General features: G+C 35.1%; 56 protein-coding genes (2 of these 56 cut by a window edge). 26 read left to right on the forward strand and 30 right to left on the reverse strand.

Annotated elements, in window-relative coordinates:
• From lnt to QWY86_RS14630, 4 genes are all read left to right on the forward strand, one after another.
• Positions 1–309, forward strand: the 3' portion of a protein-coding gene (lnt, locus tag QWY86_RS14615) for an apolipoprotein N-acyltransferase (RefSeq protein WP_290243082.1). Its footprint begins 1,314 nt before the window's first position; 309 of the gene's 1,623 nt are visible here — the last part of the coding sequence; its start codon lies beyond the left edge, outside the window; its stop codon occupies positions 307–309.
• Positions 294–776 (forward strand): DinB family protein, encoded by a 483-nt coding sequence (locus QWY86_RS14620; protein ID WP_290243083.1) that lies wholly within the window; start codon positions 294–296, stop codon positions 774–776. Before lnt ends, QWY86_RS14620 begins: the two co-directional genes overlap by 16 nt.
• A 9-nt stretch (positions 777–785) precedes the next feature.
• Positions 786–1,292, forward strand: a complete 507-nt coding sequence (gene lspA, locus QWY86_RS14625) for a signal peptidase II (RefSeq protein ID WP_290243084.1) — start codon at positions 786–788, stop codon at positions 1,290–1,292.
• Between the two features lie 123 nt (positions 1,293–1,415).
• The gene (locus QWY86_RS14630; protein WP_290243085.1) at positions 1,416–1,832 is read left to right on the forward strand and encodes an OsmC family protein; all 417 of its coding nucleotides are present in this window, start codon (positions 1,416–1,418) and stop codon (positions 1,830–1,832) included.
• A gap of 54 nt (positions 1,833–1,886) precedes the next feature.
• Here the strand turns inward: QWY86_RS14630 and QWY86_RS14635 are convergent, their stop codons facing one another.
• From QWY86_RS14635 to QWY86_RS14645, 3 genes are all read right to left on the reverse strand, one after another.
• Positions 1,887–2,576 carry a response regulator transcription factor gene (locus tag QWY86_RS14635; protein ID WP_290243086.1) on the reverse strand — a complete coding sequence of 230 codons (690 nt, stop codon included), beginning with the start codon at positions 2,574–2,576 and terminating at the stop codon, positions 1,887–1,889.
• Positions 2,577–2,655: 79 nt separating this feature from the next.
• The gene (locus QWY86_RS14640; protein WP_290243087.1) at positions 2,656–4,296 is read right to left on the reverse strand and encodes an NAD+ synthase; all 1,641 of its coding nucleotides are present in this window, start codon (positions 4,294–4,296) and stop codon (positions 2,656–2,658) included.
• Positions 4,297–4,313: 17 nt separating this feature from the next.
• A complete protein-coding gene (locus QWY86_RS14645; protein WP_290243088.1) occupies positions 4,314–4,991 on the reverse strand; it encodes a porin family protein in 678 nt (225 codons plus the stop codon).
• 26 nt (positions 4,992–5,017) lie between these two features.
• On the opposite strand from QWY86_RS14645, the gene gldB reads away from it, so the two are divergent.
• The 3 genes from gldB (at position 5,018) to QWY86_RS14660 (ending at position 8,194) form a co-directional block, all read left to right on the forward strand.
• On the forward strand, positions 5,018–6,049 hold the full coding sequence (gene gldB, locus QWY86_RS14650; protein WP_290243089.1) for a gliding motility lipoprotein GldB: 1,032 nt from the start codon (positions 5,018–5,020) through the stop codon (positions 6,047–6,049).
• Positions 6,050–6,119: 70 nt separating this feature from the next.
• Positions 6,120–6,929, forward strand: coding sequence for a patatin-like phospholipase family protein (locus QWY86_RS14655; protein ID WP_290243090.1), 810 nt, complete (start codon positions 6,120–6,122; stop codon positions 6,927–6,929).
• Positions 6,929–8,194 carry a hypothetical protein gene (locus QWY86_RS14660; RefSeq protein WP_290243091.1) on the forward strand — a complete coding sequence of 422 codons (1,266 nt, stop codon included), beginning with the start codon at positions 6,929–6,931 and terminating at the stop codon, positions 8,192–8,194. The genes QWY86_RS14655 and QWY86_RS14660 overlap by 1 nt, the downstream gene beginning before the upstream one ends.
• Positions 8,195–8,197: 3 nt before the next feature.
• Here the strand turns inward: QWY86_RS14660 and QWY86_RS14665 are convergent, their stop codons facing one another.
• A complete protein-coding gene (locus tag QWY86_RS14665) occupies positions 8,198–8,911 on the reverse strand; it encodes a 2-phosphosulfolactate phosphatase (RefSeq protein ID WP_290243092.1) in 714 nt (237 codons plus the stop codon).
• A 79-nt stretch (positions 8,912–8,990) separates the two neighbouring features.
• Positions 8,991–10,070 carry a glycine cleavage system aminomethyltransferase GcvT gene (gcvT, locus tag QWY86_RS14670; RefSeq protein WP_290243093.1) on the reverse strand — a complete coding sequence of 360 codons (1,080 nt, stop codon included), beginning with the start codon at positions 10,068–10,070 and terminating at the stop codon, positions 8,991–8,993.
• Positions 10,071–10,737: 667 nt separating this feature from the next.
• Between gcvT and QWY86_RS14675 the strand changes: the two genes are divergently transcribed.
• Positions 10,738–10,986 carry a redox-active disulfide protein 2 gene (locus tag QWY86_RS14675; RefSeq protein WP_290243094.1) on the forward strand — a complete coding sequence of 83 codons (249 nt, stop codon included), beginning with the start codon at positions 10,738–10,740 and terminating at the stop codon, positions 10,984–10,986.
• A gap of 8 nt (positions 10,987–10,994) precedes the next feature.
• Positions 10,995–11,453 (forward strand): SRPBCC family protein, encoded by a 459-nt coding sequence (locus tag QWY86_RS14680; RefSeq protein WP_290243095.1) that lies wholly within the window; start codon positions 10,995–10,997, stop codon positions 11,451–11,453.
• A 13-nt stretch (positions 11,454–11,466) separates the two neighbouring features.
• On the opposite strand, the gene QWY86_RS14685 is transcribed toward QWY86_RS14680, so the two are convergent.
• Together QWY86_RS14685 and rnhB are read right to left on the reverse strand one after the other, a co-directional pair.
• A complete protein-coding gene (locus tag QWY86_RS14685) occupies positions 11,467–12,687 on the reverse strand; it encodes a glycosyltransferase family 4 protein (RefSeq protein ID WP_290243096.1) in 1,221 nt (406 codons plus the stop codon).
• Positions 12,688–12,690: 3 nt separating this feature from the next.
• The gene (gene rnhB / locus QWY86_RS14690; protein WP_290243097.1) at positions 12,691–13,299 is read right to left on the reverse strand and encodes a ribonuclease HII; all 609 of its coding nucleotides are present in this window, start codon (positions 13,297–13,299) and stop codon (positions 12,691–12,693) included.
• 78 nt (positions 13,300–13,377) lie between these two features.
• On the opposite strand from rnhB, the gene QWY86_RS14695 reads away from it, so the two are divergent.
• Positions 13,378–13,731 carry a TfoX/Sxy family protein gene (locus QWY86_RS14695; RefSeq protein ID WP_290243098.1) on the forward strand — a complete coding sequence of 118 codons (354 nt, stop codon included), beginning with the start codon at positions 13,378–13,380 and terminating at the stop codon, positions 13,729–13,731.
• Here QWY86_RS14695 and QWY86_RS14700 read toward each other — a convergent pair.
• From QWY86_RS14700 to QWY86_RS14710, 3 genes are read right to left on the reverse strand one after another with little or no spacing between them, the layout of a single operon-like run.
• The gene (locus tag QWY86_RS14700) at positions 13,721–14,863 is read right to left on the reverse strand and encodes an ABC transporter permease (RefSeq protein ID WP_290243099.1); all 1,143 of its coding nucleotides are present in this window, start codon (positions 14,861–14,863) and stop codon (positions 13,721–13,723) included. The genes QWY86_RS14695 and QWY86_RS14700 overlap by 11 nt on opposite strands.
• Complete coding sequence (locus QWY86_RS14705) at positions 14,863–15,999, reverse strand: glycosyltransferase family 2 protein (protein WP_290243100.1); 1,137 nt, start codon at positions 15,997–15,999, stop codon at positions 14,863–14,865. The genes QWY86_RS14700 and QWY86_RS14705 overlap by 1 nt, the downstream gene beginning before the upstream one ends.
• Positions 15,977–16,954 carry a lysylphosphatidylglycerol synthase transmembrane domain-containing protein gene (locus tag QWY86_RS14710; RefSeq protein ID WP_290243101.1) on the reverse strand — a complete coding sequence of 326 codons (978 nt, stop codon included), beginning with the start codon at positions 16,952–16,954 and terminating at the stop codon, positions 15,977–15,979. Before QWY86_RS14710 ends, QWY86_RS14705 begins: the two co-directional genes overlap by 23 nt.
• Before the next feature lie 41 nt (positions 16,955–16,995).
• On the opposite strand from QWY86_RS14710, the gene ruvC reads away from it, so the two are divergent.
• Positions 16,996–17,583: a crossover junction endodeoxyribonuclease RuvC gene (gene ruvC, locus QWY86_RS14715; protein WP_290243157.1), complete on the forward strand. Its 588-nt coding sequence runs from the start codon at positions 16,996–16,998 to the stop codon at positions 17,581–17,583.
• Between the two features lie 37 nt (positions 17,584–17,620).
• Here ruvC and QWY86_RS14720 read toward each other — a convergent pair whose 3' ends face one another.
• The 3 genes from QWY86_RS14720 to QWY86_RS14730 all read right to left on the reverse strand — a co-directional run bounded on the left by QWY86_RS14720 (position 17,621) and on the right by QWY86_RS14730 (position 19,934).
• Complete coding sequence (locus QWY86_RS14720) at positions 17,621–18,460, reverse strand: DUF4349 domain-containing protein (protein ID WP_290243102.1); 840 nt, start codon at positions 18,458–18,460, stop codon at positions 17,621–17,623.
• Positions 18,461–18,892: 432 nt separating this feature from the next.
• Complete coding sequence (locus tag QWY86_RS14725) at positions 18,893–19,111, reverse strand: hypothetical protein (RefSeq protein ID WP_290243103.1); 219 nt, start codon at positions 19,109–19,111, stop codon at positions 18,893–18,895.
• 58 nt (positions 19,112–19,169) lie between these two features.
• The gene (locus QWY86_RS14730; protein WP_290243104.1) at positions 19,170–19,934 is read right to left on the reverse strand and encodes a 5'-nucleotidase, lipoprotein e(P4) family; all 765 of its coding nucleotides are present in this window, start codon (positions 19,932–19,934) and stop codon (positions 19,170–19,172) included.
• 166 nt (positions 19,935–20,100) lie between these two features.
• On the opposite strand from QWY86_RS14730, the gene QWY86_RS14735 reads away from it, so the two are divergent.
• Positions 20,101–20,808 carry a hypothetical protein gene (locus QWY86_RS14735; RefSeq protein ID WP_290243105.1) on the forward strand — a complete coding sequence of 236 codons (708 nt, stop codon included), beginning with the start codon at positions 20,101–20,103 and terminating at the stop codon, positions 20,806–20,808.
• An 87-nt stretch (positions 20,809–20,895) separates the two neighbouring features.
• On the opposite strand, the gene atpG is transcribed toward QWY86_RS14735, so the two are convergent.
• The 7 genes from atpG to QWY86_RS14770 form a co-directional block, all read right to left on the reverse strand.
• Complete coding sequence (atpG, locus tag QWY86_RS14740) at positions 20,896–21,783, reverse strand: ATP synthase F1 subunit gamma (protein ID WP_290243106.1); 888 nt, start codon at positions 21,781–21,783, stop codon at positions 20,896–20,898.
• 85 nt (positions 21,784–21,868) lie between these two features.
• Positions 21,869–23,443: a F0F1 ATP synthase subunit alpha gene (gene atpA, locus QWY86_RS14745; protein WP_290243107.1), complete on the reverse strand. Its 1,575-nt coding sequence runs from the start codon at positions 23,441–23,443 to the stop codon at positions 21,869–21,871.
• 236 nt (positions 23,444–23,679) lie between these two features.
• Positions 23,680–24,219: an ATP synthase F1 subunit delta gene (atpH, locus tag QWY86_RS14750; protein ID WP_290243108.1), complete on the reverse strand. Its 540-nt coding sequence runs from the start codon at positions 24,217–24,219 to the stop codon at positions 23,680–23,682.
• Between the two features lie 102 nt (positions 24,220–24,321).
• Positions 24,322–24,816 carry a F0F1 ATP synthase subunit B gene (locus QWY86_RS14755; protein ID WP_290243109.1) on the reverse strand — a complete coding sequence of 165 codons (495 nt, stop codon included), beginning with the start codon at positions 24,814–24,816 and terminating at the stop codon, positions 24,322–24,324.
• Positions 24,817–24,906: 90 nt separating this feature from the next.
• The gene (atpE, locus tag QWY86_RS14760; protein ID WP_010601523.1) at positions 24,907–25,113 is read right to left on the reverse strand and encodes an ATP synthase F0 subunit C; all 207 of its coding nucleotides are present in this window, start codon (positions 25,111–25,113) and stop codon (positions 24,907–24,909) included.
• A gap of 37 nt (positions 25,114–25,150) precedes the next feature.
• Positions 25,151–26,350 carry a F0F1 ATP synthase subunit A gene (gene atpB, locus QWY86_RS14765; protein ID WP_290243110.1) on the reverse strand — a complete coding sequence of 400 codons (1,200 nt, stop codon included), beginning with the start codon at positions 26,348–26,350 and terminating at the stop codon, positions 25,151–25,153.
• A gap of 511 nt (positions 26,351–26,861) precedes the next feature.
• Positions 26,862–27,086: an AtpZ/AtpI family protein gene (locus tag QWY86_RS14770; protein WP_290243111.1), complete on the reverse strand. Its 225-nt coding sequence runs from the start codon at positions 27,084–27,086 to the stop codon at positions 26,862–26,864.
• 110 nt (positions 27,087–27,196) lie between these two features.
• Between QWY86_RS14770 and porW the strand changes: the two genes are divergently transcribed.
• From porW to uvrC, 3 genes are all read left to right on the forward strand, one after another.
• Positions 27,197–29,977 carry a type IX secretion system periplasmic lipoprotein PorW/SprE gene (porW, locus tag QWY86_RS14775; protein ID WP_290243112.1) on the forward strand — a complete coding sequence of 927 codons (2,781 nt, stop codon included), beginning with the start codon at positions 27,197–27,199 and terminating at the stop codon, positions 29,975–29,977.
• A 54-nt stretch (positions 29,978–30,031) separates the two neighbouring features.
• Positions 30,032–32,254 carry a transglycosylase domain-containing protein gene (locus QWY86_RS14780; RefSeq protein WP_290243113.1) on the forward strand — a complete coding sequence of 741 codons (2,223 nt, stop codon included), beginning with the start codon at positions 30,032–30,034 and terminating at the stop codon, positions 32,252–32,254.
• Positions 32,255–32,460: 206 nt separating this feature from the next.
• Positions 32,461–34,263, forward strand: a complete 1,803-nt coding sequence (uvrC, locus tag QWY86_RS14785) for an excinuclease ABC subunit UvrC (protein ID WP_290243114.1) — start codon at positions 32,461–32,463, stop codon at positions 34,261–34,263.
• A 130-nt stretch (positions 34,264–34,393) separates the two neighbouring features.
• Here uvrC and porN read toward each other — a convergent pair whose 3' ends face one another.
• The 6 genes from porN to QWY86_RS14815 form a co-directional block, all read right to left on the reverse strand.
• Complete coding sequence (gene porN / locus QWY86_RS14790; RefSeq protein WP_290243115.1) at positions 34,394–35,299, reverse strand: type IX secretion system ring subunit PorN/GldN; 906 nt, start codon at positions 35,297–35,299, stop codon at positions 34,394–34,396.
• 7 nt (positions 35,300–35,306) lie between these two features.
• Positions 35,307–36,842, reverse strand: a complete 1,536-nt coding sequence (gene porM / locus QWY86_RS14795) for a type IX secretion system motor protein PorM/GldM (RefSeq protein ID WP_290243116.1) — start codon at positions 36,840–36,842, stop codon at positions 35,307–35,309.
• Between the two features lie 41 nt (positions 36,843–36,883).
• The gene (porL, locus tag QWY86_RS14800) at positions 36,884–37,693 is read right to left on the reverse strand and encodes a type IX secretion system motor protein PorL/GldL (protein ID WP_290243117.1); all 810 of its coding nucleotides are present in this window, start codon (positions 37,691–37,693) and stop codon (positions 36,884–36,886) included.
• Between the two features lie 48 nt (positions 37,694–37,741).
• Positions 37,742–39,070, reverse strand: coding sequence for a T9SS ring complex lipoprotein PorK/GldK (porK, locus tag QWY86_RS14805; RefSeq protein WP_290243118.1), 1,329 nt, complete (start codon positions 39,068–39,070; stop codon positions 37,742–37,744).
• Positions 39,071–39,291: 221 nt separating this feature from the next.
• Entirely contained in the window at positions 39,292–40,062 is a 771-nt protein-coding gene (locus tag QWY86_RS14810) for a uroporphyrinogen-III synthase (protein WP_290243119.1), read from the reverse strand.
• 15 nt (positions 40,063–40,077) lie between these two features.
• Complete coding sequence (locus QWY86_RS14815) at positions 40,078–41,052, reverse strand: DUF4271 domain-containing protein (RefSeq protein ID WP_290243120.1); 975 nt, start codon at positions 41,050–41,052, stop codon at positions 40,078–40,080.
• Between the two features lie 92 nt (positions 41,053–41,144).
• On the opposite strand from QWY86_RS14815, the gene hemW reads away from it, so the two are divergent.
• The 7 genes from hemW to QWY86_RS14850 all read left to right on the forward strand — a co-directional run bounded on the left by hemW (position 41,145) and on the right by QWY86_RS14850 (position 48,387).
• A complete protein-coding gene (gene hemW, locus QWY86_RS14820) occupies positions 41,145–42,275 on the forward strand; it encodes a radical SAM family heme chaperone HemW (RefSeq protein WP_290243121.1) in 1,131 nt (376 codons plus the stop codon).
• A 105-nt stretch (positions 42,276–42,380) separates the two neighbouring features.
• Positions 42,381–43,163: an SDR family oxidoreductase gene (locus tag QWY86_RS14825; protein ID WP_290243122.1), complete on the forward strand. Its 783-nt coding sequence runs from the start codon at positions 42,381–42,383 to the stop codon at positions 43,161–43,163.
• A 319-nt stretch (positions 43,164–43,482) separates the two neighbouring features.
• Positions 43,483–44,034, forward strand: coding sequence for a fasciclin domain-containing protein (locus tag QWY86_RS14830; protein WP_290243123.1), 552 nt, complete (start codon positions 43,483–43,485; stop codon positions 44,032–44,034).
• Between the two features lie 229 nt (positions 44,035–44,263).
• Positions 44,264–45,049, forward strand: a complete 786-nt coding sequence (locus QWY86_RS14835) for a DUF3050 domain-containing protein (protein ID WP_290243124.1) — start codon at positions 44,264–44,266, stop codon at positions 45,047–45,049.
• A 127-nt stretch (positions 45,050–45,176) separates the two neighbouring features.
• Entirely contained in the window at positions 45,177–46,055 is an 879-nt protein-coding gene (locus QWY86_RS14840; protein WP_290243125.1) for a cupin-like domain-containing protein, read from the forward strand.
• A 264-nt stretch (positions 46,056–46,319) separates the two neighbouring features.
• Entirely contained in the window at positions 46,320–46,934 is a 615-nt protein-coding gene (locus QWY86_RS14845) for a sugar O-acetyltransferase (RefSeq protein WP_290243126.1), read from the forward strand.
• 187 nt (positions 46,935–47,121) lie between these two features.
• Positions 47,122–48,387, forward strand: a complete 1,266-nt coding sequence (locus QWY86_RS14850; protein ID WP_290243127.1) for a DUF5690 family protein — start codon at positions 47,122–47,124, stop codon at positions 48,385–48,387.
• Here QWY86_RS14850 and QWY86_RS14855 read toward each other — a convergent pair.
• On the reverse strand, positions 48,384–48,809 hold the full coding sequence (locus tag QWY86_RS14855) for a YybH family protein (RefSeq protein WP_290243128.1): 426 nt from the start codon (positions 48,807–48,809) through the stop codon (positions 48,384–48,386). The two genes, QWY86_RS14850 and QWY86_RS14855, sit on opposite strands and share 4 nt — an antisense overlap.
• 87 nt (positions 48,810–48,896) lie before the next feature.
• Between QWY86_RS14855 and QWY86_RS14860 the strand changes: the two genes are divergently transcribed.
• From QWY86_RS14860 to QWY86_RS14875, 4 genes are all read left to right on the forward strand, one after another.
• A complete protein-coding gene (locus QWY86_RS14860) occupies positions 48,897–49,778 on the forward strand; it encodes a carbohydrate kinase family protein (protein ID WP_290243129.1) in 882 nt (293 codons plus the stop codon).
• A 312-nt stretch (positions 49,779–50,090) separates the two neighbouring features.
• Positions 50,091–51,188 (forward strand): vWA domain-containing protein, encoded by a 1,098-nt coding sequence (locus tag QWY86_RS14865; protein WP_290243130.1) that lies wholly within the window; start codon positions 50,091–50,093, stop codon positions 51,186–51,188.
• Between the two features lie 88 nt (positions 51,189–51,276).
• Positions 51,277–52,764: a magnesium chelatase ATPase subunit I gene (locus tag QWY86_RS14870; protein ID WP_290243131.1), complete on the forward strand. Its 1,488-nt coding sequence runs from the start codon at positions 51,277–51,279 to the stop codon at positions 52,762–52,764.
• Positions 52,765–52,891: 127 nt separating this feature from the next.
• Positions 52,892–54,148 (forward strand): metallophosphoesterase, encoded by a 1,257-nt coding sequence (locus tag QWY86_RS14875; RefSeq protein WP_290243132.1) that lies wholly within the window; start codon positions 52,892–52,894, stop codon positions 54,146–54,148.
• A gap of 96 nt (positions 54,149–54,244) precedes the next feature.
• On the opposite strand, the gene QWY86_RS14880 is transcribed toward QWY86_RS14875, so the two are convergent.
• From QWY86_RS14880 to QWY86_RS14890, 3 genes are all read right to left on the reverse strand, one after another.
• Positions 54,245–54,934 (reverse strand): response regulator transcription factor, encoded by a 690-nt coding sequence (locus QWY86_RS14880; RefSeq protein WP_231459006.1) that lies wholly within the window; start codon positions 54,932–54,934, stop codon positions 54,245–54,247.
• A gap of 180 nt (positions 54,935–55,114) precedes the next feature.
• On the reverse strand, positions 55,115–56,782 hold the full coding sequence (locus QWY86_RS14885) for a sensor histidine kinase (RefSeq protein WP_290243133.1): 1,668 nt from the start codon (positions 56,780–56,782) through the stop codon (positions 55,115–55,117).
• A 3-nt stretch (positions 56,783–56,785) separates the two neighbouring features.
• Positions 56,786–57,671, reverse strand: partial view of a S9 family peptidase gene (locus QWY86_RS14890; RefSeq protein WP_290243134.1) — the final stretch only. It continues 1,001 nt past the right edge of the window; 886 of the gene's 1,887 nt are visible here — the last part of the coding sequence; the start codon falls outside the window, past its right edge; it ends in the stop codon at positions 56,786–56,788.

Consider the following 57,671-nt stretch of genomic DNA (forward strand, 5'->3'; position numbering starts at 1 on the left):
AACGATGGCTGGTGGGGAAACACATCAGGAAAATCTCAGCACGAAATGTATGCAAAGCTTAGGGCAATAGAAACACGAAGAGATGTTGCTCGCTCTGCCAATACAGGAATTTCATGTTTTATAAACCAACGAGGAGATATTACTCAAAACACAAAATGGTGGACCAGAACGGCAATAAAGGCAGATATTAATCTAAATGATGAAATTACATTTTATGTGAAAAGTGGTGATGTAATTGCCAAATTACTTTGTGTTGCGGCAATTATTTTAGCCATGATAATTCCTTTCAGAAAATGGGTGAAGAAGTAAAAAACATGCTTTTGACTCAATACGATAACGTTCTTTATTCAAGAAATACAATAATTGAGTACGTTAAATTGATTAGCATTGAAGACTTTACTACGGAGAATAGCAGCTTTGGTCGCGGCTCTGTAAGAAATCTTTTGGTGCATATTTGCGATACCTACGCGGCATGGATAGGATTAAGAGGTTTGAATTTACCAATAGATTTTAAACCATTTTCAGCGTATGACAATATACAAGATTGCGTTGCCTATTTTAATCAGGTTGATGAGTATGTATATGCATTTCTTCAAAAATTTGAGTATGATTATCAGCAGGAAATTGAAATTGAAAGAAATGGCGATATTTTAAAAATAAGCCCATTAAGATTATTTACACACACCATTACACACGAATTTCACCACAAAGGGCAAATCATGTCGCTTAGCAGGCACTTAGGCTACACACCTGTGGATGCAGATATTATTCGTTAGTTAACAATTATGAAGTCACAACACAAGGTTAGGTTAGTTCTTTTAACGGTTTTATTGCTTTTAAATATTGGTTGCGATCAAGTTTCTAAACGAATTGCCAGAAACAACATTAGCGAATACGAACACATCAGCATTATAAAAGATACTTTTACACTTACCAAAGTAGAAAATAGTGGTGCTTTTTTAAGTCTGGGCGACCAAATGCCTTATATTTTCAGACTGATTATTTTAACAGGTTTGCCGTTGGTTTTCTTAGGTTACGGAATCTATTTTCTTTATAGCAAAAAAAATCTTCCATTAAGCTTTCAAATTGCTTTATGCTTTTTAATTGGCGGTGGTATTGGTAATTTATACGATAGAATTGTGTACGGTTCGGTAACGGATTTTATGCACCTCGATTTTAAAATATTCGAAACTGGTGTTTTCAACTTTGCCGATATTTCTATTATGATTGGAGTGGGTATATTATTAATTCAATCTTTGATGGTGAGGGTTAGCGGGTTTAGGCAAAATTAAGAAGAGCAACATGAATCATAATTTATCAAAACCAATTTCTTAATCTTTAATTGCATTTTATAAACAAACATATAATTATCTTTATGTGTTAACAAACTAAAATCAACTCAAAAATTAAGTAAGATGAAAAGAAATGCTACTGCCGTTTGGCAAGGTTCTATTAAAGAAGGTGCTGGTAATATTACCACGCAAAGTACAACTTTAAGCAATACTCAATATTCGTTCAATTCGCGTTTCGCAGAAGGTGTTGGTACAAACCCCGAAGAATTAATAGCCGCAGCACACGCAGGCTGTTTTACAATGAAACTTTCAGCAAATTTAGGCGAAGCAGGATTCACAGCTGAAAAATTAGAAACAAAATGTGAAATCAATCTTGATCCATCTAAAGGAGAAATTGTTGAATCGAAATTGACCTTAACTGCTTCTATTCCTGATATTACACAAGAAAAATTTGATGAATTGGTTGCAGATGCAGAAAAAAACTGCCCGATTTCCAAATTATTGAATACAACAATTACTGTTGATGCAACTTTAGCATAAGCATATTGCACATAGAACTTGCTGAAGCTTTTTTAAATTCAGTTTCGGCAAGTTTTATATTAAATCGAATGCCCTTGCGTAATTCGAAATCTCGAAAAACGATTTGGTGTTAAGTTTATCCCGAATATTTCTTCTATGTGTATCAACTGTGGTTGGAGAAATATGCAATTCGTTGGCCATTTCGATAGAACTTTTACCCAAAGCCATTTCTCTCAAAATGGTTTTTTCACGCTTACTGAGCTTAGAAAAGCTACTGTAATTGTTCCTTAAAAAATTATTTTCTTCTAGCAGCCTATCCGCTTTAGAGGCAAGGTGATGCATAGCATCAATAGGTATAGAAATGGTTAGTGATAAAAGTGGTAATCCATTATCATCTCTAAAAAATATTTTTGTGCTTGATAAATGCCATCTCCATCCATTAGTACCTGGAAATTTTAGTTGCTGGTAATAACTGAGTGTATCATCACCATTATTTTTTTCCATAAAAGAGGTGATTTTCGGCACATAGTCTTTTGCATCCTCAGGGTTAAAATAGCTAAAATAGTATTCAGCGCTGCTAAGTTTACAAACTTCCTCCAAACTCAAATTTAATTGATTTAGACCAAGTTTATTCATATACGCTACTTCCCAATTTTGGGTTTCGTGAACGATAACCGCACCTGGAAGGTGTTCAAATGATTCTACATGCTGGTCTAAAAGACGCCGCATTTCGACAGTAAGAATAGGTTTGTAGTAGCTTAACATTAATTTGAGAGACTTGTATGATTACTGCAAAATACTCAAAATTAAGTAGATAGCCCAACATGTTCTCAAATTTATTATGCTAGCTTAAATACTTACCAACAATTGGCATTCTTCTACCCATACCAAATGCTTTTGGTGAAACCCTTAAAATTGGAGGTGTTTGGTAACGCTTAAATTCAGCAATATTAACCATTTTCAAAATTCTGGTTACCAACGTTTCGTCATATCCTTGAGCAATAATGGATTTCGAACCTTGCTTTAATTCTATATGCTGATATAAAATCGCATCTAAAATATCATATTCAGGTAACGAATCCGAATCCTTTTGATCTGGTCGTAATTCTGCCGATGGTGGTTTAACAATCGTATTAATCGGAATAATTTCTTTTTCTGTGTTGATGTATTTTGCCAACTGAAAAACCTGCGTTTTGTAAACATCACCAATTACACCAATTGCGCCACACATATCACCATACAACGTACCATAACCAACGGCACATTCACTTTTATTTGAAGTGTTCAATAAAATATAACCGAATTTATTGCTCATCGCCATATTAATAATACCACGGATACGAGCCTGAATATTTTCTTCTGTTAAATTAAATGGCAAACCCTTAAAAGCTGGTGCAAGCATATTGTCAAAAGCTTCAGCAGCATCTTTTATTGGGATAATTTCGTGCATGCAACCAATATTATTTACCAAATCCAAGGCATCCTGAACAGAATGATCGGATGAAAACTTAGAAGGCATTAAAACTGCCATTACATTTTCTGCACCCAATGCTCTACAAGCCAATGCGCAAACAACAGCCGAATCGATACCACCAGATAAACCTAAAACCGCTTTGCTAAAACCAGATTTTTGAAAATAATCTTTGATGCCTAAAACTAAAGCATCATGTATTTGCTCAATATCAGTTAATCTTGGCGCTGCCGGATATTTGTTTTTTACGTTTTCTATTTCTTCTAAGTCAAATACTTGCAAATCCTCTTCAAAGTATTTCATTTCGGCTTTAGTTGCACCTTCGGCATCAAAAACTAAAGAGCCTCCATCAAAAATAATTTCAGTTTGTGCACCAACCTGGTTGACATAAAAAACAGGTAAATTATATTTCTTCGCATTATCCGAAAGCACCTTTATGCGTTCATCATCATGCGTATAAGAAAACGGTGAGGCTGCAATATTAATCATCACATCTGGTTGTTCCTTTATCAACTCATCCATCGGATTTGAAACATATAATGGATTATCATTAATGTTCCATAAATCTTCACAAATGGTTAAGGCAATTTTTTTACTCTTAAAATCGATGCATTGAAATTGAGTAGCCGGTTCAAAATAACGGTATTCATCGAAAACATCATAAGTTGGCAACAAGGCTTTTTTGGTTATGGCTTTAACTTTTCCATCCTCAATAAAATATGCTGCATTAAATAAATCTTTGCCCTGCAAAACGTCATTTTTTATTGGTAAACCCAAAATGCAGGCAATATCATTGCAATGTTCAGCAATCTCTAAAGCAGATTTTTCGCAAAGCGATATAAATTCATCAAACTCTAAAAAATCGCGGGGCGGATAACCACAAATTGCAAGTTCTGCAAAAATGACTAAATCGGCACCTTTGCTTTTTGCAATTTCAATATTGCTGATGATTTTTTGGGTATTGGTTTCGAAATTACCAATATGATAATTGAGTTGAGCTAAAGCTATTTTCATGTAGTGATTAAAGTATTTTAGAAAAATATGCCAAAATTAAGGGCTAGGTAGTGGTTTCGACTTTCACGACTTCCATCTTTTACAATATTAGTAAAACCATTGTTAAATGTTAAGCCTGCAAGTACGCTTGTATTTCCTGATATATCAAATTCGCCACCGCCGCCAATAATTAAACCCGCACGGTAGAACTTAGAGAAATCGGATATATTTTGATTATCGCCAACGGTTGTATTATTTCTTTTCGCATCTTGTTTTGCGCTAATGTTAAACCCATTTGATAAACCGAATTGTCCATACCATCTTTTGCCATCTTGTTTTAAGGTTTTCAGTTTTACAGTTAGCGGAATTTCTATGTACTGCATTTTATATTTCAAATCGTAAGCAACCGGCACATTTGTGCTACTGCTCGAAGCATGATAAGGCCAAACATTTACCTCGGTACTTTTCCCGTTTATGGTGGTAATGGTTAATGCAGTAGAAAAACTATAGTTCGGTGCAAAATTAAAATCGCCCATTATGCCGTAAGAAAAACCTAAGCCAATGCCATTTGTTTTTCCCTGCTCGGGCTTTATCCACCCAATGGTTGGTGTTGCAGTTAAACCTAACTTAAAACCGAAATTTTGTACGTTAAAATTTTGCGCAGAAACGCTCAAACTTAAAAGTGATAAAATTAAAATCGTCGTTATTCTTTTCATACCTTATGTTTTTATATTTGTCTACAATGAAATATAACGTAAAACACCAGCAAATTTATCTAATTTTTCTGTTCGCTTTGATATTTATTTCCTGTAAACAAAGCAAACGCCCTAATGTTAGCAATATAAAAGTTGATATTAAGATTGAGCGGTTTGACCAGGATCTTTATAAAGGAAAAACAAGTGATGTAACCGTAACGGATAAAAAGCTTAGTTCAAAATATGGCATTTTCTACGATGATTTTCTCCACAAAATTTTAGATAGCCGTTATTCAAATACAGAATCTTTAGCCAATTTATATGCCGATAAAGCTTATACCGATTTAACAAAGGAAGTGGATAGCGTTTACCCGAATTTAAAAGCACAAGAAGAAGGATTAACCGAAACATTCAAATACATTAAATTCTATTACCCGAAGGCAAAAATTCCAAAAATTGTATCGTTTGTTTCGGGTTTTTCTTATCAAATGCCTGTCGGCGATAATTATTTAGGCATAGGTTTGGATATGTTTTTAGGTAAAGACAGTAAATTTTATACCGCCATTGTTAAAAGTGTACCATTGTACTTATCAAGAAGATTTACACCTGAATACATTGTGCCGCGTGTAGCGGAAACTTATGCCCATGAAGAACTTTTTCAGGAACTTGATGGGGATAGAACTTTGCTATCGAAAATGATTTTCCAGGGGAAAATTATATACTTTTTAGATCAGGTTTTGCCTGAAACCACACCAGATTCTATTAAAATCGGTTACACGACAGACCAATTAGATTGGGCACAAAATTTTGAAACAGATATCTGGGCGTACTTTCTGGAAAATAATTTCCTTTATGAAACGGATTATCATAAAATACAAGTTTTCCTTTCGGAAGGTCCTTTTACGCCGGGCTTAGGCGAAAACCGTGATTCAGCACCTAAACTTGGCGTTTTTACCGGATGGCAGATTGTAAAGAAGTATATGGAAACGCATCCTGATGTTACTTTGCAGCAACTTATGGCAGAAAACGATGCGCAGAAAATTTTGAATCAATCCAAATACAAACCAAAGCGGAAGTAGTTTTTAATAAACTGATGTAACATTTCGGCAATCAAACAGTTTAAAAGAGTAGATAACGAGCACTAAACCAATGACGAATCAAGCAAGTAACGAAGCGCCGAAAAAGCCAAAAAAAGTTGGCATTGTTTTATCTGGCGGTGGCATTAGAGGAATTGCGCACTTAGGTATATTAAAGGCCTTTAGTAACCTTGGTATAACTTTTAGCCAAATTAGTGGCACAAGTGCTGGTGCAATTGCAGGCTCTTTTTTTGCCGCAGGCATCGACCCGGAAGAAGGCTTGAATATATTTTTAAGAACTAAGCTTTGGCGTTTCGTTCGTCCGGCAGTAGGTTCGCTTGGCTTAATCAACATAGAAAATACATCATTAATATTAAAAGAATATTTCCCTGAAGATGCTATTGAAAAGCTTAAAATTCCATTAACTATTGCAGCGGTAAATTTTAGCGAAGGTAGATTGGTTTACTTTACAAAAGGCCCTTTAATCAGAGCCATCCATGCTTCGAGTTGCATTCCAGGCATTTTCAAACCCATTATGATTGACGGGCAAATGTACGTTGATGGCGGGATTTTAAACAATTTCCCGGTTGAACCATTAATGAATGAATGCGACTTTATTATCGGTTCTTCCTGCAACCATTTAAAAGCCGTTGATAAAATTACCGGAATCACAAATTTGCTTGGGCGAGCCGGGTTAATGTCCATCAACCACGACATGGAACGCAAAGCGAAATTCTGCGATGTGGTTATCGAACCAAAAGGTTTAGGCGCAATCAGTACATTCGATATGAAACGTGCTGAAGACATTTATTGGTTGGCGCACGAAGAGGCTTTAAATGTTATTAAAAACACCCCTGCGATTAGAGAATTAATAACGAAGTAATGGAGCAAGAGGATAATCAAACCTTTGAGATAAAAACCGTTTTAATATTCTGGTATAATTTCATTTTTTTTATTACAACTTTTTTAGTTTTTGCAGGCGCAATTATAACTTTTAAACCTCAAGGTATAATTTATTTTTTTCTTACAATTGGTGTCTCAGTAATTCTGGCTTATCTATTTTCGGGCATTGCGAAAAGCAACGCAATCATATCAATACAGGATAATCAAATCACTATTGAACAGGAGAATAGCATAATTAAGAAAGTTATTGATATTACGATAGATATTAATGGTTTAAGAGGTTTTGAAATTGGAGAACTTACAACCCGATTTGATACTTCTTTAGCATTTTATACAAAAGATTTTGAGGTTTACAGGTATCGCTTAAATAGCAAAGTTGATACTTTTAAGTTAGAAGTATTTCTATCTCAACATTTACCAAAGTTAAATGCAAAATCGAACCCTGAATACAGCAGTTTTATAAAAGCATTCGGATTTGTATTAAAAAACATCTTAATACTTTTTCTTTTTACTGCAATAATATGGGGAATTATAAATTGCTTTATCGATTTGAGTAATTTAAGATATGCGATAATTAGTTTTGCATTTCCAATATTATTTTGGCGTTTTGTTACCCGAAATATTTTAATAAAAAATAATTTCCGCTTTGCGGCAACCTATTGGATTATGCTAATATTTCCATTCACCGCTTTAGGATTAATATTTCCTCTAAAAAATAATATTGAAGAATTATTAAGTGAACCTTTAGCTGTTGATGTGCCGATAAATGTATTTTCTCATCCTAAAGAAAATTTCTTTTACATTAAAAAAATTAAGGGATGTGCAGATAAGATTATAACAAGTTATAGCATTGGTAGTGAAACAAGTAAAAGTCAATACATTACTATAAATCACGCTGTAGAAACTCAGGTTACCGATTTAAACGAGCATTTTAATAACATTTGGTTTCGTAAAAGGTTATCACAAAAAATTAATAAAGCTACACCAGAAGAAGATAGAACAATTCTAATAAGTGATTTTCAAAATAAATCAAGAAGAGAATTTGAAGAAATGCTCAAGGAAAAGGCAACATTTTATAAGGTCCTTCTAAATAGACAAGGAGAAGCATCTATTGCAATTCTGGAGCCTTTTTGGAAGCCAATAAACATCTACAAAAAAGATATTCAAAGAAACATATATTTAATAATAGGTGGAATTATTGTGTTATTATTAATTGGAATTTGTATGATAACAATTAACAGATAATCTCTACCTCAACTTAACCAATCTTTCGCCTTCCAAAACCGGAATTGCTGTGCAAACATTCAATTGCAAACAAAAAACCACGTCTTCCTCAATATTTAGTTGCGCTAAGCGATGGCTGTGCGAAGATTTGTGAAGATATTTTCGTAAATCATCTTTAGCTAATAAATACAAATCTTCAGCAGCAACGCTAGAATCATCAAAATGTTCGAAGTTTTTACGCAATTGATTTACAACAGCTCCGGCAAATAAAGTATCTTCTAAATTAAACAGGTCTTTCCAACCCGCACATAAAAGCAACACATTTTTGTCCTGGCTTGCCAAATACGCACAAAGTGAATCAAGGTTTAAAAATGAACCAATTACAACCTGATGTGCTCTTTTATTAGCCAAATGCAAGGCTTTGGTTCCATTAGTTGTGGTAAGCACAATGGTTTTGCCCTCAACTTTTTCTTTTGTGTAAGAGAATGGCGAATTACCGAAGTCGTAACCAGTAACCACCTCACCATTACGTTCAGCGGCTAACAAATAACCCTTATCTGCAAAAGTTAAACAATCCTCAACATTCGCAACCGGGATAATAGCTTCTGCACCATTTTCTATTCCATAAGTTATAGACGATGTAGCTCTTAAAATATCGATAACAACTACAATACTCTGTCCAATATCGTATAAATCAATCAGGGCAGGCGTTAAACAAACTTCAATTTTTTTCGACACGGTGAAAGTTATAGGTTTTAGGTTATACGTTTTAAGTTGTAAATTAAGAACGTATAACTTACACCTTAAACCCTAAACCTTATTTATAAAAAGGAAACTTAACTACTTTAGCTTTTATTGGCGTATTACGGATATTGATAAAAATCTCTGTGCCTTCTTTAGCAAAATCTTTAGACACATAACCCATACCAATTGCTTTTTGCAATGATGGTGCTTGTGTACCTGATGTAACCTTACCGATTACATTTCCATCGGCGTCAGCAATTTCATAATGATGACGAGGAATACCTCTATCAATCATTTCAAACCCAACTAATTTCTTTTGAATGCCTACTTCCTTTTGAGCTTGTAAAGCTTTAGAATTTGTAAACGTTTTCGAAAACTTAGTAATCCAACCTAAACCAGCCTCAAGTGGCGAAGTTGTATCATCAATATCATTTCCGTATAAACAGAAACCCATCTCCAAACGTAAAGTATCACGAGCACCTAAGCCAATTGGTTTAATGTTGTAAGCTGCTCCTGCTTCAAAAATTGCATTCCAAATTTTATCAGCATGCTCATTATCGAAATAAATTTCAAAACCACCTGCACCGGTGTAACCTGTTGCTGAAATCACAACATTCTCAACGCCTGCAAAGGTGCCTTTAACAAAAGTATAATACTCCATCGAAGCTAAATCAACTTCAGTTAAACTTTGTAAAGCATCAGCAGCTTTCGGACCTTGAATAGCCAATAAAGAAGTTTTATCAGAAATATTATGCATTTCTACACCCTTATCATTAAACTGCTGAATCCAATTCCAATCTTTTTCTATGTTCGATGCATTAACAACCAACATGTACGTTTTTTCATCAATACGGTAAACCAAAAGATCATCAACAATACCACCATCTTTATTCGGAAGGCAAGAATACTGCACTTTTCCATCATAAAGTTTAGACGCATCGTTACTTGTAACGCGTTGAATTAAATCCAAAGCATTTTCGCCTTTCAGAATGAATTCGCCCATGTGGCTCACATCAAAAACACCAACGCCATTACGCACAGTAGCGTGTTCTGCATTAATGCCCTCGTAAGTTACAGGCATATTATAACCCGCAAAAGGAACCATTTTAGCGCCTAAAGCGATATGTTTTTCAGTTAAAGCTGTATTTTTCATGCTTAATAAATAGTTGGCGGCAAAACTACTAAGAAAATGGCAATGTTTTCGGTTAAATTTTGTAGCATTTTCTTTAAAATTTTGAAAATGAATGTTAGTTTTTCAAATGTTCTACAGCCCCCGCCATTCATTACAATCTTTAAACAATTCAAGTTAATTCTAAGAGCAATTCTCTTTTTCATTTTATTGTAGGCAGAAATATTTAATATTTCTGCAATTAAAGTATTTCCATTTCTGTCTGGTTTATTTAACTAAGGATTGTGCTGCAATGATTAGCAAATGAGTTAAACCACCCCTTGCCCCTCCTAATTTAGGAGGGGAGTTGGCAGAAGTTTATTTCAATTTCGTGTTTTAATATTTCGTATTGTGCGCTTAACCCAAAACTTATCGATGCAGATATGTTTCGCACTTTCTAACTCCCCTCCTTTTTCAAGGAGGGGCAGGGGTGGTTTTTTAAATTAACAAATAACCCACAAGATTTTCCAAACTTAACTAGAAAGGTTTACCCAACTAAAATAGACCTGATAGAGCGAAAAGCCCTCACCCCGATTTTTTTTATCGGGAGCGGACTTGCAGTGATAGCGAGACTTTCGAAACCGAAATGCACCAAAGCTTGCTCTTCAAAAAAGAATTATTTTCTTAACTTCACTACTAAACTACAAGTACTATGAACACAAAGAAATACAATGAAATGAGCACCGAGGAATTGGTCAAGACGGAGAAATCGATGAAAAGCATTACAGCAATGTTAGGTGGAGCTCTGTTGGTATTAATTGTAATAAATATTTTCTTGGCTTTTAAAAAAGGTTTTAGCGCAATTTCTGTTGTACCAATTGCACTAATTCCAATTTTCATTATGAATTTTGGCAATCTAAAAGCGATTAAAGAGGAACTTAAATCGAGAGATAACATATAAATATTTAAATGGCGACTTCCATTATTTCATCTATCCCAGAAACCGAAATTGTAAGTTCGAGGACTGTAAATTACCCGATAAATTTAGTTTTTGAAGCATTTTCCGATCCGAACCATTTAAAAAATTGGTGGGGTCCGACTGGTTTTACAAATACTTTTAACGAATTCGATTTCAGGGAAGGTGGAAAATGGAGCTTTGTAATGCATGGGCCAGATAAGGGAAATTACCCGAATGAATGTAAATTTATTAAAATTGATGCACCAAATTTAATTGCATGGAAACGGTTCTCGAAACCACTTTTTCAAGTTCTTTTTACATTTGAAACAGCAGAAAATAATACAAAAATTGTATTTAAAATGTTGTTTGATACTGCTAAGGAATGTGATAAATTAAGACCTATCGTGGAAGATAAGAACGAGGAAAATTTTGATAAGTTGGAAAAGGTGCTAGAGAGTTTAGCAGATTGATTCCAGAACAATCTTAGTTCGTAATCAGTTCATCATATACTTTAAGCATGTTACCGGCAACAAAATGTACACCATGTTCATTTTCGACAGTTTTTCTGGCGTTTTCGCCAATTTCAAGCCATCTTTTTGGATTAATAATGCACTGAAGAATGGAACGGTAAAATTCATCGGCAGAGTTTGCAATTAAAATATCGTGCCCATGCCTGCAGTTTATACCCTCGGCTGCGGTTGGCGTTGCTATTATGCACTTTTTCATTGCCATACCTTCTATAATTTTTACCCGCATTCCTGTACCAGAAATTAAAGGTACAATCATAATCGCTTTCGAATTCATAAACTCTACTGCATCAAAAACTTCGCCTTCTACAATCAGATTGTCGGAATCATATTCAAAAAAATGCTTCTGCATATTTTTTCCGGCAATGTAAAAGCGAAGGTCTTTATTTAGTTTTTCGATATCAGGCCAGATATCATCTAAGAACCATTCCAGGCCTTCCTGATTTGGTCGCCAATCCATTGCCCCCAAGTGGAAAAGTGTTGGAAAACTGGTTTTACTGCTGTCGATTTTATAGTTTTCCAAATCAATAGCAACCGGAAAAACCGACATTGGTATTTCGCAGCCAAACATTAAAATGCTTTGTCTATCGGGCTCGCTAATGGCAAAAATATGGTGAAAGCGATTGATTTGTTCGGTTTCGTAAGCCTTTAAACGTTGGGCTAAAAACGCAAGGTATTTTCTACGGATGAGAAAGCTTTCTGAATGGGAACGTCGCTCCCACATGGTAAACTCAATGTTATGTGCCCTGTAAATCAGCTTTGCGTTACTATTTGCTTTAACAATATCAAGATATGGCACAACAAATAACCCCTCGAATTGAATCACATCAAAAACGTTTTCACGAAGTACATTTTCCAAAATACGAGCAGCTTCTTCATCATAATACCTGGAAACGTTATAAGATTCGTTTGTGAAAATGTTAAAAAATGCTGACCAGATATTTACTTCGGTGTCCAAGTCGCAACTGTGATATTTTATTTTTTCAAAAACCGGGTCGGTAATTTCTTCAATATCGATTCTTGAATTTGCAGGATTTAAACTAAACAAAGTAATATCTGCACCAAGTTGAAGCAAGCCTTTTATGGTGTTGTAAACCACAATTGGATAGCCGCTGTTTGGCGGAAATGGAACCCGTTTAGTAATCAGCAAAATTTTCACAATGTTGTGAAAATACAAAATTTACACGTTTTTTGAAAACAATTCGAGCTGTGGTGCGCTCACATTAAATGTTTTACGGTGAAATGGTGAAAGTCCGATTTCGAGAACAGCTTTTCGATGTGCAATGGTTGGATAACCTTTATTCTTACCCCAATTATAATGTGGAAAATCTATATGCAGGTTGGTCATGTATTCATCGCGATGCGTTTTAGCAAGAATCGAAGCTGCTGCAATATTCAGATATTTACCATCACCTTTTATAATGCAACTGTGTGGAATTTCAGGGTAAGCTTTAAAGCGGTTTCCATCAATAACCAAATACTCCGGACGAGTATGAAGTTTTTCAACAGCTCTATGCATCGCCAGAAAAGAGGCATTTAAAATGTTTATTTTATCAATTTCTTCGTGATCGCAAGAGGCAACCGCCCAGGCTAAAGCTTCTTTTTCTATTATTGGGCGAAGTAAATTGCGTTGTTCGTGTGTTAGTTGTTTCGAATCATTTAAACCCTCCAGTACAAATCCTTTTGGCAAAATTACGGCTGCCGCAAAAACAGGACCGGCCAAACAACCTCTACCCGCTTCATCGCAACCTGCTTCTAAAAATTCTTCCTGATAACAATTTAACAACATGACGCAAATTTAAAGAATAACGATTAATTTTTGCGTAACGGATGCGGATTGATTAAATTAGTTTTAAACAATCATTTAATGAAAAAATACAATGAAGCACTTGCCGTAAGAGTTGCGGAAAAATTGATGTACTTGCCTGATGTTGAAGAAAAAGAAATGTTTAGCGGCTTAGTATTTATGGTTGATGGAAAAATGTGCATTGGTGTTATGAAACAAGAACTAATGCTGAGAATAAATCCCAATGATGTGGAAAGCCTTGGTAATAAAGATGGTTGGGCAGTTATGGCAATGGGAGGTAAATCTATGAATGGTTATATCTTGGTTTCGGAAGATGTTTTAAACCGAAATGATGAACTGGATTTTTGGATTAAACTTGCTTTAGATTTTAATCCGCTTGCAAGGGCTTCTAAAAAGAAAAAAGCTAAACGCTAACGTTCTGCCCTTTAACATCAAAAGCATCGCGTAAGCCAATGGCTAAAACATTAAAAGCATAAACCGTTAACATAATGGCTAAACCAGGTAAAACTGCAAGGTAAGCGGCATCCATAATAATATATCCATAATGTTCTTTAATCATACTTCCCCAGCTTGGCATTGGTGGTTGTGCACCAAAACCTAAAAAACTTAAACCAGTTTCAAGCAAAATTGCCGAAGCAAAATTTGCAGATGCCACGACTAAGATTGGTCCGGCGATGTTTGGCAAAATGTGTTTTATGATCGTTCTGGCCGTACTAAACCCCAAAGCTCTTGCAGCTTCAACAAATTCAACTTCTTTAAGCGCCATTACTTGTCCGCGTACTAATCTGGCAACATCAACCCAGGTAGATAAACCAACGGCAATAAAAATTTGCCAAAAGCCTTTTCCTAAGGCAAAAGAAATTGCGATAACTAAAAGTAATGATGGCAGCGACCATACCACATTCATAAACCAGCTGATTGCTGCATCGGTTTTACCACCAAAATACCCAGCGATTGCCCCTAAACTTACACCTATAAACAGGGAGATTAGCACCGCAATTAAACCAACTGAAAGTGAAACGCGAATACCAAGAATTAATCTACTTAATAAATCTCGCCCATAAATATCTGTACCTAAGAGATAAGTTTGTGTATATATATTTTTTTGTGCAAATAAAGTTTCGGTATTACCAAGCTTACTGGGCAATGTGCAGTTATTACATAAATCTTTAAGTTTAAAAATGGTAGGATTAACGTTTTTTTCCTCACCTATATACTCATATGCATAAACCTCACCATTTAAAATTTTATAAGAAGTGATTGGGATGCTTTTAAACATCGGTTTTTGGCCATTTATCATTTTTTCGAAAAACCCAACTTTTTCAATGTTAGGATATCGTTCCACAATCATAAAAGTAAATGCTGCACCTGGTTTTGCCTTTGCAATTTGTACTTTTTGGTTGTTCGCGTTAGGAGAATCATCTGGCATAATCAGGTAACCCAAAATCCCCATCAGCATAAGTAATAGAATAAAGATAAGACCGCCAAGTGCAAGCTTATTTCTTCTAAATTTTAACCAAACCTTTTTCGATGGGCTATTATCCATTACTTAACCATTCTACCTTTCCAATTGTATTTGCCACTGTTGCCTGCGATACCAATAAAAATAATGTATAAAATATGAAGAACGTTTAAAATCGGGATTAAAAATAACAGCCTTCTTCTTTTTGCGAAACCTGTTATATCCCAAAGAAATAAACTTTCTAAAATCATTTTAACAATTAATTGATACAGAGTGATGGTTAAAAATCCCGGCAGGAATAAACCAGTAATAAAATTAGCCAAAATACTGAGGTTGAAAACCCACACAAATACACCCAATACAATTATGCCTTTATTTTTATACCGAGTACTTTTAGATGCCCAACGTTTTCTTTGTTGAATAAACGATTTTAAATTTTCTTTTGCATGCGTGTAAACAATTGCATCTCTATTTTTCAGAAAACCAATGTTGTGAGGATATTTTGCCGCTATTTTATGTAAAAGCAATTCATCATCGCCCGATGCCAAGTCATCAATTCCGGTAAAACCACCAACCTCATAAAATGTTGCTTTCTCATATGCCAAATTAGCGCCATTACAAGTAGATGGTTTTTTGTTGCCAATTGTAGATGCTCCTAAACCAATCAAATACAGAAATTCTAAAGATTGTAATTGTTCAAAGAAACTCTTCTCTTGAAAATAAGCCACAGGCGAAGAAATCATCTTATAATCTTTCTCCTGGTATAATGCTACAATTGCAGATAACCATTTAGGGCCCATTCTACAATCTGCATCAGTTGTAACGATCATGTTTCCTGAACAAGTTCCTATTGCTGTCTGAATTGCTTTTTTCTTATAAGAATTTAGGGCTTTATCTTCGTTAAGCTTTATTAGTTTAACATTTTTATCGGCATAGCTTAATACAATTTCTGCTGTTTTATCAGTAGAATGATCATCAATTATAATAATCTCGATTAACTGTTTTGGATAATCCTGAGCAATTAAATCATCGATTGTTTTACCTATGTTATCTTCTTCATCGCGGGCGGCCACAATGATAGAAACCTTAGTATCTAATTCTTTTCCTGAAGGATTAAAATAGATTAACTTATGCCATCCTCTTATAAAAAAGATAACCAGAAAACCATATACAAGTGTTAAAGAAGCAGAAAATAGACTAGTTAGATTTAGGATTTCCAAAAAAGTTGAGTTTAAAAACGAAATATGTGCCTAATATAGCAGGAATTATAATATTAATTAACCAAATGCTAGCTGTGCATGCAATTACGGCCACATCTTGTTTGGTTATAAAACTGAAAAAGTATGATGCAGTAACGCTTCTGATCCCGACATCAAATAAATCTAGTGATGGAAGTGTTGATTGTACAAAAAATAAAATGCAAATCATCATTATTATATCAAGATACTCGAGCCCGGGAATGAGCCAGGTAAAGAGAATGAAGTATTGAGAGCTAAAAACGAAATACCGGGCAAGGCAAAACATTAATATTTTAAATAATTCTTGCTTCCTGTATCGCCCTAAAATGCTGTAGAACTTTTTGTATTTTCTCGTGATTTTAAAGGATAGTAATATGCCATTAAGCCATCGAATGTTAAAATAGAAAATTAGAAAAAACAGACAAAAAACAACGACAACAATCAGAATTGCAAAGAATAATCGGTAATCTAACTTCATAAACCGATATATGAAGAAACTTAATGCAATAGCACCAAAAATGTTGGTTAAAACCAGCTGTCCAATATTACCAACAGCCATCGCAACAACCCCTACAATCCGCCTTTTGGGCGATAAAAAGAAAACCCTTCCTCCGTATTCTCCTAAACGATTCGGGGTAAAGATAGCTAGTGTTAATCCGCAAAAAACTGATTCAATTGCTCGGTAGAAGCTAATTTGTTCTATCCTTTGCATAAGAAATTTCCACTTCGCAGATTCAAGAAACCAGTTAACGAACATCAACAGAAACACAAAGCTGATAACACCGAAAATTTGTACTTGAGGAATATTTTTCAGAAGCTGCGTAAAATTCTGAAGATTTTCATTAGCCACCAGTTTATGGTAAATAAACCAAAACGCTAAAATTACGATGGTTGCTTTAACCAATATTGAAAATATTTTTTTGTTTCTGGTGGTCAAGTTGCTCTTTTTAGTTTGCAAATATGCTTAATATTGCTGGAATGTTGAGCGAAAAAAAGGAACGAGTGATTTTGGGGATTGACCCGGGTACAGCAGTTATGGGTTATGGAGTGATTTTGGAGAAGGGAAATAAAACAGAATTGCTGAGTATGGGTGTGGTAAAAATGACTCACTTAGACGATCCTTTTTTAAAACTTCAACGTATATTCGAAAAAACTGTAGTGCTAATTGACCAATATAATCCTGATGTTTTAGCAATAGAAGCCCCATTTTATGGCAAAAATATTCAGGTGCTTTTAAAATTAGGCAGGGCGCAAGGAACTGCAATTGCGGCGGCATTATCCCGTAATATATCTGTAACCGAATATTCTCCGCGTAAAATAAAACAATCAATAACCGGAAACGGAAATGCAACTAAAGAACAGGTAGCAGCCATGTTGCAACGCTTATTAAACTTTAAAGAAACACCCGAATTTTTGGATGCTACAGATGGATTGGCAGTTGCTGTTTGTCATTCCTTCCAAAAAATATCTTCAAGTGGAAAATCAAAAACTTATTCTGGTTGGGAATCCTTCGTAAGCGATAACAAGACAAAGGTTAAGGGTTTGGCAACAAAGGCTAAGAAATAAAATTGCCGTCGGCTAAAGCCAGACGGCAATGTGAATGTTAAACCCTTCTTGCTTTGTAATACTTAAACGCAATTACGCCCAAAACAGACGCTAAAATCAGCATCCACAAATTTGCAAGCGCTAGAATAACTTCCATAAAAATACTCCAGCCGTTAACAACATTTAACCATAAGCGAGTTACGAAAGCAGGTTTGTAGTCATAAATATTATCATTGGCAACAATCATGGTTTTGATGGTATTATCTTGATAGAAATTAAGGGTAATGGTACTAAACTTCACTTTGGAATCGATATTCATATTGTCGATTTTTCGGTCTACATAATCATCATTAAGTACTAAAGCCGACTCGATGTTTTCAGCTTTTTTTGATGGGATTTTACCAATCTGATTTGATGCGCTAACCCTATTTTGTGCTTTCATTTTGTTAGCAAGATAATTTAGGCTTTGGTCATCCATTTTCATAGAAGCATTATCTACAAAAACTGCCATTTCGGTAATTTTATTAGTAAAATCATCTAGTTTTTCGGATGGCACTTTAGCTACAACATAGCCTTCGGTACGATAGGAAGTAATTTCCTTTAATGAATCGGAAGATAGTTTGACTTTCTCGCTTTCTTGAATGTTACTTTGAATAGAAAATTCTGCCAAACTACCACCATTTGCCTTTATGGTTTCACTTAATTTTTGCTTGGTATTTTGAACATTTCTTACTCTAAACCGCATGTCTGCAGTTTTGATAATTTTTGATACTGCAGTATCTACAGATTGTTTGTTAAATTCGGCTACGCTAGTTGCATCAGCACTTTCGTCTCTTTTTTCGCTGTTGCAAGCAAACAAGCCTAAAATTATGGCTATAGCAATAATATTCCTTTTCATGATTCGATGGATTTAGTTTTTTAATCATTTTAAAATATTATCTAATGGCCATTAGATTTTTGTGACGTTTTTGGTTAGTTTAATCGTCTTTTCCCTTTATACGAAAAAGCGATTTAGGTAACCCATTAGGAATAATCTGCTGAAATTTTTGATTATTATTTTTTGATATTTAGCCACAGATTTTCTGATTAAAGCAGCATTTAATCTATAAGTTAGCTGACGGATTATGCTCCTAAAACATAAATAGAAAGGTTTAATAAGTAATCTAAACCTGACAGCAGCGGGCATCCCGATTTTTCATCGGGATAAAGCGAATGGCAGGACTATCGGTACAGAAAGGCACAGAAAATTGCTTTTCAAGTTAAATTATAAACAAAAAAGCCAATTATGTATCAAACATAATTGGCTCTTGTATTTAGAGAGAAAATATTTTTATGCGTCTAAAATTTTGAATACACCTTTAATTGCGATGATTGCACCAATGAATAAAATAATCCATGAGATTAAAGACATTTGCCAAGAATCTTGTGCGAAACGTAGATAAGTACCAACCATACAAACGAGTACGCCCAAAATCATTAATTTATAAATTCCCGGCTGATTTGCCGTTTGCATGCTTTCTGTATTGTGCTTTAAGTGGTTGTTCTCCATAATCTTAATTTTTATGATGCAGCAAAAGTAATATTTTATTGCCGAATATTTGTAAAGTTTAGTAACTTTTTAATCGTTCTAAACGTTGTTTCGCTTTATCCTTATCATTTAGGTTTTCGCCCTTATACAAAGGCTTTTCCCAATCGCCATACATTGGGTTGGGCAGTACAATATATTTTACACCAAACAATGTTTGATTTGCTTTAACCTCTTGAGTTGTATTTTTATTTTCGCGATAAAAAACGTTGGAAAAATCACTCAAATTATCGCCACAAAGCATTAAAATATTATGTGTTTCGGCAATTTTTTGGCGGCGAGGTTCTTTGTTTGATGTGCCTTTAGAAACTAATAAATGTGCATCATCGGCATAAGGGAAACCGAATTTCTGTAAGTTTTTAAGCGTTGCGGCATAATCTTTTTCATCGCGGTTACTTAAATAAAAAGTTTCGATATTTTTAGAAGCAGCAAATTTCAAAAATGCCAATGCACCAGGAACGGTATCAGCCTGTGCCAAGTTTGTCCATTCAGTCCAATCGCTTGGATTATAACTTAAACCTTTCTTAATTTCATGCCCTTGAAACGGAGAATTATCTAAAACAGTTTCATCTATATCTACAATTACACAATTTGGCTTTTTACTTGTATCTGCCCATAAGGCTTCCTTTAGTGATAAACGGGCAAAATTATAAGCCTGGAAACACAAGGCTTTGTATTCACCAGATGTTTGCTGCCAAAGTACGGCATTGGTGTAATCTCTTGCTGGCGATTGAGCTTTGACAAAAAACGGGACAAAAGCTAATATGATAAAAATGTATTTTTTCATATGATGAAATTAAATCTCAAAGATAAGTCCTAATAAACAGATTGCAGATTTTATTTATAAAACCGCTTTGGTAACATTAGTATTAAAGTCAGGAATTATTCAAACGACTACTTTGTTAGTTAAAGGTTTTTATTAGATTTGAAGCACACACAAATAAAATCAAACTATGAAGATTAAAAATTTACTAAGGCTAAGTATGGCCTTACTAGTTCTTGCTGCCTGCAAAAAGGAAAGCCCAATCGAACCTCCCGTAGAGAAGCCTGATCTATTAACTTTATTAGGAGATTCAGCTTCCTACACCATCGATGGCAAATTAATTAAAGTTAATAAGGTAAATTCGTTTGGTGGATTTAATCTGCAACCTAATTCAAAAGTAGATTCCATTGTTAAATATGCACAGTACATTTCTGGAGATAAGGATTCTATTATGTATGGTCAACGTTACGATATCCATGATGTAGATTATAACAATCAAATAAGCGTTGTTTTTGCTAAGAAATTTAATAAGAATAACATGAACAGCAATAATAGTCTTTGGTCTAACACACCTAAAAATTATTTAGAAATGTTTTATACTGGTAATTACCAATATGCTGTAGATCTTTACAAGGAAAACACTCAAAATGGAATAGCTATTTTTGTTCGCAAAGAAAGGCAATCATTTAAAACTAGTGGTCCCGATTATTTTGGAAGAGCAACAACGATTACTAAAGACGCTCAAAAGGATTCGAAATTTGAGGTCATTAAGCTTAACAAGCTAAAAAATGGCGGATACATGTTAGAAGCTAAGTTTACAGCTACTATTTTTGATGACCAAGAAAAACCTAAAAAAATAGAAAATGGTTATTTAAGATTAAAATTAAATATACTTTAAAAAGAAAATCCCATTTCAATTAAGAAATGGGATTTTTTTATGCGTTCTATCAACTCAAGACTTTCGACTTAAGCTTTCAGACTGTTTTTATCCATTCAATGCTGCTGCACCACTTACAATCTCAGTTAACTCAGTTGTAATAGCTGCCTGTCGAGCTTGGTTATAAGAAAGTTTTAAGGCTTTCAATAATTCACCAGCGTTTTCAGTTGCTTTATCCATTGATGTCATACGTGCGCCGTGCTCAGATGCGTGTGAATCCAACACCGCTTTGTATAACTGAATTTTAATTGACTTAGGGATTAATTGCTCAACAATTTCTTCTTTAGAAGGCTCTAAAATATAATCAACATTGGTTGATTTAACTTCAGTTTTAGCAGTTTCATCAGCCTTTTGAAGCGGCAATAATTGCTCGGTAGTAATGTATTGAACAGCTGCATTTCTGAAACGATTATACACAACTTCTACCCTATCAAATTCACCTTTCTCAAAACCAGCCATAATCGCATCAGTAATTTTAGTTACGTTCTCGAAAGTTAAGGCAGAGAAAATTTCGTTGTTGTTACCAATAACGTTGTATTTACGTTTCTCGTAAAAATCCTGAGTTTTTTTACCGATAGAAATAATGCTCACATTACCATTCTGTAATTGCTTACTATATTTCTCAGCAATTAAATTATTGGCCGCTTTAATTACGTTCATGTTAAAAGCTCCGGCCAAACCACGGTTTGATGAAACAGTAACAATTAAAACCTTATTAGGCTCACGCTCTTGAATAAAAGGCGATGAAGAACCTTCTAAACTTGCAGAAAGATTTTCTAAAATCTCTTTCAGTTTAGTTGCATAAGGACGTAAAGCGATAATTGCATTGGTAGCACGTTTCAACTTCGCTGCCGAAACCATTTTCATAGCTTTGGTAATTTGCTGTGTTGATTGTACCGATGCAATCCGGTTTCTTACTTCTTTTAAATTAGCCATTTTTTAAGTATCGAGTATTAAGTATCAGGTATCAAGATTGGATTGTTCCCAGTCTTGATACTTGATACTCGCTACTTGTATCTAATTAGTATTTACTTGAAATCTCTTTTGCTACTGTATCTAAAACACCAGTAATGGTATCATCAAATTTACCAGCTTTTAACGCCGCTAAAGTTTCAGGATGACGCATTTCCAATTGAGTTAAATATTCAGTTTCGAATTCTTTTACTTTATCAACTGGTACGCTACGCATTAAATTTTTAGTACCTGCATAAACAATAGCAACTTGTTTTTCTACTGTAAAAGGAGAAAACTGTGCTTGTTTTAACATTTGTACGTTACGTGCACCTTTATCTAATACAGATTTTGTTGCAGCATCTAAATCAGAACCAAATTTAGAGAAAGCCTCTAACTCACGGTATTGAGCCTGGTCTAATTTTAAAGTACCAGCAACTTTTTTCATCGATTTAATCTGAGCATTACCACCCACACGAGATACCGAAATACCTACGTTAATAGCCGGACGAATACCTGAGTTAAACAAGTTCGACTCTAAGAAAATCTGACCATCAGTAATCGAAATTACGTTAGTTGGAATATATGCAGAAACGTCACCAGCTTGTGTTTCGATAATTGGAAGTGCTGTTAATGAACCACCACCTTTTACAAGATGTTTGATTGATTCTGGCAAATCGTTCATTGCTTGTGCAATATCATCGTTTGCGTTAATTTTCGCAGCTCTTTCTAATAAACGACTGTGTAAGTAGAAAACGTCACCTGGATAAGCCTCACGACCTGGAGGACGTTTTAATAATAATGATACCTCACGGTAAGCAACAGCTTGTTTAGATAAATCATCATAAACAATTAAAGCTGGTCTACCCGTATCACGGAAAAACTCACCAATTGCCGCACCAGCAAACGGAGCGTAAAACTGCATTGGAGCAGGGTCAGCAGCCGAAGCAGCAACAACAACTGTGTATGGTAAAGCACCGTTCTCCTCTAATGTACGTACAATGTTTGCAACAGTAGAGTTTTTCTGACCAATTGCTACATAAATACAGAACACAGGTTGACCTGCTTCATAAAATTCTTTTTGGTTGATAATGGTATCGATACAAACAGCAGTTTTACCAATCTGACGGTCGCCAATAACCAACTCACGTTGACCACGACCAATTGGAATCATCGCATCGATTGCTTTAATACCAGTTTGTAAAGGCTCATTTACCGGCTGACGAAAAACCACACCTGGAGCTTTACGCTCTAAAGGCATTTCATAAGTATCACCTAAGACTGGACCTTTACCATCTAAAGGCTCACCTAAAGTATTAACAACACGCCCAAGCATGCCTTCACCAACTTTAATAGAGGCAATTTTTTTAGTACGTTTAATTGTATCACCTTCTTTTATCTCGTCAGATGCACCCAAAAGTACCACACCAACGTTATCTTCTTCAAGGTTTAATACAATGCCTTGCAGGCCGTTTGCAAATTCAACCAACTCACCCGATTGAACTTTAGTTAAACCGTAAACACGGGCAATACCGTCGCCCACTTGCAACACGGTACCAACTTCTTCCAGTTCGGTTTCTGATTTGAAGCCCGCCAATTGCTGTCTGATAATTGCCGATACTTCGTCTGGTCTTACCTCTACCATAATTTTAATTTATATCTTTTTGTAAATGTAAATCTTGTACTTTTTTGTTATTCCAGTCCCGCTTTCTGCTATATTTTTTGTCCTTCGACTACGCTCAGGATGACAAAAATACCGCTCCCAATCGGGTTTATATTTTTAAGCAAGTAGTTCTTTTGTTATTTCTGTATCCCCTCAATTTTCAAATCTCAAATTCCAATTTTCAAATCTTGATACTTGATACTAAATACTCGATACTACTAAACCGCAAATTCCTTTTTAAGTTTATTTAAACCGCTTGCAATACTCGCATCAAACTGTTTATCACCAACTTTTAAAATAAAGCCACCAATAAGTTTTTCATTAACTTTTTCATTAATAATAACTTGTTTAGCGCCCAATTCTCTTTTTACAATTGCAACAACTTGTTCTTTAGCCTCCGCACTTAAAACAGTTGCCGAAGTAACATCAGCAGTAACAATTCCATTTAATTTGTTATACTGCTCTATAAATTGTTTTGCAGTAGCAAATAAGATAGCCGAACGACCTTTACTTACTACAATTTTAAAATAAGCAATCGTTAACTTACTTACTTTATCAGCAAAAACACCGTTTAAAATACCTGTCTTTTTATCTAAAGGCACAATTGGGTTTTTCAATATCGCTTCTAATTCAGGGGTTTCATCAACCGCCTTTTCAAATAAAACCATATCATTATAAGTAGATTCTAAAGCGTTGTTTTCAACAGCTAAATCTATTAATGATTTGGCATACCTGCCTGCAACTTTAATTTCTGACATATTTTGAGTTGTAAGTTGTAAGTGATAAGTTGTAAGTTATAATTGCGGTTAACCCTAAACTATAAGCCCAATACTTAAAACTTAAAACGTAATACTTATAACTTAATTTAATTCAACGCCTTTTAACAAATCAGCAACTAAAACTTCTTGTTTAGCCTTATCATCTAACTGGTTACGTAAAACACGTTCAGCAATTTCTAACGATAAAGTAGCAACCTGACCTTTAACTTCAGCTAAAGCAACTTTCTTTTGGTTTTCGATTTCGATTTTAGCTTTCTCAATCAATTTAGCACCTTCAATCTGAGCTTGTTTTTTAGCTTCATTCAAAATGCTATCTTTCAAAGTTTTAGCTTCTTTCAAAATTTCATCGCGTTCAGCACGTGCTTGTTGCATTAAATCTTGATTTTGGCTGGTTAAACGAGCCATTTCTTGTTTTGCCAACTCAGCTTTGTTCAAAGCATCATCAATACTTTGCTCACGCTCGTGGATAGCTTTCATAATAGGTTTCCAGGCAAATTTACCCAATAAGAAAACCAATACTAAAAACGCAATGGTATTCCATACCAACAAGCCAATTTCAGGAACTAATAAATCCATCTTATATAATTAATATTCTTTTAACAACGTAATTTAAACAAGAACCTTAGCGGCAATCCCGCAAAAGGTTCTTGTATTTTTTTTCTTTGATTATTTTGCAATCAAAGAAACTACTACTGCGAATAAAGCAACCGCCTCGATAAAGGCTGCAGCGATAAGCATAGCAGTTTGAATTTTTGAAGCGGCTTCTGGTTGACGAGCAATAGATTCCATTGCAGATCCACCAATTTTACCGATACCTAATCCAGCGCCTATTGCAGCTAAGCCTGCGCCGATTGCAGCTAATGTTCCAGTCATTTTCTGATTTATTTATATTAATTTAACAATAATGTTCTTAGTGGTGTTCCTCTACAGCCATACCAATAAATAAGGCCGAAAGAATCGTAAATATAAACGCTTGAATAAATGCAACCAGGAATTCAATTAAGCCAATAAATACAGCAAAGAAAATTGAAGCAGGAGCAATCCAAAGCGAATTAAAAATAAAAATTAAGCATAGTAAAGACATTACCAAGATGTGACCAGCAGTAATGTTTGCAAATAGCCTGATTGCAAGTGCGATTGGTTTAGTAAAAATACCAAAAATCTCTACAGGAATCATTAATGGCTTTAACCACCAAGGCACAGGAGGATTAAGAATGTGTCCCCAGTAATATTTGTTTCCTTTAAAAGTGATGATTAAAAATGTACAAGCAGCTAAAACAACAGTTAAAGCAATGTTACCAGTTACGTTTGCACCACCCGGAAAAAATGGAACCAAACCTAAAATATTATTTAACCAGATAAAGAAAAATACCGATAATAAGTACGGCATGAATGCAGCGTATTTATGCCCTAAGTTTGGTCTGGCAATATCATCACGAACAAATAAAATAATCGGCTCTAAGAAAGATTGCATTCCTTTCGGTGCTTTACCTTGTCTTTTCTTGTAAGATGATGCAACAATTGTAAATACAATTACCAATAAAACTACTGATAAAAGCATACTGAAAACATTCTTAGTTACAGAGAAATCAAGTGGGCGAGCATTTGTTACAACTTCAGCACCATCTTTAATTTCGTGAGACACAAAAGCACCATGCTCATTTGCCGTAGCGTTAGCATAATAAATCTTATTGTGCGCCATCGCAAAACGCTGACCATTTTTTTCTACAACTTGAGTTCCATCATCATTAAATTTAAAATCTGATGAACTAAAAGTTACCAAACCACTATTAGTCCAAAGTATAATTGGCAAGTGTAAATGAAAACCATGTTCACCATGACCAAAAAGCGTAAAATAATGACTATCGCTAATGTGATGAAAAATGAATGAAGTAATATCAAAACCTTTTTCTTTTTCCTCATGTGCTTCAGCATGATTAACAACAGCACCAGCTTCTTGAGTAGCAGCTACAGCAGTATCTACAGGTAACGACGAAACACTATCAACTTGACCGAAAGTATTATTTTTGATAGATAAAAACGCTGTTAAAAGCGTAAAAACAACAATTACCTTAACAACTTTCGACATAAAAACTTGGTTAAAATCCATTTATTGGCAGTTTTTTACTTTAAATTTTGGTGGCGCAAGTTACGTAACAAACAGTACATTTCAAAGGCTGTAAACAATAAATAAAGAGAAAAAAAATTTACAACAAAGAGAACTCCGTTTTCCTTTGTATTTATACTGTAAATCAGCACAAAAGCCATACAAAAAATCATCTTCAAAATTACAGAACCCAAAATAGCCATAACTCCGGCCTCAGGATTTCTGTTTATACCCACATAAGCTAACAAATAAGCGATATAGGTGATACCAGCTAAAAACCCAAAAATTAACCAAAAGCTGCCTACCAGGATCTGATAACCAGGCAAAACTAAAGGCACAGCTACCGCTAAGCAAATCAGCAAACCAACAAGAATAAAGAAATAGCTGGTGAATTTGGTTAGGGTCAATGCAGATAGATATTTTTAAGTTATTTAAACTTCTGCAAAGATAAGATTTTTAAAATCAAGTAACTAACTCAACATTTGAATTGTTGAAAATTTATCAACCAACATGCTTAAGGCTTTGTGATTTGCCTTATTGCCTGATATAAACCCAATGCCACCCCTACTAATGCAAAAATTGCAGTAATTAGGTTCGAATTATTTTTTTGATGCTCATCTATTTTATAACCTATAAAAGTTAAAAGCCCAATCGTAGCTATCATTTGAAATCCAATAGCAGAATATTTAGCTACCCCATTTAGCCTCTTACCATTATTGTCGTCTTTAGGTTTATCCATCGTTTAATATAATAAATAGTTAACTTTGATAAATTAAATGTATAGCTAAATAAAATAATTTTACTTACATTTTGTTAATTGTATATACAACTAAAAGCAATTATTAATACTTGAAAAAATATACCAGCAAAACTTTATCTCCCTTATTATTATTTATCGGCTTATTTCTTTTTGGCTGCGTAGCCAATAAAAATACAGCCATCGATCGCAAGATGCAAAATCTTACGGCTAGGTATAACTATATATATAATTCAAATGTTTTACTTACCGAATACAATGAAACGCTTTTACAAAGTTATGCAGATAATTACGGGCAAATTTTACCAGTTTATTTAGATCCTGAACCTCAGGTCAATTTAGTTTTATCACCGGGGATCGAGAATAAACAATTAGACGAGGTTATTACTAAAGGGCAAACCATCATAAACGAAAAAAGCTTTAGCAATTATATTGATGATTCATATATGCTGATGGGTAAGGCAAATTATTTAAAAGGAAATTATTTTATCTCATCAGAATATTTTGACTATGTAGCAAAAACTTACAACAATAATTTAAAAACATTTGTAATGGCCATGAATTGGAAAGCCAGAAGCCAGATGCAATTAAATAATATGGTTGTTGCTGATAAGATTTTAGACACAATGTTGCGAGCAGCGGATGATCTTAAAAAAGATATTGCTGAGCCACTAGCTACAACTGCTCAAATGCGTATTTATCAAAAAAGAAATAAAGAGGCCATTTTACTTTTGGAGAACGCGATAAGATTGGCAGATGAAAAGCAACTCCGTATTAGATGGCAATACATTTTGGCGCAATTGCAGGAAAAGGAAAAAGACTATCAAAATGCATTTATCAACTTTACGAAAGTAGAGAATAGCAATGCGCCCTTCGAAATGTATTTTCATGCTAATTTAAACCGCATTAAACTCCGGGCAATAATAAGTGGTTATAAAATAAATGAAGAGCAGGCGCTACTTGCCTTACTAAAAGATGATAAGAACTTCGATTACACCGACCAGATCTATTATCAGGTTGGAGAATTGTTTTACACCGAAGGTAATTTGGTAAAGGCCGAAGAAAATTACCAGAAATCTATCCAAAAAAGCACCAGAAATCAAAATCAAAAGGCTTTATCTTACCTAAAGGTTGCTGACATAAATTTTAAGGATATCAAAAATTACATCCGTGCAAAATTATACTATGATAGTGCAGTATCAATTCTACCGAAAAACTTTTCGGACTACGATAATATTGTTAAAAAAGCTAATAATCTGCAATATTTAGTAGATAGATATACCTTAATCTCAAAAGAAGATACAGCACAGTTTATTTCTCGTTTACCAGAAAGTGAAAGGGCAGCAAAAGTAAAGGATTATTTACGCCCGAAAGTTGAGCTTACTGAGCTTGCAAATACTACAGGAAACGATTTATTGAGTGACATTGCTTCGCCAAATCAATCGCTAAATCCTAATTTATCAAATGGTACTGGCAATACTTTCTATTTTAACAATAGTGTAGCCATTAGTAATGGTTTTGCCGATTTCAAGAAGCGTTGGGGCAATCGCCAACTTGAAGATAATTGGCGCCAAAGTGTACGGTCATCTGCACAAGATAACAATCAGATTTTAGCTGGTGGTAATGTAGCAACTGGAATTAATCAAACAAATAATCCAAATACTGCAACAGATAATTCGCAAACCTCTATCGAAAATCAGTTTTTAGATAATTTACCTACAACGCCGCAGTTGCTTGCTGCATCAAATCAAAAAATTATTGATGCCTATTTCGAAATCGCAAGTTTTTACCAGCAGGAATTGAATGATATACCAGAAGCTAATAAAACTTACTTAGAGTTGTTAAGAAGATTTCCGGAGAATAACCACTTGGATGCAATTTACTACAGCTTATTCCTTAATTATAAAGATATCGATGCCAATAAATCTAACGAATACAGACAGCAGGTTTTAAGTAGATTTCCGGAATCAAATTTTGCTAAAACAATTCTCGATCCAGCTTATTCAGCTAAACAAGATCAGTTAGAAAACATTATTAACGAGCAATACAATAAGGTATATGATAATTATGCTCGCAAGGATTATGGAAATGTTGTTAAGCAGGTTAATGAAAATCTTCTTGCTTATCCGAATAGTGATTTAGCACCTCAATATGCTTATTTAAAAGCTATTGCTATTGGCAGGACATCGAAGGTTGATGCTCTACTTACAGAATTTAATTCAATAATAACCTTATATCCAAACGATATAATTATTGTTCCATTAGTTAGAGATCATTTGAAATATATTGATGCAAACATGGCAGAATTTAAACTGAGAAACGTGGCTCTGATTGATTTCGACTCAAATGAGCCTCGATTTCTTGCTCAAAATCCAATTGCTGATATTAAACCTAAACCCATTGAAAATATTAATGCTGCAGATGATAAACAGGTACAAATTATCACTAAACCAACTGATAAACAGGCTGAACCAATTGCAACTATTAAACCTGCAGAAAACAAACCAGCAAGCATTTTCAGCGCTGCTAATTCAAATACTTATTATTATGTTATAGATGTTGCAGATGCTTCCTTAACTTTGAGCTCTTCGAGATTTGGTATTGGACAGTTTAACAGAGGTAATTATCCAGATAACGATTTGGCCCATAAATTGGTAGAGTTAGATGATGACCAGCTTATTTACGTAACCAGTTTCGTAGATTTAGAAGATGCCAAAATTTACGAAGAAAGCATAAAAGGGCAATTGAAAAATATTATGAAAGTTCCGGCAACGAAGTATAAGAGCTTTATAATTAGTAAAGAAAATTTTGAGAAACTAACAGATAGAAATCGTATTAACGAATATCTAGAGTTTTACAAAAATAATTATTAAGATGTAGCCTAGTTGATTAAAACTTGGCTCATCACAAAAAACAATAAAACACGGATGAAAAAATCTATTTCAGAAGCTGATATTAAAAGATATAATTTAAGAATATGGAAAATTGTAATCGGAGGGATTGCAATATTTGCCATATTTATTTCAATGCTTGGATTTGGGCTTTTCGGAAGTTTGCCATCATTTAGAGATATTGAACACCCAAAAAGTAATCAAGCATCAGAAATTATTGCTGAAGATGGTAGACCCTTGGGTACATATTTTGTTCAAAATCGTTCTAACGTTACATACAAAGACATTTCACCCAACGTAATCAATAGCTTAATTGCAACTGAAGACACACGTTTCAAAGACCACTCGGGTATTGATTTCCAAAGAACGTTTACCATAATTGGTTATAATTTAATTGGCAAAAAACAAGGTGGAAGTACCATAACCCAGCAATTGGCACTTAATTTATTTTCTGAGGAAGGCAGGGAACGCAATTTCTTTAAGCGTGTAATGCAGAAGTTTAAAGAATGGGTTGTAGCAGTTAAATTAGAACGCAATTACACCAAAGAAGAAATTATTACAATGTACCTGAATACTGTAGATTTTGGTAATCAGGCTTACGGAATTAAATCTGCAGCAAGAGTTTATTTTAATACAACACCTGATAAATTAAGTATTACCGAAGCTGCAACCTTAGTTGGTATGCAAAAAGGCATTACCATGTACTCGCCTACCCGAAACCCTGAGCGCTCGAAGACTCGAAGAAATACGGTTATGGCTATGATGGTAAAATCTGACTACTTAACCCAGCAACAATTTGAAACTGAGCAGGCAAAGCCTTTAGGCTTACACTTTAATGCAGCTACCGTTAACGATGGTATTGCGCCTTATTTCCGTTCAGTTTTAAAAGCTGATATTAAAAATATTTTTGAGGAACAGGGCATAACAAAACCTGATGGAACACCTTATGATTTAGATAGGGATGGCTTAAAAATTTATACAACCATAAACTATGAAATGCAGGAATATGCCGAAGCTGCTCAAAAAGAATATATGAAAACGCTTCAGGCACAATTCATAAACAGTTGGAAAGGGCGAAATCCATTTAAAGATAAAGCCCTGCAAATTGAACAAGGCATAAAACGATCTGACCGTTATAAAGCTGCAAAATCGGAAGGTAAAACTGATGAAGAGATTAAAACTGATTTTAATACACCAACACAACTAACCATTTTTACATGGAAAGGAAATGTTGATACAACAATGAAACCTATCGATTCGGTTCGTTATTATAAAATGCTTTTGCGCAATGCGATGATGAGTATGGATCCATCTACAGGTTATGTTAAAGCCTGGGTTGGAGGTATTAATTTTGAGCATTTTAAATACGACCAGGTAAAAATGGGAACCAGACAAGTAGGTTCAACAGCCAAACCATTTACTTACGCCGTTGCTGTAGAAAATGGTTTTTCACCTTGTTTAAGTGTTCCGAATACGCCAGTTACAATAGAAGGATATGGCGACCCGTGGACACCAAAATCTTCTGGAAAACCACTGGAAGGTTCGATTACCCTTCAAAAAGCACTTGCTTATTCACAAAACTATGTTACGGCTTACTTAATGAAACAGGTTGGTCCTGTTGCAGTATCTACATTAGCTACAAAAATGGGCATACCGAATGTTCCGGCTTACCCTTCTATTGCGCTTGGTACATTCGATTCGTCAATTTATAACATGGTAGGCGCTTATGGAGCCTTCGCAAATAAAGGTGTTTATACTAAGCCGGTTTATTTACTCAGAATTGAAGATAAAAACGGTGTTGTTTTATTTTCTCAAAAGCCAATACCAAAACCAATAATGAGTGAGGAAGTTGCTTATGTCATGACCAGAATGCTTAAAGGCGTTGTGACAGGTGGTACAGGTTCAAGGTTAAATAGAAAATATAATGTAAATGCACCGATTGGCGGTAAAACTGGTACAACACAAAATAACTCCGATGGTTGGTTTATGGCAATAACGCCTCAACTGGTAACAGGTGTGTGGACGGGTTGTGAAGATCGTGCCTTTCACTTTATCAGTACAAGTCAGGGTGAAGGTGCAAACACTGCGCTACCAATTTTTGCTGGCTTTATAAAACGCGTATATGCAAATCCAAAGTTAAAAATCAGTCATGCCGATTTTGAAGCTCCAAAATCAGGAGTTTCTATTGTGTTCGATTGTAACCAATATCAACAACAGGAAGAAGGAACTACAGAGCTTGATGAGAAATTAGGCTTCTAGGTTTTTGCGTGAAGGATAGTAACGGAAAGCCCGCAATCCCGATTTTAAGCAGTGGTTTATATTTTAAATGTATGGCTTAAATCGTTCACAGGTTTAATCGGGAGCGGACTTGAAGTGAATAGCCTGACCCCTTGCGCAGCTTGGGGGCACGCCCAAATTTTTAAAAACACAAAACAAAATCCCGCATAAAATCTTAATTTGTATTAATGAGCAGTTTCGACCATAAAACAGCATTAACCGCAATACCACACAAACCAGGTGTGTATCAGTATTGGGATGCTGACGGAAAGCTGATGTACATTGGCAAGGCGAAAGATTTAAGAAATCGGGTTGGCTCCTATTTCAACGCTGATAAAAACCAATTTAATGGTAAAACCAGGGTGCTGGTGTCACGTATCAGAAAGATAACTTTTACTATTGTTGATACGGAAATTGATGCTTGGTTGCTGGAAAACAGCTTAATTAAAAAGCATCAACCAAAGTTTAATATCAACTTAAAGGACGATAAAACCTACCCTTGGATAATTGTTAAAAATGAGCATTTTCCGAGAATATATTGGACCAGAAAAGTTATTAAAGATGGTTCGACGTACTTTGGACCTTACGGTTCGATAGGAATGATGCATACAATTCTCGATTTAATTAAGGAAACTTATACATTACGTACTTGCAATTTACCTTTAAATGAGAAAAATATTGCCGAAGGAAAGTTTAAAGTTTGCCTTGAATATCAGATTGGGAACTGCAAAGGTCCTTGTCAGGCTTACCAAAGTGAAGCAGATTACGATAAAAATATAGGCGAGATAAAAGAAATTTTAAATGGCAAAATTGGCAATGTTATCCGTGATGTTAAAGGTGTTATCAAAAAAGCTTCAGAAGAATTAAATTTCGAACAGGCGCATCAATATGCAAGGCGATTAGAGGTTTTAGAGAAATACCAAAGTAAATCGACGGTTGTAAATAGTGCCATTACCAATGTAGATGTGGTAAGCATTGCTTCTGATGAACGTTATGCTTTTGTAAACTATTTAAAGGTGATGAACGGAACAATCATTCAAACGCAAACCATTGAGGTTAAAAAGCAGCTGGATGAAAGTGATGATGAGATTTTAACGTTAGCGATGTTAGATTTCAGAACTAAATTTAACAGCACTTCGAAAGAAATCATAGTACCTTTCGAGCTTTCTTTAGAAGATGAAAACCTGAAGTTTACAGTCCCAAAACTCGGTGAAAAAAAGAAGCTTTTAGAATTATCGCAAAAAAACGTGCTTTTCTTTAAAAAGGAAAAACTGAATCAATACGAAAAGTTGAATCCTGATTTAAGAGTTGACCGCATTTTAAGTACAATGCAAAAAGATTTGCGGTTAACGCAACTGCCAAAACATATCGAATGCTTTGATAACTCCAACTTTCAGGGAAAATATCCGGTTTCGGCAATTGTTGTTTTTAAAGATGCTAAACCATCTAAAAAAGATTACAGGCATTTTAATGTTAAAACGGTAGAAGGACCGAACGATTTTGCTACGATGGAAGAGGCTGTTTTTAGGCGTTATAGACGTATGTTAGATGAAGACCAGCCTTTGCCTCAACTTATTATAATTGATGGCGGTAAAGGTCAGCTATCATCGGCTGTTAAGAGTTTAAAAAGTTTGGGCATTTACAATCGGGTTACCGTTATTGGAATTGCGAAAAGATTGGAAGAATTATTTTATCCGGGGGATTCTTATCCACTTTATCTTGATAAAAAATCTGAAACCTTGAAAATTATTCAGCAATTGCGAGATGAAGCGCATCGTTTCGGCATCACCTTTCATAGAAAAAAACGCGACCAAGGCACCTTAAAAACAGAATTGGAACAAATTGGGGGTATTGGTAAAACAACAGCCGATAAGCTTTTAAAACATTTCAAATCTGTTAAGAAAATTAAAGAGGCTAGTGAAAAAGAACTTGCGGAGGTTTTGAATAAAAAGCAAACTATTACGCTATTAGATTACTTTAAACAAGAATAGAATTGTAGTCGTTACTTCGACGAACTAGCAATCTTTATAATAAATTTTCCGCTTTAAGATTGCTTCTTGCCTCGCAATGACGGATCTTATGAAAAGAAAAAGCTTCGATTTTCATCGAAGCCTTTTTACTTTAATATTCCCAAAGTCCTTGTTCGTAATCAAGAACCGACTTTTTAATTCTTTCAGATTCCATTAATCTTTCTCGTGGGTCTGAGATGATATCTCTTAACTTATTATCGCCTGGATTAGATTCTTTAACAATATAACTGCTAAATAATCTACGGATAAAGAAATCATCAAAACTCAATGTTGATGCATCATTATTCGTGTTAATTAATCTTTTGTGCGCAATAATAGGTCTTAACTCGTCATAGCTCACCCAAAAAACCGGCTGCCAAACTTTCGAAATATCATTGTATTTCAAAGGCGCAATACCAACAATACGTGGCTCAAAAATCCCACGTTTTGTATCGAAGATCCAATCCTCTTTTACACGGAATTTTAAAAATGATTCAGGATTAAAATCATTTACAACCGTAGTAACCGTACCAGTTTTATTATTTGAAACTTCTGAAGTCCCTAATGCGTTTCTGGCAGCTGAATCAGCGCTTAAAGGCGTATGAAATGCATCATCTTCATTTAAAGCACTATCAATTGGTGCATAAGCTGTTAATTCTTCTGCCTTAATTGAAGCAATCATCACATCAATTAATCTGGATTTTGGCGATTTAAGCACTGAATTTACAGTATCTCTCAAATCAATTTCTCTCCAGATACGCTTTGCATAAAACACATCTTCTTCACGTACATCAGCAAAAGGAACCATTTCGGTACTATCTATATCCTTACGGGCGTAAAAACCATCTTTCGGCGGTACCTTTAGTTTTTTCTTAACTGAAACTTTTTTAGTTGAATCTATTGGAGCGACAGTATTACCCGCAGCTTGTTGTACCGGTGTTTTCTTTTTTAAAGGCGTTTGGGCGTAAACCAATCCTGTTGATAAGACAAAAACCGCAAAGCTTAAAATCCTTTTCATCTTTTTTTTATTTAACATTAAATGAAACCGAAGGCAAAATTTTCTGACGGCCATCTGGTCCTTGAGAAACAATATCATCAAAGAAAACCTTTGATCCTGGCGTTATTGCATTCATTGCACCCCTTACAGCCCCCGCAAAACTACCCCCACTACCTGCAATCGTTACTGCTTCCGAGCGTGGTTTAATTACGGTTATTTTATATCTTAAAATCTTGAATGAAACATCAAATGGGAAATCATCCAAATCTGCTTCAATTTCTGTTTCGCTTTTTAGTTGAACTGAAGAAACATCTCCACCAATTCTACCACCAACTTTCGCAATCGGAGCAGGTATAGCTTTAACTCTAAATTTCTGAGAACCTAAGCTCACCGTTTTTCCAGCATTTGATGCGGTAACATTAATTGATACTTCAGAACCCACTTGAGAACCGCTTGCCAATACATTGTATTTACCTGCACCAACTTTACTCATAGATGCACCCGATGCACTTGCATTAACGCTTTCTAAAGGAAAACCAGCTGCTGATACCGAAAACGGATTTGGAATACCTGCGTAAATTACGTTCATCTTATCAGAAGATACACTTGCTGATGGTTTTGCAACCTGATAGCTTTGTTCTGGAGTTTTGTACTCTTTTATTTGTCCATCCGTTTGGCGAACACGAATTGTTCCAACCCATTTAAAAACACCAACACTACCAGTACTACCAGTGTAAGTACCTTTACCTTCTTTTACGTTAAGCTTACCACCGCCAACGCTAATGTCTGGGTTTGATCTTGAATCGCTTGCAGTTAAAAACACTTCTGCCGTATAAGGTTGACCTTGGATAACATATGAAGTTGGTGCAACTGCAACTGCAGCAAACTTATCAATGTTAACAATGGCTTTATCCATGTTCCCAAATAATTTTTTAACCACTTCAGCTTCTGCATTTTTTGTATCTGTTTGAAGTTTAGTTAAAATTGTCATTGCCGCTGTTAAAGGCGTTCCTTCTCCAAATAAGGTTTCTTCCCAGTTTCCTTTTCTTTTTCTTACCGGATCCTTTGCTTCAAGAGAGAAAGTTACAGATGCCCTGTCTTGAGCATCAAGCAAAGAAATTAGCTTCTCGCGAGTTGCATTAATTTTAGCCTTAAGCTTTGCGCCTTCCTTTTGATTAATCATGATATTTGGAGAAATATCCTGATTATCTCTATTAGTTAAATCACCAGTTTCAGGATTTATACCATCACCTGCAGTAGTAAATTGCTTTTTAATGCTTTCAATATAATTGTTCAAATCATCAGCAGCAGCTTTAGCTTGTTTCGCCTTATCGTAAATAGGCTGGGCTCTTGCCGGCTCTTCTTTCAATTTTGAATTTTCGAATGATGAAAAAAGTTGTTCAATACTTGTATTAACATTATTTTTTGACGTATCTAAACTATCATTGATGTTTTTAAAAGCATCCAATATTGTGTCTGATACGTTAAGGGCAAGCATAGCTAACAATACCAAATACATGATATTGATCATCCGCTGCCTCGTTGATTCTTTTCCGCCTGCCATTTTTTATGTAGCTTTTTTTAATTAAGTTAAAAACTAAATAATTAAACTCTAGGGCTATTCATAGCCGAAAGCATATTACCATAAATGGCGTTTAGTGATGATAAGTTTTTCGCCAACTTGTTCACCTCTTCTTTAAACTGTTTAGAATCTTCCATCGATTCGTTAAAGTTCTGCATGGTAAGTGATAAGTTTGAATAGAATTTATTCATCGATTTTAAATGTGCTGAAGAATCTTGCAACTCTAATTCGTATACAGCGTTTAATGCTGATAAGTTTTTAGCTAAATTATTAACCTGATCATGATAAGCCTGAGCATTTACACTATTATCTCCCATCGCTTTTAAATTTGCTGTAGCTTTTTCAAAAGATACACTTAAACTATCAAATCCTGCGGAAGCAGTTTTTACTTTACTTGTAAATTCGTTTGTAGCAGTAGAAGCATCAGCAACGTTTGAAATTGCAGCAACCTTGTCGCCAAATGTGCGTAAGCCATTACCTAAACTTTCAATCAATTCAGGACCAACTTTAGCATCAGCTAACATTTTATCTAAAGCTGCTGACGTTGGAGCAGAAACTGCTACCGCTTGTGGTCTAGCTGAAGCAACAGGCAACTCTCCTTTAAAATCTTCTCTCAATTCTGGATAAACTCTTTCCCATGCTGGTTCTGGCTCTGGTGGGAAGAAACCTGTTAAAAAGAATAACAAAGCCTCAATTCCTAATCCGGCACCTATCATGTAGTTACCCAAGATGCCCCCAAGGTGAAGAATTTTAAACAATGCACCTATAATTACAATACTCGCACCCCATGAAATCGCTACGTGTAACCAACTTGGTTGTTTCTTTGCTGCCATAAAAAAGTTATTAAATGTTTTTCTTTAGTTTTTAGTTTGATTGGTTTATTAGTTTTTGTTTCTTAAATCTGTACCATAAAGTGCTGATACACACCTAAAACCGATATAAGATCTTTGTTGGTCTTGGTATTCGTATGTTGATACAGCATTCTGTAAGAAGTAGCCTGTATCTTTCCATGAACCACCCTTAACAACTTTACGTTTTAAATATTTACTATCTTCTTTGCCAGCCACATAAGTAAAATTCGGACTTAAGTCGTGTAGCAATGGAGCAGCTGACTTATTATAAGCAGTTTGTGTCCACTCGGCAACGTTACCCGCCATATTATATAAGCCATAATCGTTAGGGAAATACGAACGAACACCTACCGTATAGATACCGCCATCGCTGGAATAATCTCCACGACCAGGCTTAAAGTTAGCCTGTAAGCAACCCTTTGTGTTTCTAATGTATGGACCACCCCAAGGATATTTGGTTTTGGTATTACCGCCTCTTGCTGCATATTCATACTCAGACTCTGATGGTAACCTATAATCTGCTCTTGCATTTGCAGGCATTTTTCTAGCGGAAGCTACACCCTGATATAGTTGTGTTCGCCAATGAGCAAAAGCCTGACTTTGCTCCCAACTTACACCCACAACCGGATAATCATCGTAAGATGGATGGTTGAAATAACCTCTCACCATTGGATCATTTTGTGAGTACGAATAATCTGTTTTCCAAACCATGGTATCAGGATAAACAGCAATGGTATATCTATCAATATAATCCTGACGTTTGCTGTTTGGATCTTTATGACCTAAAGCTGCTTTATCAAAATTTAATATTCCATAAGTATATTCCAACTTACGCACATCGATTTCCTTTTTACCTGGCAATGCATCTAAACCAGAATAATACATATTATCCAGTTGACTAGCATTAGCTGCATTGGCACCTTTCCCTTTACCGCTCCAAATTCCCGATCCATTTCCAACTTTTCTCCAGTCGATATATTTTTCTCCACCAACTGCATTAGCTGCTGCACCTTTTTGGGTCATCATATATTGTTGCGGATAACCCATAGCAACAATTGCGATAGAATCTCGAACCCATTTCGTAAACTGGCGATATTCTGCATTAGAAATTTCAGTTTGGTCCATAAAGAAAGCAGGAATTGTTGTCATTCTGCTTGGCCCTGCTTGCGAAAACGTAATATCCTCGTCCGATCCTCCAAGTGGTGTATGCCCGGGTGGAATATAAACCATCCCTAAAGGAATCCTTTGGTTTTTAAATTTACGGTTGTAAGCGCCAACGAGCTCGCCCTGACCACCATGACCGCAGCTTGCAAGTAATACCGTTACCACCATTATAGACAGAAAGTAAATTTTCTTCATACTTATTTATAGTGTATAAACACAATTAGAGATTAATCAAAAATCATTTAAATATATAACAAAAGCAAAAAATTTACACGAAACCCCTTTTATTAGGGTGTAAGAACGGTTTTATAGACGCTTTTAACCTAATATTTTCGTTACAAACAAGACGCTATCCTGCTATAACTCAAAAAGTTGGCATTTATTGTTTGCTAGTAAAAAAAATAGAGGGAATCTTTTTATTTATTCGAAACTTTGATGTAGTTCTCTATGGCCATAGTCATTGATGGTACTCCAGGTGTTGGAGCAGCAATATCAACAATCAAACCCATATCGGTTACAGCTTTGCTCGTATTAACTCCAAACGCTGCAATTCTTGTATTGTTTTGCTTAAAGTCAGGAAAATTTTTAAATAGCGATTGAATACTTGATGGACTGAAGAACGCAATTACATCGTAAAACACCTCTGCAAGATCAGAAAGATCACTAACAACTGTTTTAAACAGAACAGCAGGCGTAAAATCGTAACCACTTTTTTCTAAGAATTTCATAGTATCTTCTGTTGCTACATCAGAGCAAGGATATAAGAATTTCTCATTGGCATGTTTTTTCAATACTTCCGCCAAATCTGCTGCAGTTTGTTTACCAAAAAATATTTTACGCTTGCGATATTGAATATACTTTTGAAGATACAAAGCTATAGTCTCAGAGAGACAGAAATATTTTAGCTCGGCAGGAACGTCATAGCGCATTTCCTCACAAATTCTGAAAAAATGGTCGGCAGCATTTCTACTGGTAAAAATCACTGCTGTAAAATCAGCAAGGTTAATCTTATCCTTTCTGAAATCCCTTGCAGGCACACCTTCTACGTGAATAAAGGATCTGAAATCGACTTTTAAATTATGCTTCTTAGCCAAATCATAATAAGGAGATTTTTCTGTTTCAGGTTTCGGTAGAGTAACTAAGATACTTTTTACTTTACGGATTCTAGAGTCGTTCTTTTCTTGCATTTTCCTTTATTTCTGCTACAATCCTATCGTTTTAATTAGTATTAAAATAGGACATATTTCGAGGGCGCAAAAGTACAAAAATAAATGCATTTTCGAAAACTTATTGTTAGAAAGTATGGTAACCCCTGCCCTAAGTAACTGAAATGCAAATATAACTACAAGTAGCAATATCGCTATCGCAATGTAAATTGCGCCGTATTTTAATGGAGACAATGCAAAGGCTACAACAAGAGGAATGAATAATAAGGAAGCATTAAAATAACTTAAATATAATATTGAAATATACTCTCCAACGGGTTTTTGCATATTAAAGAGAAAACCTAAGAATCTTAAAAGCACCAATTTTAATGCGTAAAAAACAATAATTATTAGCGAAATGGAGAAGAAAAACTTAAACCCATCTTGCGCCTGATACATGTTGTAATATTGCGCAACCAGGAAGAAAAACATTCCTAAAATGAATCCGAATTGTATAAATAAAAGTAAAAATGGCCAGGAGCTGAACAGATTATCTTCTTTATTTATGTTATTTAAAATCCGATTACTAAAGAACGATTGTACGATAGCAGATAGCTGTTTTGCAAAAGCATTCTTTAAAATAGCAAAAACCAGAAGCATGATAAAAATAAAACCCAAAAGATATACATTTCCCTTTGGGATAGATTTTCCAAGCTGATAAGGGTTTTCCTTTTTCTTAAAGTTTTTATATTTCTGCTGCCAAGCCAATAAGTCTAGTGTGGGAAAGAGATATTCATTTTGAACACTATCCAGTAAAGCGTTTTTATTTATGGCGCTATCTGGCAGAACCCAAGTGTGTCTGATGATAGAATCGGTAACAAATTGCTGTCTAACTAAGGTGGCTGAATCAACTTTATATCTCCTGTAACTATTAACCGTAGCCACACTATCCTTTGCGGCAGGAACTTGCTGTGCAAGGGCAAAATTAGCCGAGAAGATAAATGAAATGAAGATTAAAATATGCTTTAGCATTACTACAAACTTAAAGTTGCAAAAGTAGCTGATTAATCATTGTTTACCTAAAGAAAATAAATGGATTTAGAATATGATGTATCTTTGCAGCAATGTCTGGTATATATATTCACATTCCATTTTGCAAAAAGGCTTGCCACTATTGCGATTTTCATTTTAGCACATCATTAAAATACGCTTATGAAATGGTAGAAAGCATTTGCAAGGAAATTAAGTTTAAAAAAGATAGAATTAACGGACAAGTGGGCAGTATTTATTTAGGCGGAGGTACACCTTCCATCCTATCTCAATCGGCCTTGCAGAAAATTTTCGATACCATTAATCACACATTTTCTGTTGATGCAAACGCTGAAATTACCATCGAAACCAACCCTGATGATTTAACCGCCCAAAAACTTAGGGAATTAAAACAACTTCCTGTGAACCGCTTTAGCATTGGAATTCAATCATTTTTTAATGAGGACTTGATTTGGATGAACAGAGCACATAATGCAGATGAAGGCGAAAGTTGCGTACAAAGAAGCCAGGATGCAGGCTTTGAAAACCTTACAATAGATTTAATTTATGGTTATCCGCTTTTAAGTGATGAAAAGTGGAAGATTAATATTCAGAAAGCCATTGAATTAAGTGTACCGCATATTTCTGCTTATGCTTTAACAGTTGAGCCGAAGACAGCTTTAGCGCATGCCATAAAAACCAAAAAGCAAACGCCTGTTAGCGATAATCAAAGCGCAGCACAGTTTGTGATTTTAATGGATAAACTAAAAGATGCTGGTTTTGAGCATTATGAAATTTCGAATTTTGCAAAACCTAATTGTTACGCCATTCACAATACAAATTATTGGAAAGGCATTGATTACATTGGTATTGGTCCGTCGGCGCACGGTTTTGATGGCCGAAACCGTTACATGAACCCGGCCAATAATGCTTCTTATATCCAAACTTTACAAAGTAATAAGTTACCAGAAATTATTGAAGAGTTAAGCTTAAATGATAGGTTTAATGAATATATGATGACTTCTTTAAGAACGATTTGGGGAACGGATTTGCAAAAAATACAAACGGATTTTGGAAAAGACTTCTTTGAAGAGACTAAATACAACCTACGAAATTTTGAGGGGAAAAATTGGTTAATTCTAGAAAATGACACCATAAAATTGAGTGAAAGCGGAAAGCTTTTTGCCGACCACATTGCATCAGAATTGTTCATTTTAAATGAATGATTTATGAATGAGAGAATTATTGAATTTTGAATGAGTGAATGCCCTGAGAGCTCAATCTTTGACACTTTGCAACACTCAATCATTAAATTACCTAACTAAAAATATATGTCTAAAATTATATGGATTACAGGTGCTTCATCAGGTATTGGCGAAGCCTTAGTTTACGAATATTTTAAGGGTGGAAACAAGCTAATTATTTCTGCTAGGAATAGAGATGAATTATTTAGAGTAAAGGGAAACTGCCAAAACTCTTTTAATGTGCATGTATTACCCTTCGATTTAAGGGAAACAGAAATTTTAGAGCAAAAAGCTGAAGATGCCATTAAAATTTTCGGAAAGATAGATTTGCTTATCAATTCGGGTGGTGTAAGCCAAAGAAGTTTGGCTTTAGCAACGGATACTAAAACCGAACAGCAAATTATGGCAACAAATTTTTGGGGAACCGTAGTTTTAAGCAAAACTGTTTTACCGATTATGATTGCCAACGGCGGTGGACAAATTGTAGTGGTAAGTAGCTTGGTGGGCAAATTTGGAACAAAATTACGTTCGGCATATGCTGCATCAAAACATGCACTACATGGCTATTTTGACTCACTACGCTCAGAAGTTTACGATAAAAACATCGACATTACGATTATTTGCCCGGGATTTATAAAAACCAATGTTTCTATAAATGCGCTTACGGCTAATGGCAAAATACAAGGAACAATGGACGACGCACAAGCTAATGGAATGAGTGCTGAAGAATGTGCAAAAGAAATCGTAAATGCGGTTTCTGCTAAAAAAGAGGAAGTTTATATTGGTGGTAAAGAAACCAAAGCAGTTTTATTAAAAAGGTTTTTCCCAAAGATTTTTTCGAAAAAAGTTAGAGAAGCGAAGGTTACATAAAGTGCTGGCTAACAAACGATATATATAGCAAAAGCCTGCGTTATTTAAACCGCATTGCAGCGGTATACTTTTTTGCTACATTAGCATAATTTATAAAATCTGAAGCACAAAAACCTTTAAACTTCGTAAGCTCCACTATGCAAAAAAGATTTAGCGGAAAGGCGGACTATCTTTCAAAATATTTGCTATAGGATATTTCCAAATAAAAATAAAACACTAAAAATCAACAACTTATACCTTTATTCTAATTTCTAAAAACCAAGCGTCTGTGTCCTGTCGTAAATGGAATCAAATAACAGAAACTTAAAAATTAGAAATAATGAAAAAATTAATCCTATCTGCGATTGCCGTTGTAACTATGGCATTTACAAGTCAAGTTTACGCTCAAAAAAATCCAATGGTTGGTGGTGCAGAAATGTATGCAACTAAAGATATTGTTGATAATGCCGTAAATTCAAAAGACCACACAACTTTAGTAGCGGCTGTTAAAGCTGCTGGTTTAGTAGAAACTTTAAAAAGCGCTGGTCCGTTCACAGTTTTTGCACCAACAAATGCTGCATTTGATAAATTACCTGCCGGAACAGTTGATAATTTAGTAAAACCAGAAAACAAAGCAATGTTAACTAAAATTTTAACTTACCATGTTGTTGCCGGAAAAATGGATAGTAAAGCAATTGCTGCTGCTATTAAAGCTGGTGGTGGAAAAGCTGAATTAACCACAGTACAAGGTGGCAAACTTTGGGCTTGGATGGAAGGCAAAAAATTAATGCTTAAAGATGAAAAAGGTGGAATGAGTACAGTAACAATTGCTGATGTAAGTCAAAAAAATGGTGTTATCCATGTTATCGATACGGTATTAATGCCGAATTAAAATAATTTTCACATCCTATAACTATATGTAAACGCTTCTGTTGATTGACAGAAGCGTTTTTTATTTGCTAAAATTCAATCAAAACATCTATTATTTGTCAGTCGTTTTTCAGGTTTTTTAATATTTCCTTAATACTGATGTTTATCTACATAATTTTACCGCAAACAAAAAAGAGTGGCCAAGTATTTAGAATAAAATTTTAAAAGCTAGCCATTCCCTCAACAAAACAATGAATCCCCATATTCTAAAAATTCAGCAAAACATTGAGCCGCTTAGGCAGCAAATTATTAACCACAAAGTTTACAGCGAAATAAGTGAATTAGCAGATTTACAGATTTTCATGGAGCATCATATTTATGCCGTGTGGGATTTTATGTCGCTACTCAAAGCACTACAGATTAACTTAACTTGTACAACTTTGCCTTGGTTTCCGGTTGGCGATGCAATTTCACGCCAGTTGATAAATGAAATTGTTGCCGGCGAAGAAAGCGATGTTGATGCTGAAGGTAACATTAAAAGCCATTTTGAATTATACCTTGATGCGATGGAACAATGCGGCGCAAATACCCGACCGATAAAAAATTTCTTAACCTCATTACAAAACGGAAGAGATTTCGATATTGCTTTTGAACTTGCGCAGGTTCCGAATGCGGCCAGAAATTTTGTTAAATCTACATTTGAAACCATAAACCATAATAAACCGCATTTACAGGCGGCAAGTTTTACTTTTGGTAGAGAGGATTTAATTCCGAACATGTTCTTTAGCATGGTTAACGATTTAAACAGCAGTAAACCTGAACAGGTATCTACCTTTAAATATTACTTAGAGCGACATATTGAAGTTGATGGCGACCACCATAGTCATTTAGCTTTATCAATGACAGAAAAACTTTGCGAAATTGATGAAACCTTTTGGGTTGAAGCTGAACAAACTGCAAAAATTGCATTGCAAAGCCGTATTGATTTATGGGATGAAGCTTATGCTGAAATAATTAAGCAAAAAGTTGTTGCGTAACAACAAATTATTAAATAATTATTAAGTCAGAATTAAGTGATTTTCGACACTTTTAAGTGTTGGTAACAAAATTATTAAATAAAATTCACACATTTGTTGTTCGGTATAAACAGCCGATTTTGAGCCCATGAGTTTCATTTTAAAACCTGTAGATATCGTTGAGCATATCACTCCAGAGGATTTTAAGAAAAATTATCTGAAAACGAAACGTCCTTTGGTTATTAGAGGCCTTACAAAAGATTGGCCTGCAAGAGAAAAATGGACAACCGAATATTTGAAAGAAATTGGTGGCGATTTAGAAGTTCCGTTATACGATAATTCTAAAGCCGACCCTTCAAAACCAATTAATGCGGCCACTGCACATATGAAATTCGGTGATTACCTGGATTTGATAAAACGCGAACCTACTGAGCTTCGTATTTTCTTTTTTAATTTATTTAAAAAAGTACCAAGTTTAATAAACGATATAAAAATACCCAAAGATTTAATGGGCGGTTTTATCGAAAGTATGCCGGCCATGTTTTTTGGCGGTTCGAACTCGGTAACGTTTTTACATTACGACATCGATTTACCTCATATTTTCCATACACATTTTGGCGGTAGAAAACACATTATTCTTTTTGATTATAAGTGGAAAGATAGATTGTATTGCTTACCAAATGCAACTTATGCATTGGAAGATTACAAAGTAGATAATCCGGATTTTGAAAAATTCCCAGCTTTGAGAGGTGTAGAAGGCTATGAAGTATTTTTAGAGCATGGCGATACCTTATTTATGCCTACAGGAATGTGGCATTGGATGAAATATGTTGATGGATCTTTCTCATTAAGTCTTCGTGCTTGGGACCAATCTATCTCAAGAAAAGTTGCCAGCGTATGGAGTTTGTTTAGACATGGCGCTGTAGATAGCTTAATTAAAATGGCATTTAAAGAAAAATATGCACATTGGAGAGAGAAAAAAGCAGTAGTAATTGCAGAAAAAGCATTGGCAAAAGGGAAACCGTAAAATAAAATATATTTTAAACCGTTTAATCGGTTTGGGGAAAGCAATTTCAGCGGGGCTATCGTTTATCGGTAGCCCCGTTTTTTGTTAGTAGGATATTTCCAAAGCTCGTTATATGGTGTGAGTTTGTTAGTTATATCACACCCGCAATCGTCATTGCGAGGCACGAAGCAATCCTAAAGCGATCGCGGCTTAACTTATTTTTTAAAGATCGATTCGTTTCCCGCAATCACGAAAAAAAATCATAAACTTTTTTATCTTCGATACATGGAAAACGAAATCCTTACCGAAAAACAAAAAATGCTGGCTGGCAAAGCTTATTTCGCTGGTGGAACTGAATTAGCTCAGGAAAGATTAAAAGCCCGTGAAATTGTACACGAGTTTAATAACCTGGCGCCAAAATTTATAAAACAGAGAAAAGAGTTATTGAAAAGACTTTTCGGCAAAACAGAAAAAATGTTTTACGTTGAACCACCTTTTCGTTGTGATTACGGTTACAATATCGAAATCGGTGATAATTTCTACGCCAACTTTAACCTTGTCATTTTAGATTGCGCAAAAGTGAGCATTGGAAACAGTGTATTCATTGCACCGAATGTGGCCATTTATACAGCAGGCCATCCTATACATGCACACTTACGCGACCAGGAAATTGAATGGGCGCAAGAAGTAACAATTGGCAATAGTGTTTGGATTGGTGGAAATGTGGTGATAAATCCGGGTGTAAAAATCGGTTCTAATGTAGTTATCGGTTCTGGTAGTGTGGTAACCAGAGATGTACCCGATAATGTTTTCGCTGCCGGAAATCCATGCAGGGTAATTCGTCATTTAACCGATGCCGATAAGGATTATTATTACAAAGATTTTAAGTTAGGAGAGTAAAGTCTGGTTTGGCAAAATTTTTAGAAATGTTGAGGGGGCAAAGTTTCAAAAGAATTACAACACTTTGTTAAATAAACCTTATTGAAACGGCATCCTTTGAGCATAGCGAAAAGATACAGTGTAAAGAAGGACGGCTGTAGCCAAAAGTAATTACATTGATTTTCTAAAAATTAAGCTATATTCAATTATGGCATCAAAAAACAATCAGCAAATAAAAACCGGCTTGTATACCGCAGTTGTTGTTTTTTTAGCCTACACTATGATTTTCGGTTTCAGAAAATCTTTTACCGTTGCAACTTTTCATGGATTAACTATTGCTGGATATAGCTACAAAATCATATTAGTAATTGCGCAAATGCTTGGTTATTTATTAGCTAAGTTTTACGGTATCAAGTTCATTTCAGAATTAAAAAAAACCGGAAGAGGAAAAATTATTGCATTGCTAACGGCCATTTCTTGGTTGAGTTGGCTGTTCTTTGCCATAATTCCGATACCCTATAATGTAATTTTCCTTTTTATAAATGGCTTTCCGTTAGGAATGCTTTGGGGTGTGGTTTTTTCTTATGTAGAAGGCCGAAGAAGCACTGACTTTATTGGTGCAACTTTAGCCGTGAGTTTCATTTTCGCATCAGGCTTTGTAAAATCCGTTGGTTTGTGGCTAAGCCTTACCTTAAACATTTCTGAGTTTTGGATTCCCTTTTACACAGGCTTGGTATTCGCATTACCATTAGTATTTTTTATTTTTCTGATGGAAAAAATACCCGCACCAGATGCCGAAGATAATAAATACAGAACAGAGCGATTGCCAATGAATAATGCAGACCGAAAGCTATTCATTAAAGATTTTTTCTGGGGTTTATTAGCTTGCGTTACCATTTATTGTTTTGCCACCATTTTTAGAGATATTAGAGATAATTTTAGTGCAGAAATGTGGAAGGAAATGGGCTTTTTTAATCAGCCCTCCATCTTTGCAAAAACAGAAACGCCAATAACTTTAATTGTTTTAGTGCTTATTGGCAGCATGGTTTTAATCAAAAACAATTTCAAAGCCTTGCAGCTCGCACACTTTTTTATCTTAACAGGATTTATAATCGCAGGTGTTTTTAGCTGGCTTTTTAAAGTAAACTTATTGCCGCCAATTTGGTGGATGACACTTACCGGCTTAGGACTTTATATGGTTTACATTCCTTTCAATGCCGTTTTTTTCGACAGATTAATCTCTACCTTTAAATACACCAGCAACGTGGGTTTTCTAATTTACATTGCCGATTCTTTTGGTTACGTTGGCAGTATTGGCGTTCTATTTACCAAAGAGATATTGAAAGTAAAATTAAACTGGGTAACATTCTTTTCCAACAGCGTAATTAGTTTATCAGTTATTGGGTGTTTGTTAACCATATTTTCACTTCAATATTTCCGAAATAAATATAAAAAACTGAAGACTCCGATTTAGCTAGAATGGTCGACAACTACTTTCCATTCGCCTTTTAATTTTTTAAATATCAAAGTAAAATAACCTTGCGGTTCATCTTTTTCGCGTTTCAAATGCCAGCTTCCTAAAACGAAAGCAACATCTTTATTTAAAAAATCGACTTTCTTGATACCGAAAGTTAAAATGCCCATGCCTGCACTGCCAGAATAATTCTTTTTGTAATTATCTAAAGTTTTTTGCCAGCCATAAGTCGGTCCACTTTTGCCAACAAAAAGCAAACTGTCTGATTTTACGTAACCATCCATAAAAGCAACTAAATCACCTTTATTCCAAGCCAATCTTTGTTGTTCTAAAACATTTAAAATAGCCTGTTTATCTTTTGAGGTTTGAGCACTTGCGTAAAACGAAATTAGCACAAAAGCAACAATTAAAATTCTTTTCATAATTTTTAGATCTTGTGATAAAGATATGAAACAAATTATTTCGTTCCATGTATAAAAATTGTTTCTTTACATTCTTAATTTCAATCTATGCAAAATAAAGTAATCACAATCGGCGAAATACTTTGGGATGTTTTTCCTGATGGCAAAAAAGCTGGCGGCTCGAGCATGAATGTTGCTTTGAACTTACATAAACAAAGTATTGATAGTAATTTTATAAGTGCAGTTGGCAATGATGATGATGGAAAAGAGCTGCTAAGTTTCTTATCGAACAGCAATTTTCCTACTAATTTAATTCAAACCAATAACGAATTACCAACCAGTACAGTTGTGGTTCAGTTAGATGATAAACAACAAGCCACTTACACCATAAAACAGCCTGTTGCCTGGGATGATATAAAACTTACACCAGAAAATATAGAAGCTGTTCAACAAGCCGATGCTTTAGTGTATTGCAGTTTAACCTGTCGGGATGAAAAATCAAAAAAAACCATTCTGGAGCTTTTAGAAAATGCAAAGACCAAAATTTTTGACATTAATTTACGTGCCCCTTTTTATGATAAAGAACTAATTGGTGAACTTTTAAACAAGGCTGATATTTTAAAAATTAATGAGGATGAAATTATTTGGGTAAAAGAAACTTTTGGTTTAACCGGAAATACTGATGAGCAACTATTAAAACAATTATCATCAACATTTAAAATAGAAATTATTTGTTTAACGCTTGGCGATAAAGGTGCTTGTGTTCTAAAAGATGGCAAATTGTTTCAGCACAGCGGTTACAAAGTGCAAGTTGCAGATACCGTAGGCGCAGGCGATGCCTTTTTAGCCACTTTTGTTGCCTGTTACTTGCAAGCTTACCCAATGGAAACCATTTTGGATAATGCTTGTAAGGTTGGTGCTTTTGTGGCATCGCAAGCGGGTGCAAATCCTGAGTATAATAAAAAGATTTACCATATGGCTTTGGGGTAATTTGTTTGCCAGGAGACACAGAATTTCACGGAAATAAGGCGATGGGTTTTGCGTTAGGGATTGAAAGGGTTTAGTGCCGTTTTTCACGGCACCGAAGCGAAGCGTAGCCCTGAAAAGCCCGACCCTTGCGCAGCTTGGGGAACGCCCATATAAGTTGAAAGTTTTGAGTTTAAAGTTTTATTTGCACTCTCTGACATTCTACTTTATACTTTATACTCTGTACTTTTCACTTTTTACTTCCCAAATATGACACCAAGCTTAAATTAGTTAAAACCGAAACTTTTACCTTTAGTAATCCGTTAATACAATTACATGAGAGGTTTTCGTTTTTCTGATTACAAACCTGGCGAAACGCCAAAGGGTGGTTTTGATGAGTTGCTGAAATTATTTAGCGAATTGCTAAATTATACGGCTGGGGATGCGGCAGAGGCTTTAAGCTGGCTGAACGAACTCGATAAACAATACAAATTAACCAACAATGATTATGGCATCGGTAATTTTATCGACGACCTGAAAGATAAAGGCTATTTAACCGAAGATAACCAATCGGGTGAGTTCAAAATTACGGCCAAAACCGAGCAAACGATTCGTAAATCGGCCTTGGATGAGATTTTCGGAAAGCTTAAAAAATCTGGTCGGGGTAACCATAACAGCAATCAAAGTGGCATTGGTGAAGAAAAAAATGCTGATAGAAGGGAATACAATTTTGGCGATAGTTTAGACCAAATTGATATGACGGCTTCTATCCAAAATGCGCAAATTAACCACGGCATTGGCGATTTCACACTGACAGACAGAGATTTAGAAGTTGAAGAAAAGGATTTTAAAACCCTAACTTCTACGGTGTTGATGATTGATATTTCGCACTCGATGATTTTATATGGTGAGGATAGAATTACACCAGCCAAAAAGGTTGCCATGGCTTTAGCAGAACTGATTAAAACGAAATACCCGAAAGATACTTTGGATATCGTGGTTTTTGGAAACGATGCATGGCCGATTACCGTTAAAGATTTGCCTTATTTGCAAGTTGGCCCTTACCATACCAATACTTTTGCGGGATTAGAGTTGGCGACCGATTTACTTCGTCGTCGGAAAACGCATAACAAGCAAATTTTTATGATTACCGATGGGAAGCCAACCTGCTTGAAAGAAAACGGCAAATACTACAAAAACAGCATGGGTTTGGATAGAAAGGTGATTAATAAAACCTTAAATATGGCGGCTCAATGTAAGCGATTAAAAATCCCGATTACTACATTTATGATTGCTAAAGACCCTTATTTACAACAGTTTGTCCGCCAGTTTACCGAAATTAATGGCGGAAGAGCTTTTTATAGTTCGCTAACAGGTTTAGGCGAATACATTTTTGAAGATTATATTAAAAATAGAAGGAAGACAGTAAAATAGATAAAAGAACAAAGAGCAAGGAATAATGATTGTTCGATTATGTTAAACGGTCTTTATTCTTTGCTCTTTTATCCTTACTCCAACAAATATGCAAAACACAACTTTAGGCCACTTAAAGGCAACAAATTATAAATCAAGAAGCGTTAAAGAAGAACTTAGAGAAAATCTGATTAAAGTTCTCAGAGATAAAAAAACAGAATTTGAAGGCATTATCGGTTATGATGAAACTGTAATTCCAGAGCTGCAAACAGCAATTCTATCTCGCCACAACATTTTACTTTTAGGTTTACGCGGACAAGCAAAAACGCGTATTGCTCGTTTAATGGTTAATTTATTGGATGAATATGTTCCTTATGTAGCTGGAAGCGAAATTTTCGACGACCCATTGAATCCAATTTCGTGGTTTGCAAAAAATGAAATTGCCACCAAAGGTGATGAAACCGAAATTGCCTGGTTGCACCGCAGCGAACGCTATACGGAGAAATTAGCTACTCCGGATGTTACAGTTGCCGATTTAATTGGCGATGTTGACCCGATTAAAGCTGCAACTTTAAAACTTACTTACAACGATGAGCGTGTAATTCACTTCGGATTGATTCCTCGTGCCCACCGCAGCATTTTCGTAATTAACGAATTACCTGATTTGCAAGCTCGTATTCAGGTGGCTTTGTTTAACATGCTTCAGGAAAAAGACATTCAAATTCGTGGTTTCAAACTGCGTTTACCTTTAGATATTCAGTTTGTGTTTACCGCAAACCCTGAAGATTACACCAATCGTGGCAGTATTGTAACACCACTAAAAGATAGAATTGAAAGTCAGATTTTAACGCATTATCCAAAAAGTATCGAAATTTCTCGAAAGATCACTTTCCAGGAGGCTAAGCTTACCAAAGAGCAAAGAGAAACCATTGAGGCTGATGGATTGTTAAAGGATTTGGTTGAACAAATTGCTTTTGAAGCTCGTAAAAGTGAATACATCGATCAGAAATCGGGTGTCTCTGCAAGGTTGACCATTTCAGCTTACGAAAATTTAATTAGCACCGCAGAACGGAGAATGCTAATTTCTGCGGAGAAAAATACTTTTGTTCGTTTATCTGATTTAGCCGGAATTATCCCTGCAATTACGGGTAAAATAGAACTGGTTTATGAAGGCGAATTAGAAGGTCCTGCTCATGTAGCGACTACCTTAATAGGCAAAGCCGTTAAAACCTTATTTGCTCGCTATTTCCCGGACCCTGAAAAGGCTAAGAAAACTAAAACGGCAAATCCTTATACAGAAATTACAGAATGGTTTACAGATGGAAATAATGTTGATGTAACGGACAGTTTAACAAATGCGCAATACAAAAAAGCATTGATGTTGGTTCCTGGACTTTATGATTTGGTTAAAAAATTCCACCCGAAATTAAGCGAAAACCAGACTTTGTTATTGATGGAATTTGTATTGCATGGATTGGCTGAATATTCTCAACTAAGCAAAAACTTCCTTAACGGCGGTTTCGGATTTTCTGATATGTTTGGCAGTTTGTTCAATGCCGAATTTGATGAGGAAGAGGATGAAGATGATTTTAGGTAATATTTATTTTAAATTTGTCACATTGAGCCTGTCGAAATGATAATGCAAAAATCCTTTGACAAGCTTAATTTGATGAGCTTAAGTAAGCTATCTTCATTTTTTTTTATTTAAATCGAATAAACCCAATATGGGAAGATTACCTTTCATTATTGCTGCCTGCATTTTAATTACAGCCTTTGATATTTATTGTTACCGAGCCATTGTTTCGGTTTTTAAAAAATGGAAGCCATCAACAAAAAAAATATTTGGCATTTTATATTGGAGCTTTAGTATATCATTAATTATCGGAGTTTTTGCTGGCATATATCTGAATCTCTTTTTAACTTTGAGGGCAATTATTTTAGTTGCTTTCTTTCTAACAGTAGCTTGTAAATTGGCAATGTTGCCTTTTCTTGTGTTAGATGATATAAGAAGATTATTCATCAAACTTTTTAAAAGGAAAGAAGCAAAACAAGCTGTTCAAAGAGCAGATGTACCAGAAGATATAGACCAGATTTCTCGCTCTGAATTTTTAGTGAAAGCAGGTTTAGTCGCTGCTGCAGTTCCGTTAACGTCGTTAAGTTGGGGCATTATTTCTGGAGCATACGATTATCAGGTTAGACGTGTAAATTTAATCCTTCCCAACTTACCAAAGGCTTTCGATGGCATTACAATGGCACAAATTTCCGACATTCACTCAGGCAGTTTTTACAATAAAACTGCTGTTAAAGGCGGGGTAGAAATGCTCTTAGCCGAAAAGCCAGATTTCGTTTTCTTTACTGGTGATTTGGTAAACAATCTCACAAATGAGGTAAAAGAGTATCAGGACATATTCGCAAAAGTAAAAGCACCATTGGGCGTTTATTCTACATTAGGTAACCACGATTATGGCGACTATTATTTTGGTAAAGAATCATCGCCAGCCAAGGTCAAAAACCTTAAAGATATTATTGAGGTTCATAAAATAATGGGTTACGATTTATTGATGAACCAAAATCGCCGATTAAAAGTTGATGGTGAAGAAATTGGAATTTTAGGCATTGAAAACTGGGGAATGGGTCGTTTCCCTAAATATGGAAAAATGGAATTGGCGGTGCAAAATACTGATGATTTACCTGTTAAACTTTTGCTAAGTCATGACCCATCACATTGGCGTGGAGAAGTTTTGCAAAAGTATCCTCAAATCGATGCCATGTTTAGCGGACACACACACGGCATGCAGTTTGGCGTTCGGTTAAAAGAATATCAATGGAGCCCGGTTCAGTATATTTACAAAGAATGGGCTGGCTTATATCGCGAACAGCAACAACAACTTTATGTTAACGTTGGCTATGGCTTTTTAGGTTACCCAGGCAGGGTTGGTATTTTACCAGAGATAACTGTATTTACTTTAAAAAGAGCTTAAAAGAATGATTGAGCTTTGAATGACTGAATTAGTGAATATCCGCAAAATGCAAGAAACATTCTTTAATTCAATCATCCTCTCATTCAATAATTAAATCTACCCCGCATTAAAACGATAACCAACACCTCTAACGGTTTGTAATAACTGCGGATTATCAGGATTCAATTCTATTTTCTTACGCAAGCGAACAATGTGCATGTCTAATGTACGTGTGTTTACATCAGAGTTGTACCCCCATACCACAAGCATTAATTCATCACGATTAATAACCTTACCAGGATTACGTAAGAAATAAAGTAGAATACGGTTTTCTAAAATCGTTAGCTCAATTTTCTTACCATCTCTAAATAAAGTATGAATATTAGGATGGTGCTCCATACTACCAAAACGATGTATTTCGGCAGAGTCTTTATTAACTATAAATTTGACTTTACTCTCCAACATGGCAACTAAAACATCCATATTAAATGGTTTGGTGATATAATCAGATGCGCCAAAATTATAAGCATCAATTTTATCTACATCCTGAGCTTTGGCAGTCATCATAATTATCAAATTCTCGAAACCCTGCTTACGAACAGATTCACAAACTTCGGCACCTTGTTTACCAGGCATCATCCAGTCCAATAAAACAATATCAGGTTGGTCTGCTAAAATCATTCGCTCACCAGCTTCGCCATCATTAGCTTCAAGCACATTGTAACCTTCGGCCTTTAAACGGTGCGCCACCAAAAAACGAAGATTTTCATCATCTTCTACAATTAATATTTTTACTTCTTTAGACATTTGTATGTGTATTATTTGGTTGTAAAGTTTAAAGGTTGGAAGGTTTTAAAAAACTGTTCCCGAAAGCTTTAATATTACAACATTTAAATTTTATATTTTATTTAGAGCGCTACAACTTGCAAAGGTTTAAGTTAAAAGATTGTATTTGAACATTTCAACTTTAAAACCTTAAAACTCCTGTTAACTATTATATGGCAATACAATTTTAAATTCTGTGCCCACACCCACTTTACTCTTAACAGTAATTTCGCCAAGCATAAAGTTAACCAGTTCTTTACAAAATGCCAAACCCAAGCCTACACTTCCCATTTGGTTATATTCGTTCTGTATTCTAAAAAACTTCTTAAAGATATTATTTAATTCTGAAGATGGGATGCCGATTCCTTTATCAGCAAAGCGAAAAACCAAAACGCCTTTTATCAGCTTTGCGCTAATGTGCAGTTTCTTATTTTCTGGTTTAGAATACTTATAAGCATTCTCTGCTAAATTATCGAACAAACTACCCAATAAAACCGGATCCGTTATAAAGGTTTTAAATCCTACAACTTCGTATGTTATAGCAAAATCGGGATGTTTCAAGGTGTGCGATTCTATTGTACTTTCAATAAAATCTTTAATATTAACCTCTTCCTGGTTAAATTTAATGGCCTTATTCTCAATTTGAGTAAATGCGAGTAATTTATTCATCAAACCATTTAATTTATCAGCTTCTTCATCTAAAATCTTACCATAAAGATGCTGTTCCTTTTGACTTAAAGATGGTGCGCTTTTAATATTATTACCCGCAATTTTAATTACACTCACCGGCGTTTTAAACTCATGCGTTAGGTTATTTACAAAATCGTATTGTAGCTTAAACATTTTACTGTTGATGTTTAAGTTTCTATAAATTAAAAAGGCCACTAACAACAATACTCCATAAACCAAAAGCAAAACCAGCGCAATTGGCAAAAAGTAGATAAAAATTTCTTTTTTTATGTATGATTTTGAAGAAGTGAAATACAATTTAAAATCTGAAAAAGCACCCGGCAAAGCAATTTCAGTTGTTATATTTTCATCTGATGTATCTATCGGATCGTAAGTTAAAGGCTCAACCTTGATGCTTTGATACAATAAAGGGCGAGTATTAATAACGTTTATTTTGTAAGGATTCAATTCGAAAACCAGCATATCTTGCTGATACACCGGAGAAGGCTCAAGCTTACGCTGAAGCATTTCTTTATACATTTTTAAATCTTCCTGACGAGGGATGTTTAAGTAAGTTATCTTGTTTGATAAAACGACCGAGAAATTTGTAAATAATTCTTCCTGCGATGGAACCGAAGCCGTATCGAGCTGGTCAATAAAACGAACAAGTTTTAATGCCATTCCATTAAAGTCATCATTAACTTTAAAAGAGCGGGTATCGTCTTCAGAAAATAATTTAACAGAATCGGGCTTTACCGTTTTACCAAATTGAAATATAGATTTTGGTCCGATTGAGAAATGGCCCGCATTCATTCCATCTTTAACCGGCGTATTTTTAACCTCCGAATCGTAAAACGTTACTTTAGATACGAAAGGATATTTCAGTGTAACGGTATCAACAAATTTAGAGGCAGTAGCCGAATCTAAAAAGCCATTGTAATAAGAAACTTCAGGTATTTTATTCTGGAAGAATTCATTATAAGATTGAATACTTTGCTCTAAAACGTTAACCTTTTCTGAAACAAATTCATTTTCGATTGATTTTTTGCTGTAATTAAAAGCTAAAAACAATGAAAGAATAAAGAGTACAGAGATGAGCACGATGAAGGTAACACTCAACGAGAAATTTTTCCGATAACCACTCTTCTTTTCCAAGGCCATAACCTATTTTTTATTCAGGTTTTCTTGTAAAAATTCTTCCAGCGCCTTATATAAAGCAGTTCTACCCTGCTGCCTTAAAACCGGATTCGGACCTTCTTCTTTCTCTATGTAAGTAACAGAAACATTGCTTTTTTTAAGTTCTTTTACAAATTGAACGCCTTGCGCAACATTTACGCGAGGGTCTTTTGGGTTTTGAGCAATAAAGAGCGGTGCTTTAAATCTATCTGCATGAAAAACAGGCGATGCAAAACGAATGTAATCAGTATCAGTTTCAGGGTTGCCAAATATTTCATAGTACATCTGCAAATTTGATTTTAAGAATGGCGGTATTGTTGTTAAATAGCTAAATAAACTGATTACTCCAGAATTTGAGCCACCACAAGCATAAATATCGGGATTTTTATATAAACAATTTAGTGCAATAAATCCACCTAATCCATTACCATAAATGGCAACTTTTTTAGGATTTGCAATTTTTTTCTGAACGAGCCATCTAACACCATCGTTAACATCTTCTTGAATTTTATCACTCCATTCCCTAAATCCGGCAGCATAAAATGATTTACCATAACCACCAGAACCACGGTAGTTAACCTGCAATACAGCATAACCCCTATTTGCAAGAAATTGAACATCGGCATTGTAGCCCCAAGTATTTCTACTGCCTGGACCATTATGAGGCAAAACCACAACGGGTAAATTTGTTGGCTTTTTATTTTTTGGCAGCGTTAAATAGCCGTTTATCTGCAAGCCATCACTAGCTTTATAACTTATTGGCTTCATTTGGCTCATATCATCCTCACTAATTGATGGATTGATATCTGCCAGTTTTTTAAGCTTATTCTGGTTAACTATATACAAATAGTAAGAACCTGGGTTTCTATCTGTA

Origin of the sequence: Pedobacter aquatilis (assembly GCF_030409415.1) — a bacterium.
Classification (GTDB): domain Bacteria; phylum Bacteroidota; class Bacteroidia; order Sphingobacteriales; family Sphingobacteriaceae; genus Pedobacter; species Pedobacter aquatilis.

What these genes read in the sequence shown, in the direction of transcription:
- QWY86_RS14620 (WP_290243083.1), top strand. Translation starts at nt 294, where the DNA reads ATGGGTGAAGAAGTAAAAAACATGCTTTTGACTCAATACGATAACGTT.
- lspA (WP_290243084.1), top strand. Translation starts at nt 786, where the DNA reads ATGAAGTCACAACACAAGGTTAGGTTAGTTCTTTTAACGGTTTTATTG.
- QWY86_RS14630 (WP_290243085.1), top strand. Translation starts at nt 1,416, where the DNA reads ATGAAAAGAAATGCTACTGCCGTTTGGCAAGGTTCTATTAAAGAAGGT.
- QWY86_RS14635 (WP_290243086.1), bottom strand. Translation starts at nt 2,576, where the DNA reads ATGTTAAGCTACTACAAACCTATTCTTACTGTCGAAATGCGGCGTCTT.
- QWY86_RS14640 (WP_290243087.1), bottom strand. Translation starts at nt 4,296, where the DNA reads ATGAAAATAGCTTTAGCTCAACTCAATTATCATATTGGTAATTTCGAA.
- QWY86_RS14645 (WP_290243088.1), bottom strand. Translation starts at nt 4,991, where the DNA reads ATGAAAAGAATAACGACGATTTTAATTTTATCACTTTTAAGTTTGAGC.
- gldB (WP_290243089.1), top strand. Translation starts at nt 5,018, where the DNA reads ATGAAATATAACGTAAAACACCAGCAAATTTATCTAATTTTTCTGTTC.
- QWY86_RS14655 (WP_290243090.1), top strand. Translation starts at nt 6,120, where the DNA reads ATGACGAATCAAGCAAGTAACGAAGCGCCGAAAAAGCCAAAAAAAGTT.
- QWY86_RS14660 (WP_290243091.1), top strand. Translation starts at nt 6,929, where the DNA reads ATGGAGCAAGAGGATAATCAAACCTTTGAGATAAAAACCGTTTTAATA.
- gcvT (WP_290243093.1), bottom strand. Translation starts at nt 10,070, where the DNA reads ATGAAAAATACAGCTTTAACTGAAAAACATATCGCTTTAGGCGCTAAA.
- QWY86_RS14675 (WP_290243094.1), top strand. Translation starts at nt 10,738, where the DNA reads ATGAACACAAAGAAATACAATGAAATGAGCACCGAGGAATTGGTCAAG.
- QWY86_RS14680 (WP_290243095.1), top strand. Translation starts at nt 10,995, where the DNA reads ATGGCGACTTCCATTATTTCATCTATCCCAGAAACCGAAATTGTAAGT.
- rnhB (WP_290243097.1), bottom strand. Translation starts at nt 13,299, where the DNA reads ATGTTGTTAAATTGTTATCAGGAAGAATTTTTAGAAGCAGGTTGCGAT.
- QWY86_RS14695 (WP_290243098.1), top strand. Translation starts at nt 13,378, where the DNA reads ATGAAAAAATACAATGAAGCACTTGCCGTAAGAGTTGCGGAAAAATTG.
- QWY86_RS14700 (WP_290243099.1), bottom strand. Translation starts at nt 14,863, where the DNA reads ATGGATAATAGCCCATCGAAAAAGGTTTGGTTAAAATTTAGAAGAAAT.
- ruvC (WP_290243157.1), top strand. Translation starts at nt 16,996, where the DNA reads ATGTTGAGCGAAAAAAAGGAACGAGTGATTTTGGGGATTGACCCGGGT.
- QWY86_RS14720 (WP_290243102.1), bottom strand. Translation starts at nt 18,460, where the DNA reads ATGAAAAGGAATATTATTGCTATAGCCATAATTTTAGGCTTGTTTGCT.
- QWY86_RS14725 (WP_290243103.1), bottom strand. Translation starts at nt 19,111, where the DNA reads ATGGAGAACAACCACTTAAAGCACAATACAGAAAGCATGCAAACGGCA.
- QWY86_RS14730 (WP_290243104.1), bottom strand. Translation starts at nt 19,934, where the DNA reads ATGAAAAAATACATTTTTATCATATTAGCTTTTGTCCCGTTTTTTGTC.
- QWY86_RS14735 (WP_290243105.1), top strand. Translation starts at nt 20,101, where the DNA reads ATGAAGATTAAAAATTTACTAAGGCTAAGTATGGCCTTACTAGTTCTT.
- atpG (WP_290243106.1), bottom strand. Translation starts at nt 21,783, where the DNA reads ATGGCTAATTTAAAAGAAGTAAGAAACCGGATTGCATCGGTACAATCA.
- atpA (WP_290243107.1), bottom strand. Translation starts at nt 23,443, where the DNA reads ATGGTAGAGGTAAGACCAGACGAAGTATCGGCAATTATCAGACAGCAA.
- atpH (WP_290243108.1), bottom strand. Translation starts at nt 24,219, where the DNA reads ATGTCAGAAATTAAAGTTGCAGGCAGGTATGCCAAATCATTAATAGAT.
- QWY86_RS14755 (WP_290243109.1), bottom strand. Translation starts at nt 24,816, where the DNA reads ATGGATTTATTAGTTCCTGAAATTGGCTTGTTGGTATGGAATACCATT.
- atpE (WP_010601523.1), bottom strand. Translation starts at nt 25,113, where the DNA reads ATGACTGGAACATTAGCTGCAATCGGCGCAGGCTTAGCTGCAATAGGC.
- atpB (WP_290243110.1), bottom strand. Translation starts at nt 26,350, where the DNA reads ATGGATTTTAACCAAGTTTTTATGTCGAAAGTTGTTAAGGTAATTGTT.
- QWY86_RS14770 (WP_290243111.1), bottom strand. Translation starts at nt 27,086, where the DNA reads ATGGATAAACCTAAAGACGACAATAATGGTAAGAGGCTAAATGGGGTA.
- QWY86_RS14780 (WP_290243113.1), top strand. Translation starts at nt 30,032, where the DNA reads ATGAAAAAATCTATTTCAGAAGCTGATATTAAAAGATATAATTTAAGA.
- uvrC (WP_290243114.1), top strand. Translation starts at nt 32,461, where the DNA reads ATGAGCAGTTTCGACCATAAAACAGCATTAACCGCAATACCACACAAA.
- porN (WP_290243115.1), bottom strand. Translation starts at nt 35,299, where the DNA reads ATGAAAAGGATTTTAAGCTTTGCGGTTTTTGTCTTATCAACAGGATTG.
- porM (WP_290243116.1), bottom strand. Translation starts at nt 36,842, where the DNA reads ATGGCAGGCGGAAAAGAATCAACGAGGCAGCGGATGATCAATATCATG.
- porL (WP_290243117.1), bottom strand. Translation starts at nt 37,693, where the DNA reads ATGGCAGCAAAGAAACAACCAAGTTGGTTACACGTAGCGATTTCATGG.
- porK (WP_290243118.1), bottom strand. Translation starts at nt 39,070, where the DNA reads ATGAAGAAAATTTACTTTCTGTCTATAATGGTGGTAACGGTATTACTT.
- QWY86_RS14810 (WP_290243119.1), bottom strand. Translation starts at nt 40,062, where the DNA reads ATGCAAGAAAAGAACGACTCTAGAATCCGTAAAGTAAAAAGTATCTTA.
- QWY86_RS14815 (WP_290243120.1), bottom strand. Translation starts at nt 41,052, where the DNA reads ATGCTAAAGCATATTTTAATCTTCATTTCATTTATCTTCTCGGCTAAT.
- hemW (WP_290243121.1), top strand. Translation starts at nt 41,145, where the DNA reads ATGTCTGGTATATATATTCACATTCCATTTTGCAAAAAGGCTTGCCAC.
- QWY86_RS14825 (WP_290243122.1), top strand. Translation starts at nt 42,381, where the DNA reads ATGTCTAAAATTATATGGATTACAGGTGCTTCATCAGGTATTGGCGAA.
- QWY86_RS14830 (WP_290243123.1), top strand. Translation starts at nt 43,483, where the DNA reads ATGAAAAAATTAATCCTATCTGCGATTGCCGTTGTAACTATGGCATTT.
- QWY86_RS14835 (WP_290243124.1), top strand. Translation starts at nt 44,264, where the DNA reads ATGAATCCCCATATTCTAAAAATTCAGCAAAACATTGAGCCGCTTAGG.
- QWY86_RS14840 (WP_290243125.1), top strand. Translation starts at nt 45,177, where the DNA reads ATGAGTTTCATTTTAAAACCTGTAGATATCGTTGAGCATATCACTCCA.
- QWY86_RS14845 (WP_290243126.1), top strand. Translation starts at nt 46,320, where the DNA reads ATGGAAAACGAAATCCTTACCGAAAAACAAAAAATGCTGGCTGGCAAA.
- QWY86_RS14850 (WP_290243127.1), top strand. Translation starts at nt 47,122, where the DNA reads ATGGCATCAAAAAACAATCAGCAAATAAAAACCGGCTTGTATACCGCA.
- QWY86_RS14855 (WP_290243128.1), bottom strand. Translation starts at nt 48,809, where the DNA reads ATGAAAAGAATTTTAATTGTTGCTTTTGTGCTAATTTCGTTTTACGCA.
- QWY86_RS14860 (WP_290243129.1), top strand. Translation starts at nt 48,897, where the DNA reads ATGCAAAATAAAGTAATCACAATCGGCGAAATACTTTGGGATGTTTTT.
- QWY86_RS14865 (WP_290243130.1), top strand. Translation starts at nt 50,091, where the DNA reads ATGAGAGGTTTTCGTTTTTCTGATTACAAACCTGGCGAAACGCCAAAG.
- QWY86_RS14870 (WP_290243131.1), top strand. Translation starts at nt 51,277, where the DNA reads ATGCAAAACACAACTTTAGGCCACTTAAAGGCAACAAATTATAAATCA.
- QWY86_RS14875 (WP_290243132.1), top strand. Translation starts at nt 52,892, where the DNA reads ATGGGAAGATTACCTTTCATTATTGCTGCCTGCATTTTAATTACAGCC.
- QWY86_RS14880 (WP_231459006.1), bottom strand. Translation starts at nt 54,934, where the DNA reads ATGTCTAAAGAAGTAAAAATATTAATTGTAGAAGATGATGAAAATCTT.
- QWY86_RS14885 (WP_290243133.1), bottom strand. Translation starts at nt 56,782, where the DNA reads ATGGCCTTGGAAAAGAAGAGTGGTTATCGGAAAAATTTCTCGTTGAGT.